This window comes from Pseudoclavibacter sp. AY1F1 (genome assembly GCF_002931075.1).
GTDB lineage: Bacteria > Actinomycetota > Actinomycetes > Actinomycetales > Microbacteriaceae > Pseudoclavibacter.
In genome coordinates, this window is record NZ_PSTQ01000007.1 from 112,060 (window position 1) to 169,730 (window position 57,671).

The following is a 57,671-nucleotide window of genomic DNA, read 5'->3' on the forward strand; positions in this document are numbered from 1 at the left end:
CGCCCACCCACCAGCCGCCGTAGGAGATGATCACCGTGTCGGGCCGGTCCGCTGCAGCGAGTTCCATGACCCAGTTGTTGTGGGCCGCGCATTCGTCACGCATGTCACCGGACCTCTCGAGCGCCGCCCCTTGCGTAAAGGGGCACATGCTCTTCCCGAGCAGCTGCACCGTCGTCTCGTCGCCGACCGCGGCGCGGACTCCGGGCGCCCAGGACACCGCCTGGGAGTCGCCGATGATCCAGAGCTCCTCGCCGGAGTCTCCCGCGGCGTCCTCTGGCTCGTAGCGGCAGTTCGCCCGGTTGTCGTCCGTGACCGTGAGGCAGCCGTTGACCGACCACTCCGGTCCGAGCGCATCCCAGCCGGAGACCGCCTGGCCATCGAGTGCGGTCGGCTCGAGCAGGGCTTCGGTGATCGCGAGGCTCAGCTGCTCCTCGCTTGTGACCGTCTGCTCGGTGCCCAGGTCAGCGATCGCCTCCTGGCGCAGGCCGGGCGCGAGCTGGACGCCGACAAACGCGACGATGCCGACCAATGGCACCGTGACGGACGTGAGGAGCCTCGGGTTGCGCTTCCACCTCGGCGCCGTGGAGTCCACCTGGGCCAGCGGATTGCGGACACGGCCGAGGAGCGCGAGGAGGCGTGATGTCGCCCAGGCGATGGCTATGGAGACTGCGAGCAGTAAAACCCCGTCGAAGAAGGAAACTGGTTCACTGCGTTCGGGGAAGAGGTCGACGAAGAGCTTGAGGATCGGCCAGCTCCACAGGTAGAGCCCGTAGGAGAAGCCACCGAGCCAGACGAGCGGGCGCGACGTGAGGAGACGATTCCCTCCGACGGGTTCCCCGGATGCGCCAGCGATCAGAACAAGCAACGCGCCCCCGACGGGATACAGCGCGATGAAGCCCGGGTAGGGCCACTCGCTTGGCAGGAGACCTGCCGTGAGCACAAGTGCGAGCCCAAGGCTTCCGACAACGGCGCGCAGCGCCTTGGGAAGGTGGATGCGCGTCACGACGAGGGCGGCGACGGCGCCGATCCCGAATTCCCACAGGCGGGCCCACGTGCTGTAGTACGTGGGCACTGGGTCAATCGCGACGCCATTCAGCGCGTAGATGAATGAGGCAATGGTGAGGAGCGCGAAGCCGACGACAGCGACCCGACGCACGGGCCATCTCCCGAGCTTCGCAATAGCGCCGAGGATGAGCACAAACGCCAGCAGCAGGAGCGTCGCCTGCCCCTGGACCGACATCGCCCAGAAGTGCTGCACGGCCGACTTATCGTGGCCGGCGGAGATGTAGTCGGTGGCGTCGCCCGCCAATCGCCAGTTCTCCCAGTAGGTGGCGGCGGCGAACACGTCGGTGACGTTGCGCTGGAATGACAGCGGCGACTCGGTGAGGAGCAGCACCACGGAGACGGTGATCAGCACAATGCCGGCCATCGGGAATAGGCGTGACGCGGTGCGCGTGAGGTACTGCCAAAGCCGAACGCTCCCCCGCCGCTCGTGCTCGCCGATGAGCGTCGTCGCGAGCAGGAAGCCACCGAGAACGAAGAAGAGGTCGACGCCTCCGGACACCGTCCCGAACCAGATATGGAACGAGGCCACAAGGAGCGAGGCGACCGCGCGGAGGCCCTGGATGTCCGACCTGAATCGGTTCGGGCTCTGGCGCGCGGGCATGCTCGAGGGGCGATGCGCGCGTACAGACATTCGTCGGGCTCCCTGACTGCGCTGAGGCGGTGACTGGTCCCCTGCCTGGTGCACCGGGGACGCTAGCGGTGGCCGGGACTTCTTCCGTCCGCCAGACACACGATCAGCAAGTCTAACTCCCATCACGAATCATGGAAATACGCGGGGACATGAAAAGGGCCGGACCCGAAGGTCCGACCCTTTCCGAAGTGAGCTGGAAGCTTACTTGTTGATCTTCGTCACCGTGCCGGCGCCGACCGTGCGGCCACCCTCACGGATTGCGAAGCCGAGGCCCTCTTCCATAGCGATCGGCTGGATGAGCTCGACCGTCATGTCCGTGGTGTCACCAGGCATGATCATTTCCTTGCCCTCGGGCAGGGTGATGACGCCGGTCACGTCCGTGGTGCGGAAGTAGAACTGCGGGCGGTAGTTCGTGAAGAACGGGTTGTGACGGCCACCCTCGTCCTTCGAGAGGATGTAGGCAGTGCCCTCGAAGTTCGTGTGCGGCGTAACGGAACCGGGAGCGACGATGACCTGACCGCGCTCGACGTCCTCACGCTTGGTGCCACGAAGGAGCAGACCACAGTTCTCACCGGCCCACGCCTCGTCGAGCTGCTTGTGGAACATCTCGATACCCGTGACGGTGGTCTTGACGGTCGGGCGGAGGCCGACGATCTCGACGTCAGAGTTGATCGAGAGCGTGCCACGCTCGGCGCGACCCGTGACGACGGTTCCACGACCGGTGATCGTGAAGACGTCCTCGACGGGCATGAGGAACGGCTTGTCCTTGTCGCGGACGGGCTCCGGCACGTTGTCGTCGACAGCCTGCATGAGCTCGACGATCTTCTCGGCCCACTTCTCGTCGCCCTCGAGCGCCTTGAGGCCGGAAACCTGGACGACAGGTGCGTCGTCGCCTGGGTAGTCCTGGCTCGAGAGGAGCTCGCGAACCTCGAGCTCGACGAGCTCCAGGATCTCCTCGTCGTCAACCATGTCAGCCTTGTTCAGCGCGACAACGAGGTACGGCACGCCGACCTGCTTCGCGAGCAGAACGTGCTCACGCGTCTGAGCCATGGGGCCGTCGGTTGCGGCAACCACGAGGATTGCGCCATCCATCTGCGCAGCACCCGTGATCATGTTCTTGATGTAGTCGGCGTGACCCGGAGCATCGACGTGAGCGTAGTGACGCTTCGGCGTCTCGTACTCGACGTGGGAGATGTTGATCGTGATACCGCGCTGACGCTCTTCCGGAGCGGAGTCGATCGACGCGAAGTCACGCTGCACGTTGGTCGCCGAAGGGTACTTGTCAGCAAGCACCTTCGAGATCGCTGCGGTGAGCGTGGTCTTGCCGTGGTCGACGTGACCGATCGTTCCGATGTTTACGTGCGGCTTGGTCCGCTCGAACTTGGCCTTAGCCACTGTGGTCCTCCTAGGACGTCGTTGGTGCCAGTCCGCGAATAACGCAGATTGACTTCCGGGTTTTCAGTGATGAATGTTACCCGCTCGGGCGACGCGCTGCGTCACCCGAGCCGATAAGGGCTACTCGCCCCGGTTCTTCTGGATGATCTCCTCGGCAACAGCCTTGGGGACCTCGGCGTACGTTTCGAATGTCATCGAGTACACGGCACGACCAGAGGTCTTGCTGCGCAGGTCTCCGATGTATCCGAACATCTCCGACAGCGGCACGAGTGCACGCACCACCTTCACACCACTGGCATCTTCCATCGACTGGATCTGGCCGCGGCGCGAGTTGAGGTCGCCGATCACGTCGCCCATGTACTCCTCAGGAGTACGGACCTCGACCGACATGAGCGGCTCGAGGATGACGGGACCGGCCTTGGGGGCTGCTTCCTTGAACGCGATCGAGCCCGCGATCTTGAACGCCATCTCCGAGGAGTCGACGTCGTGTGCAGCACCATCGAGGAGCGACGCCTTGACGCCGACCATCGGGTAGCCGGCGAGGACGCCGACCTGCATCGCATCCTGGATGCCAGCATCCACGGATGGGATGTACTCACGAGGCACGCGGCCACCGGTGACGGCGTTCACGAACTCGTAGGTCTTCTCAGCGTCCATCTCAAGCGGCTCGAGCTTGATCTGGATCTTGGCGAACTGGCCGGAGCCACCCGTCTGCTTCTTGTGGGTGTAGTCGAACTTCTCGACGACCTTGGTGAGCGTCTCGCGGTAGGCGACCTGGGGCTTGCCCACGTTCGCCTCAACCTTGAACTCGCGCTTCATGCGGTCGACGAGGATGTCGAGGTGAAGCTCGCCCATGCCCTTGATGACCGTCTGACCGGTCTCCTGGTCGAGCATGACGCGGAACGTCGGGTCTTCCTCAGCCAGCTTCTGGATAGCCGTTCCGAGCTTCTCCTGGTCGGCCTTGGTCTTCGGCTCGATCGCGACCTCGATAACGGGGTCGGGGAACGTCATCGACTCGAGGACGATCTGCTTGTCAGGGTCGCTCAGGGTGTCACCGGTCATGGTGTCCTTGAGGCCGATGACGGCGTAGATGTGTCCGGCGGTCATCGACTCGACCGGGTTCTCCTTGTTGGCGTGCATCTGGAAGATCTTCCCGATGCGCTCCTTCTTACCCTTCGAGGAGTTGACGACCTGCGCGCCGGACGGGACGTGTCCCGAGTAGACGCGCGTGTAGATGAGGCGACCGAAGAACGGGTGCACGGCGATCTTGAACGCGAGAGCAGCGAACGGCTCGTCGGCGCTCGGACGACGCGTGAGCTCCTCCGACTCGTCGCGCGGGTTCATGCCGATAACGGCAGGAACGTCGAGCGGCGACGGCAGGTAGTCGACGACTGCATCGAGCATCGGCTGGACGCCACGGTTCTTGAACGCGGAACCGCAGAGCACGGGGTACATCTCGCTCGTGACCGTGAGCTTGCGGATGGCGGCCTTGACCTCGGGGACCGAGATCTCCTCGCCGGCGAAGAAGCGCTCCATGAGCGCGTCGTCGGTCTCGGCGACAGCCTCGAGCAGCTTGTTGCGGTACTCCGCAGCGCGCTCCTTGAGGTCTTCCGGGATCTCCTGCGTCTCGTAGGCCGCACCGAGGGTGGTGTCACCCTTCGAGTCGCTCGGCCAGACCTTTGCGTTCATCTCGACCAGGTCGACGACGCCGATGAAGTCGTTCTCAGCGCCGATGGGGAGCTGGATGACGAGCGGCTTCGCGCCGAGGCGGTTCACGATCGTGTCGACCGTGAAGTAGAAGTCGGCGCCGAGCTTGTCCATCTTGTTGACGAAGCAGATGCGCGGAACGTCGTACTTGTCGGCCTGACGCCAGACGGTCTCCGACTGGGGCTCAACGCCCTCCTTGCCGTCGAACACGGCGACTGCACCGTCGAGGACGCGGAGCGAGCGCTCCACCTCGACGGTGAAGTCGACGTGACCTGGCGTGTCGATGATGTTGATCTGGTTCTTCTTCCAGAACGACGTCACAGCAGCGGAGGTGATCGTGATGCCACGCTCCTGCTCCTGCTCCATCCAGTCCGTCGTCGAGGCGCCGTCGTGCGTCTCGCCGAGCTTGTGGTTGACACCGGTGTAGAACAGGATGCGCTCGGTGGTTGTCGTCTTGCCAGCATCGATGTGCGCCATGATGCCGATGTTGCGGACCTTGTTCAGGTCAGTAAGCACGTCCTGTGCCACGGGTGTCCTCCGAAAGGATTGAAGCGAGAGTGGTGAGGGCTACCAGCTGCTGGATTACCAGCGGTAGTGCGCGAAGGCCTTGTTGGACTCGGCCATCTTGTGCGTGTCTTCACGGCGCTTCACCGCGGCACCGAGGCCGTTGGATGCGTCGAGGATCTCGTTCGTGAGGCGCTCGGTCATCGACTTCTCGCGACGGTTCTTCGCGTAGCTCGTGAGCCAGCGGAGAGCGAGCGTGTTGGCACGGTGAGGCTTGACCTCGACCGGAACCTGGTACGTCGAGCCGCCGACGCGACGCGAGCGAACCTCGAGCGTGGGGCGCACGTTGTCGAGCGCCTTCTTCAGGGTCGCGACAGCGTCGAGCTCGGACTTGGCGGCGACACCCTCGAGTGCGTCGTAGACGATGCGCTCGGCGAGGCCCTTCTTGCCATCAAGAAGAATCTTGTTGACGAGCTGGCTGACGATGGGGGCGCCGTACACGGGGTCGGCGACCACGGGACGCTTCGGGGCTGGACCCTTACGTGGCATTACTTCTTCTCCATCTTCGCGCCGTAACGGCTGCGAGCCTGCTTGCGGTTCTTCACTGCCTGGGTGTCAAGTGCACCGCGGACGATCTTGTACCGCACACCCGGGAGGTCCTTCACACGACCGCCGCGGACGAGCACCATCGAGTGCTCCTGGAGGTTGTGGCCCTCGCCTGGGATGTAGGCGGTCACCTCGGTGCCGTTCGACAGCTTGACACGAGCGACCTTGCGGAGCGCCGAGTTCGGCTTCTTGGGCGTCGTGGTGTAGACGCGGGTGCAAACCCCGCGCTGCTGAGGGTTGGCCTTCAGGGCTGGCGTCTTAGACGCCGACGCCTTGGGGCGGCGGCCCTTGCGGACCAACTGCTGAATTGTTGGCACGAATAATCTCCTTGGTTTTGTACTGCGTGATCGTGGTAAGCACGATTCCTGTGCCTACGAGGCACTGTTTGCCTCTTGATAACCGACCGGCGGTACAAAATCTCTGGTATCGCTGGTTGGTGAAGCGGTGGCAGTCGAGGCGACTGGCGTTGCTTACAGTTGCGCGTTGAGCTGCAGTTTCTTCACAGTTTCAACGTTCGCACGGTTTTGGGCGCGACAGGGCGCGCGCACCGAAAAATCCTACCCCGTGAGTTTTGCAGGGTCAAGCGGCACCCCGATCGCGACCGGCGGGTCGAGCAGTGGAAAGCATCACGGCGACGACCACGATGGCCGAGAGAGGCACGATCGCCAGGCCGAACGGCCCTGTGGAGAGACCTACCGCGACCTCGCTCGCGAGGGGAGCGAGCACGTCTGCCTCGCCCGGTTCAGGTCGCGACCAGGAGGCGACGACGCCGGAGACGAGCGCGAAGGCGAGCCAGGCCAGCAGACCGCCAGGGAGTGCGACCCACAGGGAACCAGGTCTGCCGCTGAACCGACGCCGGAGCGCTATCGCCGCTGCTGAGGCGACGACGATCGTCGCAGCCGCGACGGAAAGCGGGGCGACGAGGATCCCGACTCCCGGGAGCTCGATGACGTCGCGGTCGAGACCAAGCGCAACGAATCCCCAGGTGGCGATGACAAGGGACGCGAAGACCAGCCCACTGACGGCGCCCCAGGTCACGGCCCTCCCCCACGATGAGCCCGGGTCAGGCGGCAGCTCGGCCTCGGAGCGCTCGATCATGTGGCATCTGCGGACGCGCTCAGGACACGACCTCGACCTGCAGACCGCGGACGATCACCGCGATGTCCTTGCCGATGTGGGCGGACTGCGCGGCCGTGCTCGTCCCGACCGCCGTGACGATCTCGGTGACGGGGCCACGATGCAGGACAATCATCTTGGAGCGGACCTCGAGCCCGCCGAGCCTGGGGTCCCGCTGCGTCGACTCCACGTAATGCGAGGGCTGCCCCTCCGCCTCGGTCTCGGTCTCGGTCTCGGCGAGACGCTCCTTGCCTCCGCCCTGCGTGATTCGCTGACGCAGCACGGTCAGCGCATCGTCGTGCGAGATCGTCCCTGGCCAGCGCTCGATCGTGACGAGCACGTTCGGGTTGAAGCCGTTGGTGGCGACGAGGTGGCGGGCGCCGAGGACCGAGCCGGCCCACTGCAGCGGCTCCCAGCCCGCCGGCACGTCGATGGAAACCCGAGGGAAAGCGGGGAAATCCTCGCTTGGCATGCTCAGCCGGCGGAGCTGCTCGGGGCTCATTCCGTGACTCCGTTCGCCTCTGCCGTCTCGGCTGCACGCTCGGCAATGCGCTTCTCGTAGCTCAGCTTCGCCCTGCGGTTGGCCTGCGCGACGCGGCGCCCTCGTGCGGCGGCGATGCCCCCGACCCACGTGAAGGCTTCTCTCGCCGCGATCGCCGCGACGAGGGCAGTCAGGAGGTGCTCCGAGGCGCGGAACTTCGCGAGGACCTCGTCGAGCTGGATGCTCGTGAGCGGCAAGCCCTCAGCCAGGTGCTGCTGGAGCGCCGCACCGAAGTAGTAGCCGGCGACGACCAGGGCCGCGGCAAGGAACCCGCCGAGGACGTAGGCCCACCAGCCTGCGCGATTCACGATGAGCGCCCAGAGCACTCCGAACGCGGCGAACACTGTGACCGGAACGGTGAAGGCTGCCGTGATGGCGAACTCCGAGGCCTCGCCGATCGGGTCGAGCCCAGTGTTGAAGGCCGTCCGCAGCAGCGCGAACGCAAGCAGGTAGAGGGCCGCGAACACGACGGACGCCACGAGCGCGACGAAGACTGCGAACATGCGATTCCCGCGCTTCTTCGGCTTGACGGGAGCGAGGTCGTCGCTGTCTGTCGGGGCCGAGAGCCGCAGCGGGGCAAAAGTAGAGTCGTCGTCAGTTGCTCCAGGAGTCGCACTGGGTTCGGACGTGGCGGCGGTGTCCGTGTCGGCGGTGACCTCGGCTTCACGGGCCTCTCGCGCCTCGTCGTCGCCCTGCTCGAGCGCCACCGAGGACGCGGCCCCGCCTACGGCGACCGAGTGCCCCTGCGAGGCATCTGAGCCGTCTGGGAGACCGGAGGCATCCAAGTCGTCCTGCGACGGCGAGAAGTCCGAGGTGCTCGAAGGATCCGATTCATCGCGACCCGTCGCCTCTGCGGCACGGGAAGCTTCGACGTCGTCGGTGTCGAGGAGATCGACGCGTTCCGTCACGGTGACAGCCTCAACGTGCTCGCCGTCTTCAGCGAGCTGCTCCGTGACGGTTTCCGTGACGACGGCCTCCGTTCGTGCCGCCTCACCGTCCACGCCACTCGGCGCACCGTCATCTTGCACGTCACCGGGTGCAGCGACGGGCGTGGCTTCCGACGGAGAGGTCGACCCCACCGCGGCGACACGCGCAGCAGTGCGGTCGATCTCGAGCGTGCGGCGAGGCTGATCGGGCTCGTCTTGCTCATCGTGCACTTCGTCAGGAGCGGTGGCCGAACCTGCGGCGTCAACCGTGATGGCGGCAACAGACTCGGCACCGATGGCGTCGGCTGCGAGGTCCTGCGCTGGTACCGGCTCGGTGACGGGGAAGTCCGCGGCGTCGTCCTCTTCGGCAACCACACGCTCCGAGACAGGGACGCCGTCGAAGCCGAGGTCACTGCCTGACTCTGGATCGTCCTGGGTCGCTACTGGCGCCTGTACCGGGTCGAGCCCCGATGCTCGGTCGGTATCGGCCCGTTCGGCCTCAGACCGGCCCGTCGGGCCGTCGGCGAGCACCGCCGCGAGCTCGTTCCTGTCCAGGCCGACGGTCGCGTTCGGGTCGCCGGCTTCCTCAGCGAGCGGGTCCGCGAAGGCGACGGCGACGTCCTCCTGTGGCGCCAGAGCGGGGTCCGTCGGCGCTTCGGCACGACCGTCGAACGCGAGGTCGTCTCCTGAAAGCACCTCCCCAGAGGCGACGTCTCCGTCCTCCCCGATCCCCCGGCTGCGGGCGAGGGCCGCCTCAAGCTGGTCCTGGACGTCTGGCAGCTCTCGGGGTTCGCCCGTCTCGCCGCCTGCTTCCGGCTGGGCGCCGTCATCGAAGGGCTGGCGAGGCGCGCGCGTGTCGTCACTCATGACGCCAACGTTAGGGCCGCACGCTCGCTTCTCCCCGCTGACAAGCCGCAGACGCGCGAACGCCCCCACCCGGAACGGGTGGGGGCGTCTGCACTAGGGCGTCGGTGAACCGACCCGACTTCAGAGCTAGCTGAAGTTCGAACCGCCGAAGTCGTCGCTCGAGAATGCCTCGAAGTCGACGAACGTCAGGTCGTTCTCATCGAAGCTGCCCTCGTCTGCACCGAACGGGTACCGCTCAGCGCGGGCCTCGTCCGTCGGCTCGACTGACATCTCGCGGTACTTGGTGAGCCCAGTACCGGCCGGGATGAGGCGACCGATGATGACGTTCTCCTTGAGGCCGACAAGCGGGTCGGTCGTCGCTTCCATAGCGGCCTGCGTGAGCACGCGGGTCGTCTCCTGGAACGAAGCTGCCGAGAGCCACGATTCGGTCGCAAGCGACGCCTTCGTGATTCCCATGACTTCCTGACGGCCCGTCGCGGGCTTGCGGCCCGACATGACGGCTGCGCGGTTGATGGATGCGAAGCGCTGCCCATCAGCCAGCTCACCCGGCAGCATGTCGGTCTCGCCGTGGTCGATGACCGTGATCTTACGGAGCATCTGACGGACGATGACCTCGATGTGCTTGTCGTGGATCGGCACACCCTGCGAACGGTAAACGCCCTGCACACCGCCGACGAGGTACTTCTGCACCTCGCGAGCACCCTTGACACGCAGCACGTCCTTCGGGTCGATGGGACCCTCGTGCAGCTGCTGTCCGTGCGTGACGTGCTGGCCGTCCTCAACGAGGAGCTCAGCGCGCTTCAGCACCGGGTAGATGTGCGGCTCGTCGCCGTTGTCCGGGTGGAGGACGATCTTGCGAGCCTTGTCGGTGTCCTGGATCTCGATGCGACCAGCAGCCTCGGCGAGCGGCGATGCGCCCTTCGGGGTGCGGGCTTCGAAGAGCTCCTGGACTCGAGGCAGACCCTGCGTGATGTCACCAGCGCTCGACACACCACCGGAGTGGAACGTACGCATCGTGAGCTGGGTACCCGGCTCACCGATGGACTGTGCGGCGATGATGCCGACTGCCTCACCGATGTCCACGAGGTTGCCCGTGGCAAGCGCGCGGCCGTAGCAGGCGGCGCAGACGCCGACGCTCGACTCGCACGTGAGGACAGAACGGATCTTGACCTCGGTGATGCCTGCATCCATGAGCTGGTCGATGACGACGTCGCCCATGTCGGTGCCTGCAGCTGCGACGACGTTGCCGTCGGCGTCAACCGCGTCGACCGAGATGCTGCGGGCGTAGACCGCGTTCTCGACGTTGTCGTCGACGACGATCTCGCCACCCTCGGTGATGTGCGCGATCTGCATGTCGAGGCCACGTGCGGTACCGCAGTCGTCCTCGCGGATGATGACGTCCTGCGAGACGTCGACGAGTCGACGCGTCAGGTAGCCGGAGTCGGCCGTACGCAGAGCCGTGTCGGCCAGACCCTTACGAGCACCGTGGGTCGAGATGAAGTACTCGGCAACCGTCAGGCCCTCGCGGTACGAGTGCACGATCGGGCGAGGAATGGTCTCACCCTTCGGGTTCGCAACCAGGCCTCGCATACCGGCGATCTGGCGAACCTGCAGCCAGTTACCGTTTGCACCTGCCGTGACCATGCGGTGGATGGAGTTGGTCGAGGGGAACGCTGCCTGCATCTCGTCGGCGACGAGCGCAGTTGCGGCTTCCCACTTCTTGATGACCTCTCCGCGGTACTCCTTCTCGGAGATCGCGCCCATGACCTGCCACTCGTTGCGCAGCTCAGCCACCTCGGCCTCGGTGCGCTCGACGATCTCGCGCTTCGAGTCCGGCGTCACCAGGTCGCTCAGCGCGATCGAGATGCCGGAGCGGGTAGCCCAGTAGAAGCCGGAGTCCTTGATGCGGTCGAGGGTGTCTGCGACCTCGTCCTTCGAGTACCGCTCCGCCAGGTAGTTGACGACACCGGACAGACGTCCCTTTGTCATCGTGTCCTCGACGTAGGGGTAGTCGGCCGGGAGCAGCTCGTTGAAGCGAGCGCGGCCGAGCGTCGTCTCGACGAGCGCGACGCCGCCTTCGACAGCACCGGCAGGAGCCTTGCCCTCTTCGAACGTGATGCCCGTGAGGCGCAGCTTGATCGGAGCGTTGAGGTCGAGCGAGCCCTGGTCGAACGCCATGATCGCTTCGGCCGTGGACGAGAAGACTCGTCCGGCGCCCTCGACGTCGTCCTGCAGCGTCGTCAGGTGGTACAGACCCGCGACCATGTCCTGCGAAGGCAGGGTGACGGGGCGTCCATCCGACGGCTTGAGGATGTTGTTCGACGCGAGCATGAGCACACGTGCCTCAGCCTGAGCCTCGACCGAGAGGGGCAGGTGGACTGCCATCTGGTCACCGTCGAAGTCGGCGTTGAACGCCGCGCAGACGAGCGGGTGCAGCTGAATCGCCTTGCCCTCGACGAGGAGCGGCTCGAACGCCTGGATGCCCAGGCGGTGCAGCGTCGGTGCGCGGTTGAGCAGCACGGGACGCTCGCGGATGACCTCTTCGAGGACGTCCCACACCTCGGGCTTCGCGCGCTCGACGGCACGCTTGGCAGCCTTGATGTTAGACGCGTGCTGAAGGTCGATCAGTCGCTTGATGACGTACGGCTTGAACAGCTCGAGTGCCATCTGCTTCGGGAGACCGCACTGGTGCATGCGCAGCTGCGGGCCCACGATGATGACCGAACGGCCCGAGTAGTCGACGCGCTTTCCGAGGAGGTTCTGGCGGAAGCGGCCCTGCTTGCCCTTCAGCATGTCGCTGAGGGACTTGAGAGCGCGGTTGCCGGTGCCCGTGACGGGGCGACCACGACGACCGTTGTCGAACAGCGCGTCGACCGACTCCTGGAGCATGCGCTTCTCGTTGTTCACGATGATCTCGGGAGCACCGAGGTCGAGCAGGCGGCGGAGGCGGTTGTTGCGGTTGATCACACGACGGTAGAGGTCGTTGAGGTCGCTCGTTGCGAAGCGGCCACCGTCGAGCTGCACCATGGGGCGAAGCTCTGGCGGGATGACCGGGACGACGTCGAGCACCATCGCCGCGGGGCTGTTGCCCGTTGCGAGGAAGGACGAGACGACCTTGAGGCGCTTGATGGCACGGATCTTCTTCTGACCCTTGCCCTCGGCGATCTGCGTGCGCAGGAGCTCGCCTTCGGCCTTGAGGTCGAAGTTCTGCAGGCGCTTCTGGATCGACTCGGCGCCCATGAATGCCTCGAAGTAGTCGCCGTAGCGGTCGACGAGCTCGTGGAAGTCGGTGTCCTCAGGCTTGAGCTCACCGACCTTCAGGTTCTTGAACGACTCGAAGACGCGCTCGACGCGGGTGATGTCCTCGTCGAACCCCTTGCGGAGCTGACCCATCTCCTTCTCGCCGGCGTCCTTCGTCTTGCGAAGCTGGTCTGCTTTCGCGCCTTCGGTCTCGAGAGCGCCGAGCTCCTCTTCGAGACGAAGCATGCGAGCCGCGATGGCCGCATCCTTCTGGTCGTTCAGGCTCTTGAGCTCGAGACGCATCTCGCTCTCGAGGCCGCTGAGGTCGTCGCGACGACCTTCCTCGTCCACCGAGATGACCATGTACGCGGCGAAGTAGATGACCTTCTCGAGGTCCTTCGGCGCCATGTCCAGGAGGTATCCGAGACGGCTCGGGACACCCTTGAAGTACCAGATGTGCGTGACGGGAGCCGCGAGCTCGATGTGGCCCATGCGCTCACGGCGCACAGCCGACTTCGTGACCTCGACGCCGCATCGCTCGCAGACGATGCCCTTGAAGCGCACGCGCTTGTACTTGCCGCAGGCGCACTCCCAGTCGCGGGAAGGGCCGAAGATCTGCTCACCGAACAGACCGTCCTTCTCGGGCTTGAGCGTGCGGTAGTTGATGGTCTCGGGCTTCTTGACCTCGCCGTACGACCACTTGCGAATGTCATCTGCCGTGGCTAGGCCGATGCGCAGTTCATCAAACTTGGTTGCATCCAACAATGCTGTTGTCTCCTTGTGAAGAATGAGTCTTCGTCGTGTCGGGGAGGCTTAGATCTCGTCGACGGACGAGGACTCGAAGCGGCTGGAGATGTTGATGCCGAGTTCTTCGGCGGCCCGGTAGGCCTCGTCGTCGTTGTCGCGGAGGCTCAGCGCGGTGCCGTCAGCCGAGAGGACCTCGACGTTCAGGCAGAGCGACTGCATCTCCTTGAGGAGAACCTTGAAGGACTCGGGGATACCCGGCTCCTGAATGTTCTCGCCCTTGACGATGGCTTCGTAGGCCTTGACGCGTCCGACGATGTCGTCGGACTTGATCGTGAGGAGCTCCTGGAGCGTGTAAGCGGCGCCATACGCGTAGAGCGCCCAAACTTCCATCTCACCGAAGCGCTGTCCACCGAACTGCGCCTTACCACCGAGTGGCTGCTGCGTGATCATCGAGTACGGACCCGTCGAACGCGCGTGGATCTTGTCGTCCACGAGGTGGTGGAGCTTCAGGATGTACATGTAGCCGACGGAGATCGGGTCCGGGAACGGCTCTCCGGAGCGGCCGTCGAACAGGACGGTCTTTCCGGTCGAGTTGATCAGGCGGTCGCCGTCACGCGTCTTGAGCGTCGAGTCGAGGAGGCCCGTGAGCTCTTCCTCGGTTGCACCGTCGAAGACGGGGGTAGCGAGCTTGACGCCCGGCGTTCCCTCGTAGGCCTCTGGAACGAGGTTCTTCGCCCACTCGGGCTCGCCCTCGATCTTCCAGCCGGTCTTCGCGACCCAGCCGAGGTGCGTCTCGAGCACCTGGCCGAAGTTCATGCGCTTCGGGATACCAAGCGGGTTGAGCACGATGTCGAGCGGCGTTCCGTCGGCGAGGAACGGCATGTCCTCTTCCGGCAGGATCTTCGCGATGACGCCCTTGTTGCCGTGACGGCCAGCAAGCTTGTCACCCTCGGTGATCTTGCGCTCCTGCGCGATGTACACGACAACGCGCTGGTTGACGCCGGAGCCGAGCTCGTCGTCGCCCTCTTCGGAGTCGAAGACCTTGACCTGGATGATCGTGCCGGCTTCACCGTGAGGAACCTTGAGCGAGGTGTCGCGCACCTCGCGGCTCTTCTCGTTGAAGATCGCGCGCAGCAGGCGCTCTTCCGCGCTGAGCTCGGTCTCGCCCTTCGGCGTGACCTTGCCGACGAGGATGTCGCCTGGCTGGACCTCTGCACCGATGCGGATGATGCCGCGCTCGTCGAGGTCCTTGAGGAGCTCTGGCGAGACGTTGGGCAGGTCGCGGGTGATCTCTTCCTTGCCGAGCTTGGTGTCGCGAGCGTCAACCTCGTACTCCTCGATGTGAATCGAGGAGAGGGTGTCGTTCTTCACCAGGTTCTGGCTGAGGATCATGGCGTCCTCGAAGTTGTGGCCTTCCCACGGCATGAAGCCGACGAGGAGGTTCTTGCCGAGCGCGAGCTCGCCGTTCTCCGTCGCAGGACCATCCGCGATGACCATTCCCTCTTCGACGCGCTCGCCGGCCGAGACCACAACGCGGTGGTTGTAGCAGGTGCCGTGGTTCGAGCGGTCGAACTTGCGGAGGAAGTAGGACTCGGTTCCGCCCTCGTCGAGCTGCAGCACGACGTGGTCGGCCGAGACCGACTGCACGACTCCGGCGCGGTTCGCCGTGATGACGTCACCGGCGTCGATGGCCGCGAAGCCCTCCATACCGGTGCCGACGACGGGGCTCTCGCTGCGCACGAGCGGCACGGCCTGACGCTGCATGTTGGCACCCATGAGCGCGCGGTTTGCGTCATCGTGCTCGAGGAACGGGATGAGGCTCGTCGCGACCGACACCATCTGGCGCGGGGAGACGTCCATGTAGTTGACCTCGCCGGCTGGGACGAGCTCGACTTCGCCGCCCTTACGACGGACCAGGACCTCGTCCTCGACGAAGTGGCCGTCAGCGCCGATAGGCGCGTTGGCCTGCGCGACGACGTACTCGTCTTCCTCGGATGCGGTCAGGTAGTCGACCTGCTCCGTGACCTTGGTGTCGACGACTCGACGGTACGGCGTCTCGATGAAGCCGAACGCATTGATGCGCGCGAAGGTCGCGAGCGAGCCGATGAGGCCGATGTTCGGGCCTTCAGGCGTCTCGATCGGGCACATGCGGCCGTAGTGGGAGGGGTGCACGTCACGAACCTCGACACCGGCGCGCTCACGCGAGAGACCGCCGGGTCCGAGGGCCGAGAGGCGACGCTTGTGCGTGAGACCCGCGAGCGGGTTGTTCTGGTCCATGAACTGCGAGAGCTGCGACGTTCCGAAGAACTCCTTGATCGCGGCGACGACAGGTCGCACGTTGATCAGGGTCTGCGGGGTGATCGCTTCGATCTCCTGCGTCGTCATGCGCTCGCGCACAACGCGCTCCATACGGCTGAGGCCCGTGCGGACCTGCGACTGGATGAGCTCGCCGACGGCGCGGATGCGACGGTTGCCGAAGTGGTCGATGTCGTCCACGTCGAGGCGGATGTCGGCAGGCTCGCCGTTCCGCTTGCCGTCGAACTTCTCGTCGCCAGCGTGCAGCGCGACGAGGTACTTGATCGTCGAGACGATGTCCTCGACGGTCAGGACCGACTCGCTGATCGCGGACTCGATGCCGAGCTTGCGGTTGATCTTGTAGCGACCCACCTTTGCGAGGTCGTAGCGCTTCGAGTTGAAGTAGAAGTTGTCGAGGAGGGCGCGGGCGGCCTCCGTGGCAACCTGCTCGCCTGGACGCAGCTTGCGGTAGATGTCCTTGAGCGCATCTTCCTTCGTGCGGATGTCGTCCTTCTCGAGCGTGAGCTCGATGGACTCGTACCCGGCGAACTGCTCGCGGATCTCGTCGGTCGTGAGACCGAGGGCCTTCATGAAGACCGTGACGGACTGCTTGCGCTTGCGGTCGATACGAACGGCGACCTGGTCGCGCTTGTCGATCTCGAACTCGAGCCAAGCACCGCGGCTTGGGATGATGCGTGCCGAGAAGACGTCCTTGTCGCTGGTCTTCTCAGGGGTGCGCTCGAAGTACACGCCCGGGCTACGGACGAGCTGCGAGACGACGACACGCTCGGTGCCGTTGATGATGAACGTGCCCTTGCTCGTCATGAGCGGGAAGTCGCCCATGAAGACGGTCTGCGTCTTGATCTCAAGCGTCTGGTGGTTCATGAACTCGGCCTCGACGTAGAGAGGCGCGGAGTACGTCTTACCGCGCTCCTTGCACTCCTCGAGGGAGTACTTCTCGGGCTCGAGGTACGGGTTGGTGAAGCTCAGCTGCATCGTCTCGCCGAGGTCCTCGATCGGAGAGATCTCCTCGAAGATCTCGTCGAGGCCGGAGCGGAGAGCGACGTCGGTGCGGCCTTCAGCCTGCGCCTTAGCGAGGCGCTGCTTCCAGGCGTCGTTACCGACGAGCCAGTCGAAGGATTCGGTTTGCAGAGCGAGGAGATCTGGCACATCGAGTGTGTCGCTGATCTTCGCGAATGAGAGTCGGCGTGCATTCCGACCGGTCGTAGGCGTCGGAGATGCGTTGCGCGCAGCAGCCAAGGAAGTTCCCTCCACGATCCCGCGGATTCCGCGAGATGCCAGTAGTGTCGTCGGTGAGGTTCCGCCACGTTTCACGATGTACAAGGCGTGCCCATCGCCAACGGCCGCGGTCGAAGAAGACCCGCGAAGATGTTGGTGAGAGAAGCACTGCCAGGCCGACCGCAATATGAAGGCATGGTGAGACGAAGCGCAAACATCGAGTGTATGCGCCGTTTGGTGGTATGTCTACCCCGACCTTGCCTCAATCTCGATTCTCAGGTATAACGCGGCTCGATCGCCCGTCGAAGATCAGTGCCCGAGACAGGCAAGGCTCGGCTCAGCAAGGGGAACCTGGCCTTATCAGAAAGCGACGACCAAGTCCAGTGTCGGCTTGAATACCGGGCAACCAGGCTCCTACCGTTGAGGCAACCCAACAACGGAGGCACACCATGACACTGCTCGATCTCCCCAACGTCAGCACCTGTTCTGTGGCCGGATGCTCGTTCAACCACGACGGCTGCCATGCCCCCGCCGTGACGATCGACGGCGACGAGGGCTGCGCCACGTTCATCCCTCTCGACCGCAAGGGCGGCCTCGACAAGGTCATCGCGGGTGTCGGTGCCTGCCAGGCCGCTGACTGCCGCTTCAACAAGGACCTCACGTGCAGCGCCCCCGCCATCCGTGTCGGCGCGCAGGGCAACGACGCCGCCGACTGCCTCACCTACGAGGCGGCCTGACCGCCACCACAGTCCCGTCGACGAAGCGCCGACCTCCTGCAGGAGGTCGGCGCTTCGTCGTTCGCATCCCGTTCAGCCCCCAGCTCCATCCGTTCAGCTTCTGACTCCTCGCGTTCAGCTCCCCGCTACCACAGGGGCACCCGCTCCGGCTTCGATGCTCATGGTGCATGTGCCCTCGAGCGCACATCGCTTCATCCCCCGAGCGCAGAGGAGCGCGTGCGTGCAAGCACAACGAACCCCACTGGCGGCAGCCGTCGCCTTGATCATCGGCGGAGGTGCGGCCCTGGCAGTTCCCATGTCGGCGAACGCGGCTCCCTCCCCCGCGGTGCACACGAGCGGCATCGTCATCAACGAGGTCGAGTCCAACGGCGACGCGACCGACTGGATCGAGCTCAAGAACACCGGTGGCGAGCCCGTCGACGTCTCAGGATGGGCGGTCAAGGACAACGACGACGCCCGCGACTTCCGTTTCCCGAGCGGTACGAGCATCCAGCCTGGCACCTACCTGGTTGTCGATGACTCGGAGTTCGGCTTCGGTCTCGGCAAGGAAGACGAGGCACGGGTCTTCGATGCAGCGGGCACGCTTGTCGATGCGTACTCGTGGGCGCAGCACGCCGAGGTCAGCTATGCGCGACTCCCAGACGGCATCGGCGAGTTCACCCAGACGACCGCGAGCAGCAGGGGCGCGGCTAACGAAGTCGAGGCGGCCACCGGTTCTGTGGTCATCAACGAGATCGAGTCCTCCGGTGGCGAGCCTGGCGACTGGGTCGAGCTCTTCAACCCAGGTGTGGGCGCGATTGACCTGGGCGGCTACGTCTTCACCGACAACTCGCCGGAGGACGAGACGCACCGCTACGCGCTGCCAGCAGGCACGACGCTGCAGCCGGGCGCCTACCTCGTCATCGAGGAGGCGGCCTTCAACTTCGGCCTCGGCGGAGGCGACAGCGCCCTGCTCTTCGCTCCGGACGGGACGACGCTCGTCGACGAGCATTCGTGGACCCAGCACGCGGCGACAAGCTACGGCCGGTCGCCAAACGGTTCCGGCGCGTTCACCGAGACGTCCGAGCCGACCAAGGGCGCAGAGAACCGCTTCGCAGGCACAGCTCCCACCTCCCCCGTGGTCATCAACGAAGTCGAGTCGAACGGCGGAACGCCAGGCGACTGGGTTGAGGTGTACAACCGCAGCGCGGTGACCGTCGACATCACCGGCTGGACCATTGTCGACAACAACGCGGGCCACACCCCAGCTCCGGCCCCCGAGGCGACCGTGCTGGCCCCCGGCGAATTCTTCGTCTACGAGGAGAGCAGCCTCGGCTTCGGACTCGGCAGCGGCGACAGCGCAACGCTCGCGGATGCCTCAGGCACGATCGTCGACACGACCACGTGGGTCGACCACGTGGACGTGAGCTGGGCCAGGTGCGCCGACGGCGACGGCGACTTCCGAGCGACCAGTGCATCGACCAAGGGCGCGCTCAACGCGTGCTCTGATGTCCCCGTCGAGACGCCGGGCCCGACCACCCCTGAGGCCTCCCCCTGGACGGGCTCACCGGATGTTGTCCCCGTCGCGGGTGGCATCACGCTCGGAGAGGACATGTCAGGGCTCGAGTTCCAGTACTCGGCGGAGGGCAGCACGCTCTGGGCCGTCGACAACGGCACCGGCAGCCTGTACCGCTTCGACGTCGCCGCCGACGGAAGCGTCTCCGCCGCTGCCGGCTGGGAGGACCCCAAGCGGGTTCGCTTCCAGGCGGACGCGGACAACCCAGCAGCGGCGGGCCCCGACGCAGAGGGCGTCACGGTCTCGGCAGACCAGCCCGAGTCCGTCTACATCGGCTCGGAGCGCGACAACTCGGACAAGGGCACCAACAAGAACACGATCCTCAAGGTCAACCTCCGCGATGCGACGGGCACGGATGTCGTCGCGACCGCCGAGTGGGACCTCACCGCGAGCCTGCCGCAGGTCGGTGCCAACACTGGCATCGAGGCCATCGAGTGGGTTGCGGACAGTGAGCTCGAGGGTCGACTGCTCGACGAGAACACGGGCGCGCCCTACGACTCTGCGAACTACCCGGGCGCGAACGGCTTGTTCTTCGTCGCCGTCGAGGAGACCGCGGGCGTCTACGCGTATGCGCTCTTCGACGACGGGAGCGCTGGTCGCGTCGCCACGCTCGAGTCCGGCCTCGGTGGCGTCATGGCACTCGATTACGACGAGTCCACGCGGACCCTCTGGGGCATGTGCGACAACGGATGCGGTGGCACCAGCGCGCTGTTCCAGTTCGGGATGGCCGACGGATCAGCCGGCTACTCGGTGACGCACGTCGCCCGGCCGGCAGGGCTCCCCGACACCAACAACGAGGGGTTCGCCATCGCGGCGAACGAGACCTGCGCGAACGGGACACGGGCCGCTTACTGGCTCGAGGACGGCGTGAAGGCCGATGCCCTCAAGCAGGGCTCGATCGCGTGCGCACCCGTCGAGACGCCTGCGCCCACGGAGACCCCAGGCGCAACGGAGACCCCAGGCGCCACGGAGACCCCAAGCGCGACGGAGACCCCAGGCGCGACGGAGACTCCCGCGACAACGGAGACACCAGCAGCAACGCAGACGCCGGGCGCGACCGCCGGCACTGGAACCGGAACCGGAACTGGAACCGGAACGGGCGCTGGTGCTGGCGGTGAAGCGCTCGCAACGACCGGCGCCGAGCAGTTCGTCGCCGTCACGCTCGCGGCCCTCGCCGCGCTCGCGCTCGGCGGCTTCGCGCTTCTGCGACGCCGCGACGCGTAGCGAACAGCAGGTCAACTGAGGGCAGGGGCGTTCGCGCCCCTGCCCTCAGTCGTCCGTTCCTGCAGCAGTGCGTGCGCCTTCGGGTGCGCGTCAACACGACCGGGGAGTCCTCCCCCGCATCCGTTCTGGGCCGACCCGGTCGGTTAGCGTGGCTTGCAGCACGGTCGGCTTCTTCGGATCGCGAGGAAGCATGCCCCAGCTTCGGCCGTGTCACGCCTCGCCTTGAAGGAGTCAACGTGAAAAACCTCGTGCGAACGTCAGCGGTCGCGCTCACCGCCCTTTTCCTGCTCTCAGGATGCGCCCTCGTCGACCAGGTGACCGGCGGTCAGTCTCCAGAGGTCGAGACGACTTCCACCGCCACGCCGGAGACCGCCCCGTCCGGGACCGGCGAGGCGAACCCGTCTGCGTCGTCCGACTCAGGAGCCTTCGCCGTCAGCTTCTCGTGCAGGATGGCTGACTCGCGCAGCTTCACGGAGGCCCCCTCGGAGCTTGACGAGATCTGGGCGCTCGGCGACGATGTGACGCGCTGCACCGGCAAGTCGAACGGCGGGACCACCTTCACGGAGACCGAGCAGAAAGCGCTCGACGCGCTCGGTCAGGCCGCCACCGACGATGCTAAGGACGAGGCGGCCGCCGACGATGTCCGCCTCGCGGACATCTACGCGCTGTGCGCCACGCCCGGCTTCTACTTCGGCGTCTCGCCTGGCATCTCCAATGACGAGCAGGCCTCGCAGATCGCGGCCGCGCTCATCCTGTGCCCCGAGCACCCTGACGCAGACCAGACCAGGGGCTCGCTCAGCACCTACGAGGCGAACGTGAAGGCAGGCAACGACGGCACCCGATTCAACGACGGCGTCTGGAAGGTCGGCGAGGAGATCAAGCCTGGCACCTACAAGCCCGAGTCGCCCAGCGACAACTGCCGTTGGTTCCGCTACGACGCAGAGGGCGACTGGATCGAGTCGTCGTACGACAAGGCTCAGGCCGAGATCGTCGTGACGATCGACGCGACGGACAGCACCTTCGAGTCCAGGAACTGCGGCTATTGGCGAGCATCCTGACCCCAACGGCTTTCAGCCAGCGGAGACGGCAGACGAGCGTGCCCCCTCGAAGAACTCGAGGGGGCACGCTCGTCTGTGCAGGTTGCTTGCCCGCCGGGGCAGCTCTCGGCTAGTGGCCGACGCCCACGGGCGCTGGGTCGGTGTCGACGGCGTTCGCCTCGACGGCGGCGCGGATGCGGGCACCTGTCTCGGGGTCGATGCTCGCCCAGTACTGGAACGCGTTCGAGCGGACCGGCTCGATGACAGTCTCGAGCGCGCCGGCGACAGTCTCCACGAGGCGGTCGCGCTGCTCCTGCGTGTAGACCTCGCGGATCAGCGTGCCAGGCTGCGAGAAGTCGTCGTCGTCCGCACGCAGCGTGTAGGCGCTGCGGACGAGGTCCCCGTCGGTCTCCCACGAGTTCTCGACGGGGCCGGTCTGGTCGGCGTACGGGCGCCCGAACGAGTTCGGCGCGTAAACAGGAGCGGCACCGGAGTGCGACACCGTCATGTTGCCGTCGAACGTGTACGAGTTCGTCGGGTTCTTGGGGCGGTTGACGTCAAGCTGCTGGTAGTTCGTGCCGATGCGCGCGCGCTGCGCGTCCGGGTACGCGAAGACGCGGCCGAGGAGCATCTTGTCCGGCGAGATGCCGGTGCCAGGCACCTGGTTCGACGGCGAGAAGGCTGCCTGCTCGATCTGCGCGAAGAAGTTCTCCGGGTTGCGGTTGAGCTCGAGCGTGCCAACCGGGATGAGCGGGTAGTCGGCGTGCGGCCAGACCTTGGTGAGGTCGAACGGGTTGATGCGGTAGGTCTTCGCCTCCTCGAATGGCATGACCTGCACATTCAGCTTCCAGCGCGGGAAGTCCTGGCGGTCGATCGCGTCGAACAGGTCGCGGCGGTGGTACTCGGCGTCGGAGCCGGCGAGCTTCTCGGCCTCGTCGTTCGACAGCACCTCGACGCCCTGCTCGGAGATGAAGTGGTACTTCACCCAGAAGCGCTCACCAGCCGCGTTGATCCACGCGTAGGTGTGCGAACCGTAGCCGTTCATCTCACGCCACGAGCGCGGGAGGCCACGGTCGCCCATCAGGTAGGTGACCTGGTGCGCGGTCTCCGGGTTGAGAGTCCAGAAGTCCCACTGCATCGTATTGTCGCGCAGTCCCGAGTTCGGGAGACGCTTCTGCGAGCGGATGAAGTGGGGGAACTTCATGGGGTCGCGCAGGAAGAAGACAGGCGTGTTGTTGCCCACGATGTCGAGGTTGCCCTCGCTCGTGTAGAAGCGCAGCGAGAAGCCGCGCACGTCGCGCCACGTGTCCGGCGAGCCCTGCTCGCCCGCGACGGTCGAGAAGCGCAGGAGCGTCTCACTCTCGGCACCCTGCTGGAAGACGGCGGCGCGTGTGTACTGGGAGACGTCGTGCGTCGTCGTGAAGGTGCCGAATGCGCCGGCGCCCTTTGCGTGCGGGTTGCGCTCCGGCACACGCTCGCGGTTGAAGCTCGCGAGCGTCTCGACGAGGCGCACGTCGTGCAGCATGAGCGGGCCGTCAGCGCCCGCGCTCAGGGAGTTCCGGTCGCTCTCGGTCGGCGAGCCGTTGGTTTCGGTCGATGGGACTGTCGGGTCGATGTAGTCAGTCATGGCGCTCCTCTTCGGATTCATTGGGCTGTGAACTGGGGGATGAGACTTGGGTGGATCAGTGCGACGAGCAGTCGGCGCAGATACCGCGGTAGACGACTTCGGCCGTATGCACGGCGAAGCCTCGCGGCGCCTCGGGGATGAGGCAGGGCGCCTCGCCGACGGCGCAGTCGACGTCCTCGATGCGGCCGCACTCGTCGCAGACTGCGTGGTGGTGGTTGTCGCCGATGCGGGTCTCGAAGCGGGCTGCGGTGCGGGGTGCGTCGAAGCGGCGAACGAGGCCGGCGCGCCCGAGGTCGTCGAGGATCCCGTACACGGCCTGCAGCGTGAGCGAGCCGAGCTCGGCCCGGCTCGGCGTCGCGGCGGCGAAGATGCGCTCGGCGGACGAGTGCGGGTTCGTGTCGAGTAGGTCGAGCACGGTGACGCGCTGGCGCGTCACGCGAAGGCCGGCCCGACGCAGCGCCGACTGCCAGAAGGCGGCGTCACGGCGCTCCCCTGCTGCGTGCTCGGTTGCGGTTGCCATGCATCCATGCTGGCCCTTCTTTTGAATGATTCCAAACAAGGCGACCCTTGCTCGAAAGCCGCGTGTCTCTGCTTGACTTGCCAGGTGCCGTCAGCCAGCGAGAAGACCCCAAACAGCTCCAGCCCGCAGACCAGCGTCAAGCTCGACTCCGGAGCCCAGGCCCGGTTCTCTCGCGACGGCGAGGAGTGGACGCTCATCGTCGACGGCACGCCGCAGTCGGCCGTCAACCCGCTCGATCCCCGCGAGCTCTCCTTCGGGTACATCCGCCACATGGGCTACGTCCTCGACCTCGCCTTCCCTGAAGCGGCAGCCATCACGGCCCTCCACCTCGGCGCTGGGGCACTCACGATCCCCCGCTACGTCGACGCCACGCGGCCACGATCGCGCCAGCAGGTCGTCGAACTCGAGCGCTCCCTGGTCGACTTCGTGCGCGAGGTCGTTCCGCTGCCAGCAGGGGCGAGCATCCGCATCCGCTACGGGGACGCACGCGAGCAGCTCGGCAGGCTCCCGCGCGGCCTGCTCGGCTCGGTCGACGCCATCGTCGTCGACATCTTCTCCGGCGCGCAGACGCCAGCCCACGTCACGAGCGTGGAGTTCTTCTCCGAGCTGGAGCCGTTCCTGCGGCCGGACGGCGTGGTGCTCGTCAACATCGCGGACGGTCACGACCTCTCGTTCGCGCGAGCCGAGGTTGCGACGTTGCTCGAGGTGTTCGGCGAGGTCACCCTCGTCGGCGACCCGGCGATGCTCAAAGGCCGCAGGTTCGGCAACATCGCCGCCGTCGCCTCACGCTCCGCAGAGGCGCTGGCGCTTCCCGGACTGGAGCGACGAGTCGCGTCAGGGTTCCCGCCGGCCGTCGTCGTGCGAGGGCAGGCAGTGCGCGAGTTCATCCGGGGCGCCGACCCGGCACGCGACGCCTCGGCGACGGCGTCGCCACTCCCAGGCAAGAGCCTGTTCCGCGAGCGCCGGCAGGGCGGCTGGTAGCGCCTCTCAGCCGCGGCGCGCGACGGGAAGCGTGAGGCGCACGCGCGTGCCGTGACCCTCCCGGGAGGTGAGCGTCACAGTGCCCCCGTGTCGGCGCACGATGACGCTGACCAACGCCAGGCCAAGACCGGAGCCCTGCACATCGCGAGCATTCGCCCCGCGCGCCAGCTCCTCCCACACGCTCGCCTGGTCGGCTAGCGGGATACCTCTGCCTGTGTCTGCGATGTCGAGATGCACCACCGCACCCGGCTGGCCCGCGAACTCCTCGCTGGCGCGCACCTCGATGCGCGCATCCCGCGCCGAGTACTTGGCGGCGTTTGCAGCGACGTTGTAGATCGCGATGTAGAGCAGGTCTGGGTCACCCGGAATCACCGGCAACGGCCACGGTGCCGCCGGGAAATCGATGAACATCGATCTCCCGAGCTGCTCGCGGACGGCCTCTGCGACGTCGCGCGTCACCGCCTCGAGCGAGACGGGCTCGACGTCGAGAGCGGCCGACTCCAGTTCAGACAGCTTTCGCAGCTCGGCCACCAGCGCACCGAGTCTCCGCGACTGCGCATCAATGACCCCGAGCTGCGGGGTGACCGGGACACTCGCCGCGACCGCGGATCGCATCGCCATGAGCGGGTTCTTCAGCTCGTGGTCGAGCCGGTCGAGGAACCGCCGGCGGGCGAGGCTCGCCCTCTCGACAGCCGACGCACGCGCGTCCGACGCAGCCCGCTCTCGGCTGCGGACGGCCACTCGCGACCCGAGCAGCAGAGCCGCGGCGACCGAAGCGAGCAGCAGGGCGGCGAGAGCCGGGATGGCAGGGAAGCGGATGCCGATCTCCAGCGTGCGATTGTCACCTGACACGAGCATCCATGCCGCGGCCAGCGCCATCAGGGCGGCCGGCGCGAACGCGCCCCATACCCGCGCCCTGCTCGGCTTCACTGCGTCACCGTGTGGGCGAAGCGATACCCGAACCCCGGGACGGTGTGGATGAAGCGCGGCGACTGCGGGTCGTCGCCGATGACCTTGCGCAGTTCGGCGATCCGATGATCGATGGCCCTCGTGTTGGCGGCGAACGTGTACCCCCAAAGTGCCTGCAGGAGCCGCTCCCGCGAGTGCGCCTCGCCAGGCCTCGCCATCAGGTACTCCAAGACGTGCATGGCCTTGGGCGTGAGGATGAGCTCCCGCTCTCCGAGCCACACACGCCGCGCCGTGCGGTCGAGCCGCAACTCGCCGGCACACAACTGCTGGGCCGTCACGAGCTGCGCCTGGCCACCCGCGACACGGCGCAACACGGCCCGCACGCGGGACACCAGCTCCTGCGGATCAAAGGGCTTGTTGAGGTAATCGTCTGCGCCCTCCTCAAGCGCCGCGGACCGCTCGAACGACTCCCCGACCTTCGTCAAGAGGATGATCGGCGTCCAGTCGTCGCCGCCCCGCAACCGGCGGACCAGCTCCCGGCCGTCGAGGCGCGGCATCATGACGTCGCTGATCACCACGTCGGGGCGGCGAACCGCGAACTGCTGCAGCGCATCCTGGCCGTCAACCGCCACGGCCACGTCGAAGCCAGAGCGACTGAGGAACGGCGCGAGCGAGTCGGTGATGGACGGTTCGTCATCCACGAGCAGCAGCCGCGGCAGGGCCTTCAGGGCCGCTCCCTCCGCACCGCCCACGCCAGCTCGCACCGCCGACCTCAGCTTTGCCCGTAGATGATGCCAGCCGTGCCGCCGACGACGGCAAGCAGCACGAAGAACACCAGCGCGAGGAGCGCCAAGTAGCCGAGGATCGTGCCGATGATCGCGAGCGCCATGCCCCGCTCGCCTGTGCGACGGATCTGCCTCATCGCGACATGCCCGCAGATGACGGCGATCACGTTGAAGCCGATGATGCCGCCGACGAGGCTCACGACGGCGAGGACGTTCATGCCTGGCTGCGGAGCGTAGGCCCGGGGCTGTTGAATGTGGCCATAGCTCACTTGGCCGTTGAACTGCTGCGACGGCTGCGACGGCTGCGGCTGCGGCTGCTGCTGCGGCTGCTGCTGCTGGAAGCTCATCAGCTGGCCTTGTACGCAGAGTTGCTCGTGCCGCTGTTGGCGACCGTCGGGGATCCCGTCTCCCACATCACCGAGTTGGTGCTGCCATCCAACGTGATCGTCTCCGCCGAAGCGACGAGCACGGCGTTCGAGACGCCGTCAACCGAAAGCGTGCCAACGTTCTGCGCGACTACCACGGCAGTGGCCGTCGTGATCGACAGTGTTTCGCAGTCGTCGGTGACCTCAACAACTTGAGCGATGTACGTGTCGTCGATGTCGAGCGTTCCCCCACCGCACGTGAGCATCACCGTTGCTCCGGCGGTGAGCTCCGCCCTCTCTTCGGAGGCACCGGCCTGAGCACCGTCGGCCCCCTGGGTGGACTGCGGCGCCGTCTGCTGCGCCGTGGCCACGGGGGCGCTTGTCTCCGTGGTGACCCGTGCGGTCGAGGCAGGAGGGACCGACTCGGAGGGCGCGGCAGGCGCGGTGGCCGTTGGCTCCTCGACAACCCGCGCTGTGCATCCGGCGAGGCCGAATGCACCTGATACGGCGATGCCGGCAAGCGCGATGGCGGTCAGTGATCGTGTCTGAATGTTCATGTTTCCAAGCTAGGAAAGAGTCATCGTCAGCTTGTCGTCGCGCTGTCGCAGTATGGCGACAGCGCGGTTCTCCCCCGCACGCCATGATGTCGAGCGGCCGGGCTTCCGGCAATGGGGACAACTGCCCCCGCACCCCACTGGCCGAGCTCCTCGACAAGCTCTCCACAACCCGGCGAGGGATGCACCCATTCCGGCGCCGCTGCGGCTAACCTGCTGGGGTGTCAGACGCTCCCATCATCCTCGGCTACGACCCGGAGACCCTCCGCGAGCGCATCGACGTCGACGCTGCGGAGGCTCGCCTCGCGGAGATAGCCGTCCTGCGGTCGCTCTCCGCTCTCAACGAGAAGGTCGCGCTGCTTCGCATGCTCGGCCGCCTCGACGAGGCGTTCGATACCGCGCAGACCGCGTACCGCCAGTCTCGCTTCACCGGTGCCCGAGAGGACGCGCTCGCCGCGCGAGTCCGCAAGGCACAGGTTCAGCAGTTCCAGGGGAAGCACGACGTCGCGCTGCAGGACCTGACGGGCTGCGTCGACGAAGCGCTCACCCATGAGTGGGACGAGCTTGCCGCGTTCGCGCTGCAGCACCGAGGCAAGGTGCGCTTCGAACAGCGCGAGTACACGGACGCGCTTGTGGACTTCGAGCGCGCGCACGAGCTGCGCCTTGCACGCGGGGTCGCGGCCGACCAGCTGCAGTCGTCGAAGTTCGCGATCCGCGTCACCCGCGCGATCCTCGAGGGCGACGAGGAGCCCTCCTCGGAGCTGAGCGAGCCGATCACCTCGATCGACTCCTAAGCGGCACGGTGGCCGACCTGGCCAAGGTGCAGGTCTGGGCTGAGGCCCTCATCCGCATGCACCTCGACGACAGCTGGAGCTTCGGCTTCGACCACGCCAAGAAGCGCGCTGGCGCCTGCAACTTCCGGGACAAGCGCATCACGGTCTCGCGCTACCTTTCCGCGCGCTACGACGACGACACCGTGCACCAGACGCTGCTGCACGAGGTCGCCCACGCGGTCGCCGGCCACAAGGCAGGGCACGGACCCGTGTGGAAGCGCGTTGCCGACGACCTCGGCTACGTCGGCGGGCGAACACACGACGGCGAGGTGGCAGCCGAGTTCGCGAAGTGGGTCGGGGTCTGCCCCAACGGGCACGAGGTGCTCAGGTTCCGCCGGCCGCAGCGCGCCCGGCTCGTCTCCTGCCTTCGCTGCGCGCCGGCCTTCGATCGCAGGTTCCTCATCCAGTGGCGAGAGCGTTCGGACGCGGAGCGCCACGGCTGACGCGAGCCAGGGACTACGGAGACTTGCTCACTAGCGTGGCTTCTCCAGCCCTCCGCTCTCGAGAGGTGGGGCCTCCACTCCCCGAGGAGGAACGTGCTCGACCCCTGGCTCAACTTTGTCATCTCGCTTGCCGTTGCCGTCGTCGCAGCGATCACCCTGACGGCCCTCGTCGCCCTCATCATCCGACTCGTCGCGAAGCGCCTGCGGTGGCCTGAACCGCTTGTGCGGCACACGCGGCGCCCCTTCCGTGTCGTCGTCCTGATCATCGCCCTGTGGGCGGCAGTCGCAGTGGCGTTCCCTGCTGCTGGCACCGAATCCTGGCGAGCCATCATCTACCACGCGCTCACGATCGCCGTGATCGCGGCGGGCGCCTGGCTCATGGCAGGTCTCGTCGCCTTCTCGACCGACATCACGCTCGGCCGGAACCGCATCGACGTCGCGAACAACCGGGTGGCTCGGCGCATCCGCACCCAGACCCTCATCTTGCGGCGGCTGGCCGTCGCCGTGATCGTGATCATCGCGCTCGGCGCGATCCTGCTGACGTTCCCGGCGGTTCTCGGCGCGAGCCTCCTCGCCTCAGCCGGCATCGCCTCGGTCGTGGCGGGGCTTGCGGCCCAGTCGGTCCTCGCGAACATCTTCGCCGGCCTCCAGCTCGTCTTCAGCGAAGCGCTGCGCGTCGACGACGTCGTGGTGGTCGAGGACGAGTGGGGGCGCATCGGCGAGATAACGCTGAGCTACGTCGTCGTCGACCTCTGGGACGACCGGCGACTTGTGCTCCCCTGCACCTACTTCACGACGCAGCCGTTCCAGAACTGGACTCGACAGGGCAGCGAGCTGCTCGGTTCGGTCGAGCTCGATGTCGACTGGCGCGTCTCCCCCTCGCTCATGCGGGAGCGCCTGGCGGAGGTGCTCACGCAGACCGACCTCTGGGATGGGCGTGCGCAGGTGCTGCAGGTGACCGAGGCGACGGGCGGCCTGGTGCGCATCCGAATCCTCGTGACGGCGGTGGATGCTCCCACGCTGTTTGACCTGCGATGCTTCGTGCGCGAGGCGATGGTCACCTGGCTGCAGCGAACCATGCCGTCGGCGCTGCCTGTGCAGCGGGTGCTCATCACGGAACCGACACCCCCTGATGCGGCTGCGACTCGAGAAACCCAGGACGAGGACACGAGAAGCGACGACACGAGCGCGAGCGGGTCGGGCTTGTTCACCGGGAGCGTCCAGGCTCAGGAGCGTGCTGCGGTGTTCACGAACGCAATCCCCATCGTCGAGCACGAGGAGCGCGAACGCTAGTGTCCTCCTCCGCTCACCTCAGTCCTCGCGCGTACGCCCTCGAGGTGTGAGGCGCACGGTCGGGAGGGCGGGAGCCGGCAGGGTCTTGCCACCGTGGCTGTCAACGCTCCCGAAGCGTGCTTCCGCCGCCGGGCCCGACCTGGTCTGCTCCCACTCTTCACGGGCGGCGGCGACGTCGTCGTGCGAGGAGCCGACGAAGTTCCAGAACATGACGATCTTCTCGTCGAAGGGCGCACCGCCGAGGAGTAGCGCGCGCCCGCCGTCCGCCGCGCCGACGACTGCCCGGTTCGTGCCGACGGGCAGGTAGCCGACGGCGCCAACCGGGAGCTCGACGTCGTCGATCGAAATGCCCGGCGAGCACGCGAGGATGCCGTGCTCGAACCCCGGCTCCAGGTCGAGCTGCGCCTCCGAGCAGCCCTGGAACGCGAGTTCGACACCGAGAAGCGGGGAGAAGCTCGGCGCGTCCGAACGGAGCCCGGCGAACTCCCCCACGAAAACGGTCGCCTCGACGGGCCCATCTGCGCCCGCCGATGCCGCCAACCGCATCGACGGACACCGATCCAGGCCAGCGAAGGCCGGGGGCATGCCTCGCACCTCGGCGGGCAGCGCCACCCAGAGCTGCACCCCGTGGAGCACGGGAGCGGGAGTCGGGCGCTCGGACGAGACCTCGGAGTGGGCGATGCCTCGGCCCGCCGTCATGACGTTGACACCGCCTGGCGCGACCTCGTGGCGGCTGCCGATGGAGTCGCGGTGCACCACCTCGCCAGAGAACAGCCAGCTGACCGTCTGCAGGCCCGTGTGTGGATGCGGAGCAACATCCATCCCTGTCCCCGACGGCAGGTCGACGGGCCCGTAGTGGTCGATGAAGCACCACGCGCCGATGAAGTGGCGAAACTTGTTCGGGATCGACCGCAGCACCGGCAGCGAACGTGGGCCGCCGAGCGGCACCTCCCGAGGCAGCAGCAGTTCGATGCCCGCGACCACCTGCCCGGTCTCGTACGCGGCCTGCAGCTGCGCCTCGATGGGGTTCGCTTCGGCGTTGCTCATGTTCCGAGCGTAGGCGCGTTCGCATGAGTTTTCATCGATGCGCGAGGTACGGAAGAATGGGTCGGTGATTACGCAGCTGCACGACCACAGCATCCGCACGTTTACGAGCGACAACGCCGCGGGTGCCCACCCGCAAGTGCTGGAGGCGCTTGTCACCGCCAACGGCGGGCACGTCGGAGCGTACGGGGCCGACCCGTACTCGGCGGCATTCCAGACGCTGTGCCGCGAGCTGTTCGGCGCAGAAGCGATCGGCCTGCCCGTGTTCAACGGCTCCGGTGCCAACGTCGTCGCGCTGCAGTCGATGGTTCCCCGCTGGGGCGGGGTGGTCTGCCCCGCGTCAGCGCACATCAACACCGACGAGAACGCCGCGCCCGAGCGCGTCGGCGGCGTCAAGCTCCTCACGGTCGAGACGCCGGATGGAAAGCTCGCGCCCGCCGACATCGAGCGCGCGGCGGCAGTGCGGCGCGACGTGCACCGCGCGACGCCCCTCGCCGTGAGCATCAGCCAGGCGACCGAGGTCGGCACTGCCTACTCGCCAGTCGAGGTGCGGGCGCTCGCCGACGCCGCCCACGCGAACGGCATGTGGCTGCACGTCGACGGGGCACGACTCTCGAACGCCGCCGCCCACTTCGGCTGCAGTCTCGCCGAGGTCTCGAGCGCAGCGGGAGCCGATGTCATCAGCCTGGGCGGGACCAAGAACGGCGCGCTCGCAGCGGAGGCGGTTGTTGTTGTCAACCCGGAGGCCGTCTACGGTGCCGAGGAGGCGAGGAAGATCGATCTGCAGCTGTCATCGAAGATGCGCTTCGTCTCGGCGCAGCTGCTTGCCCTGTTCGGCGGTGACCTGTGGCGGGAGAACGCAGAACACGCCAACGCCATGGCCGCCAGGCTCGCAGCCGGTATCGAGGCCGTCGCTGGCTGCTCCGTGCCGCTCCCCCGCCAGGCGAATGGCGTCTTCGCCGTCCTGCCAGGGGAGATCGCGGAACGCGTCAGCGAGAGCTACGCGTTCCACACCTGGGATGCATCCACGGGACTCGTCCGCTTCCTCTGCTCGTGGGACACGACCGAGGGCGACGTCGATGGCCTCATCGCGGCCGTCGCGGGCGCGTAGGCGAGAGGGACGGGTACCCTCGGGGCCGTGACTGACTACACCGCCTGGGAACGCCTCTGCACGCTCATCGACGACGACCCGGAGATCTGGCCGAGCGTTCAGCAAGCACTCCAGGGTGAGACCGACGGCGAGAGCGATGACGAAGACGGCGGCGACCAGGAGGACACCGACGAGAGTGGTGTCGATGAGGACGACGGCGCAGACGAGGCCTGGGGTGCGCTCATCGACGCGCTCGATGACTGCGGCGCCCTCGCCTACCTCCACGCCGACGACACGGCCATGGAACTCGCGGATGCCCTGGCTGGCGTGCCGAGAGTCGTGCGGCTCGGGCTCGACACCGATGAAGTCGGCGACATCGACGGCGACGTACCAACCGCGTCGGCTGCGGCGGACGCGCTCCTGGCGCCGTCCGGCCTCGCGCTCGTGTTCCTCGAGGAGGACAGCGACGCGTATCCGCTTGTTGTCGTGCCGCGCGAGTCCGTCACCGAGATCGTTGACACGGCCGGCGCGCTCGGATTCGTCGCACGACAACTGCCGTAGCGAGCACTCTCCGCGCCTGGGCGAGGGGGCAGGCACCTCTCGCGATCAAGCGCCGCCCGAACGCACCTGGCACGCCGCCACGCAGGTTCGCCCTGAACGCGCAGTAGACCGGCTGCGGTTCCGGGATTGCTCCCCTGCGAGCGGTACCAGGCGGTCTGAACGGCGGGCGACCGGAAGGATCGAGTCCTGAGTTGGACTCTGGCTCTGTCTCTAACTCGGGCTCTGTCTCTAACTCGGGCTCTTCCTCGGGCTTGGGCTCGGGCTCGGGGCCCGAACGCTGCGGCCCGTCGACTGACGTCGTGCCGGGCGCGGCCGAGCCACATTGGAACAGTTCTTCGGTGGGTCTGAAAATCACCCCGTGGGGTTCTGGTCTGCTGATGTAGACCTTCCCGCTTGGTGTGGTCCACTCGAGGACCCCGCCGCCGAGTTGTCTGACTTTCCAGGCGGTGTGGTGTTTCACGATGTGGTGGTTTTTGCAGAAGTCGCTGAGGTTCCAGATCGCAGTTTTGCCGCCGTATTGGTAGTCCTCGGTGTGGTCGAGTTCGCAGGCCACTGCGGGTTGTCGGCAGCCGATGAAGCGGCAGTGCACGTCGCGGGCGTGCAGGAACGCGCGCATCGCCGCGGTGGGTTTGTAGGAGTCGACGGCTTGCACGGCGCCCGTGATGGGGTGCGTGAGGACTCGGATGAACGCGGGCGCGGTCGCGGCGAGACGTTTGGCGTCTTCGATGGGCATGGGGGTCATGCCGTCGAGCAGTGCTGGTGCTTGTCCGGCCTTGGGTGTCTTGGTGAGTGCGGTTGTGATGGGGATGGAGAGTTGCACGTTGGCTTGGATGCCGGCGGCGGCGGAGTTGCCCATGGGGTCGCTGGTGAGGAGCATGTCGGCGACGACGTCGGACATGACCTCGTTCAGGCTCCGCTCGTCCAGTTCTTCGACAGCTTCGGCAGCTTCGGCAGCCTGGCCGGTCGCGCGTCCGTCGTCAGCTTCGTTGGTCGCGCGAGTGTCGTCGACCGCAGCGTCGACCGCGGCCCCGAACGCGCTTCGGGCTCCTGCGGATGCTCCTTCTGCAGCTTCGGCGCTGGCGTGGGGCGCAGTTCCGGGCTTCGGGCGCGCTTTGATGATCGCGCGTGCTTGTTTCCGGACTCGGTCGTGGATGGCGTGCGCGACGAACGAGTCGGTGGTGACGCGGAGGATGCTCATGCCGTCGCCGAGGTCTTCGACGCTCGTGCGGCGCTGCCGGCGGGCGCCTGCGTGTCGTTGGTCGATGGATTCCCCGGTGAGCTCTTCCGCGACCCGCTCCGCCGCTTTCTGCAACGCCCGGGGCGGCAGGGGTTCTTGCCGGATGCGTTCGAGCATCACGTCCACGAACAGGGCTCGCCGTTCGGCTTGCTCGGCGGGGTCGTCGTGGTTGACTTTGAAGCCCACCTCGACGAGTTTGTGGACTTGGGCGGGGGTCGCGACGTTCTCGTCGAGCGCGACGGTCAGCGCGGGGAAGTCGTCGTGCGTCTTCGACGCGAGCGCCAGCTGCCCCTGCGCGACGCCGGAGGTCACCTTCACGACCAGCGCGACCTCGTCCGCGATGGAGCGGACGTGCATCGCGGACTCCGCGCATCCGTCAACGATATCGAGCGCGTGGGCGAAGTCGTAGGCCGCCGCGTGCGCGCGCAACTGCAGCGCGGTACCGCCCGCGATGATCGCGGCCGCGTGCTCCTCCATGGCGAGGATCTCCGCGCGCCGGGCCGCAACCGACGCCGGGTCCGAGGGGTCAAACCCAAGGGCCCGGAGAGCGGCGTCGGAGTGCTGTTGCATGCCCCCAACACTACGAACCACCACCGACATTTTGGAGGGTCGTGGATAACTTCCCACCCTGAAACTCTCTGCCGACTGGCCGGTTCGAGAGTTATCCCCAGAATCTACAGGAACCTAGTTCCCACAAATTCGCACCTATATACGATGAGATGGGGCTAGCACGCGTGAAATGGCCCTAACTAACGCATCTCACACCTCTTCGATACCGACGCCGCGGAGGAGGAGCCGCTGCTCACCGACCCCCGCGCGCTCGGAAACGAAGAACTGCGCGAGGAACCGCTGCACGTGCATGGCAACCGTCGCCCCGCCGGTCGTGCGGAGTGAAATGCTCATGATCTGCCCCTCGTTCATCGCCACCTGACTCATTTCCGTCAGCGTACGAACCAAAGGGGCCCGACAAGAAGCGGTGCCCGCAAGACGAGTACGCGAGGCGACACCGGACTTCTCGGGGCGAAACACAACGTCACCCACAAGCCGCGCACGAAGCGCAGACCCGGGATGCGGAGCACGATATGCGCATGACATCCACCCTCACCGTCCGCCGCCTCGACATCGCATCAGTCGAAGTCACCGAGGTACTCGAAGCCCTCGACGGGGAGTACCGCAACCGGTACCGGGAGTTCTACAAAGACGACATCGGCGCCTACCCGCTGACCGACTTCATCGCACCAGACGGAGCGTTCGTCGGAATCCTCGACGGGGAACTGCTCGTCGCGGCCGGCGCCATCCGCCGCTACGACGAGACCACCGCCGAAGTGAAGCGCATGTGGACACGGGACTCACACCGCCGCCGAGGCCTCGCCCAGCGGGTTCTCCGCGAACTCGACACCGCGGCAGGTGAGCTCGACTACACGCGCATCTTCCTCACCACCGGCTCTCGCCAGCCCGAGGCGGTTGCCCTCTACCGTGCCTCCGGCTTCGAAGGCGGCGAGCGGCGCATCCCAGAATTTGACCTCCCCGTCTTCGCGTTCGAGAAGCCCGTCAACCCAGCCCCGGTCGGACGCTGAGGGGTACCCTCGGGAGGTGCCAGCAACTCCCCGAAACCAGCAGCCACGGCGACCCAAACGCAGCCGACTGCGGCGCACCCTCATCTGGACCTTCTCCGTCATCGCGGGCGTCTTCGTCGCCGCGATCGCCGCGTTCCTGATCTGGGCGAACGTGGGCGTCATGGCCGCCGAAGCGGGCCCCCTCGAGGCCGTCACCACCGACCGCGCCATCACGGTGAGCGAAGTCGACGGCTCGCTGGTGCTCAGCCCGGCGGACGCGCCGAGCGACACTGGGCTCATCTTCATACCCGGCGCCAAGGTCGAGCCATCGGCCTACGCGGCGAAGCTCTCGAGCCTCGTCACGGACAGCAACATGACCGTTGTCATCCCGCAGCCCCTCCTGAACTTGGCGTTCTTCGACACCCGCACGATGGACGACTTCGCGGCAGCCGCCCCCGATGTCACGACCTGGGCCGTCGGCGGGCACTCTCTCGGCGGAGTCCGCGCCTGCCAGCTCGCCGACTCCCCCGATGTCGCCGGCCTCTTGCTGCTCGGCAGCTACTGCGCCAACGACCTCGCGGCCGACACGTCTCTCGACGTCCTCACCATCACGGGAAGCGCCGACGGACTCACGACCCCACAGAAGGCGGCGGATGCGCGCGGCTTGCTGCCGGCGGACGCCGAGACCCTCGAGGTCGAAGGCGCGAACCACGCCATGTTCGGCAACTACGGCCCACAGTCCGGCGACGGAACCGCGACCATCTCAGACGTGGAAGGGCGCGAGCAGATTGCCGCCGCGACCGCCACGTGGGCCGCGGAGCTGCAGCCCGCCGGTTGACGCCGCCCCGATCCAGGGCGCATCTACCCCTCAGCGAGCATCCGTCGCACCGTGCGCTGCACGTCGATGGACTCGTCGGGTGGGCTCGCGGCTGGCAGCGAGACGCGGTGCAGCACCACCCCGTCGATGAACGCGAAGAGAGCCGCAGCCCGAGCCGCCGGTTCGCTGACACCGAGACCGGCGACGGCGCCGACCGCCCAGCCGCGCAGCTGGTCGCGACCTATCTGGATCGCCTCCGCGACGGACTGGTTGTGGGTTCCTTCGAGGAACAGCGCGTAGCGGGCGAGCGTCTGCACGTGCCCGGCCCCGGTCATCGAATCGACTGCAGCTTCGATGGCCGCGCAGAAACGTTCGACGCTCGGCTCTCCCCACTCATACGTCAGGAGCCACTCCGCGTAGTCGCTCCGCTCCAGACGCTCGATGACACCCTCGATGAGCGCCTGGCGCGTCCGGAAGTGGTTCGACGTCGAGCCTCGCGGCAGGCCGGCCTCCGCGTCGACTCTGGCGTGCGTGAGGGCGCGCATGCCTCCGGACGCGAGCAGCTGGAGGGCGGCAGAAAGCGAACGATCACGCGTGGAGGACACACACGAACTATAGACGTAGTGCATTCACTACGCCTGTAGTTTCCTGCGGAAATGGACAGACGCGCGGTGATCATCGGCTGCGGCATCGCCGGGCTCGCGTCAGCGCTTGCTCTGCACAACGCAGGCTTCGAGGTGACGATCCGCGAGCGCGCCACCGGCCTCCCGAGAAGCGGGACGAGCCTCGGGATGTGGCCGGACGCCATGGCGGCACTCGACGCGATCGGAGTCGGTGCCCGGGTACGAGACGAGACCGAAGCACACACGGGTGGGAGCATCCGTCGCGCAGACGGGCGCGTCATCGCGAAGCTCGGCACCAGACGCGAAGCGCGCATCGTCCAGAGGCCGACCCTGCTGCGGGCGCTCTCGGACGAGGTTGAGACACGCCTCGGCTCAGGAGCGTTCGTGTGGGGTGACGACGCGCAAGCATCCGAGAACGCCTACCCCGGAACGGTGTCACCCCGCACTCTCCCGGCTACACGAACTGGTTCGCCTGCGCCCGATCGGCCCAGTTGCCGCCGAACTCGGAGCCAGACCGCCACGTCGAGAATCTGCATCACCTCTCTGGAGACTGGCACCCAGCTGTCAAGGAGGTTCTCGCTCAGGTCGCGGCGCAGTCGATCGACGCCAGGCCCCTGTACGACGTGCCTCGACTCAGTAGCTTCGTTCGCCCGGGTGTGGCGCTCGTCGGTGATGCGGCCCACGCGATGGCGCCGAACCTGGGGCGCGGAGCCTGTGAGTCACTCATCGACGCCGCGACTCTCGGTGCCGAGCTCACGCTTGTCCGCGACCTCGAAGCCGGTCTCGCCGCCTACAACCGCAGGCGTCGAGGGCCGAGCCAGCGCACCAGGCTGGGCTCGCGGTTCCTGAATCGACTGACCACGGGGCCGCTGACAGTGCTCGTCAACGCACGCTAGGGCGATGACTCCCCTACTGGTGGATGTGCTGACGCCAGTCAGACGGGAGGCGGTCGGCGGGTCCTGGTGTTGCCACGTCGTCGGGCTTGGAGGTCGGGGCGGCGAGCTCTGGCCCGTCGAGCGACACCTCGCCGGTGAAGTCCCAGTACCAGCTCTCCCCTGGCTCGAAGGATTGCATGTAGCGGTGGCCCGTCTCGCGGTAGTGCGCCGTCGCGTGCTGCGCGGGTGACGAGTCGCAGCATCCGATGTGCCCGCACGCCGCGCATCGCCTGAGGTGCACCCACCACCCCTGGGCGGCATCGCACTCGACGCAGCCCCCGGTTCCGATCGGCGTTGCGGAGACGTCCACGCCTGCGGAGTCAGCGGACAGGACTGTAGCTTCGTTGCTCATGAGCGAAGCGTACGCTCGTGCCGCGTGTGCGCGATGAGACCGGGCACAAACAGCACGAGGGCGACTGGCAGCAGCGCGAACAGCCCGATGACGTGCCAGAGCTGCCCCGCGGCGACGACCGCCAGGAGCGCCCCGCCCATCCGCAGCCAGCTCGCGAGTTTCGGGGTGCCAGGCGGGTCCTTGAAGATCGGGAGCCGTCGTCCGGCGCCCGCCCTGCCGACAAGGAAGTGCGCCCAGGTCGTGAGCCCGAGGCTGAGCCCGAGCAGCACGGCACCCACGATGAACATCACGCTGCCACTGTAATGGAGCTTCACGTTACGGCCCACGACGGCAACCCCGACACGCCCCCGCACGCTCCCCGAGATTCAAGGCACGATGGATGCAGACGGCCCGCCCGGGGCCGCCGGCGGCAAGGAGCACACCACGTGAGCGAAGCAGCAGACCCGACCAGCGCACCCCGAGAGTCCAGGGCAACCCGCGGGATCAGGGTGGGCGCATCCCCCACGACCCCGAGCAGCACCTACCTGGACCTCGTCGCTGCCGAGACTGCCATCGCAGCCGCTGCCGCGCCACGGATCACCTCAGCTCATGACGGGGCATCCGGCGATGACGCCGCCGCGATCCGTGCGGCCTCCGATTCCCTGCAGCCTGAACTCGTCGAGCTGTCGCACCGCATCTTCGAGTACGCCGAGGAGGGTTTCGAGGAGACGCAGAGCGTCGCCGACATCGCCGAGCTCCTCGCCGAGCACGGCATCACGGCCCAGGTGGGCGCCTTTGGGCTCGACACCGCCCTGGTCGCCGAGCTTGTCGTCGGAGAGGCAGCACCGGATGCGCCGACCGTCGCGATCCTCGCCGAGTACGACGCCCTGCCCGGTGTCGGGCACGGCTGCGGGCACAACATCATCGCCGCCTCGGCAGTGGGCGCCTTCCTCTCGCTTGTCGAGGCGAACCGCACGCGGCAGCTTCCAGCAGGTCGCGTCCTCCTCTACGGCACCCCCGCAGAGGAAGGCGGGAACGGCAAGGAAATCATGGCAAGGGCCGGCGCCTTCGAGGGCGTCGATGCCGCCGTCATGATCCACCCGTTCGGCTACGACGTGACCGACCAGCCCTTCATCGGGCGGCGCATCCTGCGCGTGCGCTACTACGGGGTGCCCGCGCACGCCTCGGCGTCACCGTTCCAGGGCCGCAACGCGCTCGACGCGGCGAACCTGAACTATCAGGCCACGGGCCTGCTGCGGCAGCACCTCTACCCGGGCGACCGCATCCACGGCGTCATCGTCAACGGCGGTCAACGCCCCAACGTCGTACCGGAGTTCGCGGAACTGGAATACTACGTGCGCTCGAACGCGGCGGAGACCCTCAAAGAGCTGAGCCTCCGCCTCGAGGACATCGCCAACGGCATCGCCCTCGCCACCGGCACGGGAGTCGAGGTCGAGTGGGACCCGCTTCCGTTCACGATGCCGCTGCGCTACAACACACCGCTCTCCGAACGATGGGCCGTGCACCAGGAGTCCAGGGGCCGTCGTGTGCTGACGAAGGCGTCCGTGCCGGCGCACCTCGCCGCATCCACCGACTTCGGCAACGTCAGCGTGCGCGTGCCCGGCATCCACCCGGTCATCGCGATCAGCCCGCCTGACGTGAGCTTGCACACGCGCGAGTTCGCCGAGTACGCGACAAGCGACGCGGCGAGCACCGCCATCGCCGACGCGAGCTCTGGCCTCGCACTCGTGGCCGCCGACTTCCTTGCTGACTCCAACCTCCGAGCTGCCGCCCGCGCCGACTTCGACGCGGCCGGCGGCGCACTCGACGTCGAAGGGTTCTTCTCTTGAGCACACCCATCCCCTCGCAGCCCAGCTCCTCGCAGCCCCAGGCATCCACCCCCGTCGTGTACGCCCTGCACGAGAACCCGGAGTGGTGGCCGCCCTTCCAGGCAGCGTTCGAAGCCGCAGGCGTTCCAGTCGTCGAGTGGCGACTCATCGAGGGTGTGCTCGACATCGACGCGCTCCCGCCTGAGGGCATCTTCTGGTCGCGCATCAGCGCCTCGTCGCACACCCGCGACCACGCGCTCTCCAAGGACTACGCGCGCTCTGTACTGAACTGGGTGGAGGCCGCAGGGCGCCGTACCGTCAACGGCCGCCGCGCCATCGAGCTCGAGGTCAGCAAGGTCGATCAGCTGACGCTGCTCCGCCGGGCAGGCATCGACACCCCGCGCACGCTTGCCGTCATCGGCAAGCAGGGGCTGCGGGATGCGGCGCGCGAGTTCCCTACGCCGTTCATCACGAAGCACAACCAGGGCGGCAAGGGCCTCGGCGTGCGCCGCTTCGACGACTTCGCAGACTTCGAGGCCTACCTCGACTCCCCCGAGTTCGAGGAGCCGCTCGACGGCATCACGCTCCTGCAGGAGTACCTGCGGCCAGCTGGCGGGTTCATCACGCGCGTCGAGATCGTCGGCGGCGAGCACATCTACTCGATCGCGGCTGACACCATCCACGGCGGCTTCCAGCTCTGCCCCGCGGATGCGTGCGCGATCGACCCCGACACAGGCCGCCCCGTCGTCCCCCCAGGCGCGGAGCTCGCGCCGGAACCCGGCACCTCGATCTTCTCGCTCCGACAGGGCGGCCACGACGACCTCGTCGAACGCCTCGTCGCCTTCACGAAGGACATCGGGCTGGAGATCGCGGGCATCGAGTTCATCGAGACCGAGGAAGGTCGCCAGGTGGTCTACGACATCAACACGAACACGAACTACAACGCCGACGTGGAGCGCGCCGCCGAAGGCTCTGGCCCTGGCGCGATCGCGGCGTACCTTGGCCGGATCCTGCGCGAGACCTACCCGGAGAATCGAGCACGGCCCGAGACCAGCGCGACGATGTGAATCGTGGTTGGCTAGGCTCGTGATGCGCCGATGACCTCAAAGCCCCGCCAGATCCAGGAACTGCGTCGGATGCTCTTCGAGGTCTTCTCGGTCTCGACGAGGCGCAAGCTGATCCTGCTGGTGCTCGGCACCACGTTCGCCTCGGTGCTGGACCTGGTCGGGGTGCTCGCCATGGTGCCGCTCATGTCTGCGCTCAGCGGCGACATGTCCGCGACGATCGCTGGGGCCAAGCTCCTCGACCCGCTGCTTCCCCCCACCTCGAGCCCGAACTACATGCTCGCGGCCGCGGGGCTGCTCGCCGGCGCGTTCATCCTCAAGGCCGTCTTCGGTCTCGTATTTCGCTGGTGGGCGTCAGGAGTCCTCGCGCACGAGCACGTCCGGGTCGCCTCAAACCTCATGCGCCGACACTTGCTCGCGCCCTACTCGATGCACCGCCGCCGCGGCTACGCGGAGCTGTCGAATGTCCTCGGCACGGTCGTCGGGATGGCGTTCAGAGCCATCTCGACGGTGCTCGGGATCATCGCCGAAGTGCTGTCGCTGCTCATGCTCGCTGTCGCCGTCATGATCATCCAGCCGGTCCTGGCGATCGCCTCATTTGCTCTCATCGCGATCCTCGGCTTCGTCTTCCAACGGGTCGTGCGAGCACGCCAGGAGCGTCTCGGGCGCCTGAGCATCCAACTGTCACAGGCCTCTGGGGCCGCGACGCTGCAAGCCTACGGAGGCGCCCAGGAAGTCAAGCTCCGAGACAACGCGGGCCCGTTCGTCGACGAGTTCGAGCGTGCCAACAGTCGATCAGTGGATGCGCAGCGTCAGCTGGGCTTCCTCGCCGAGCTGCCGAAGCACGTCTTCGAGATCGTGTTCGTGTTTGTGCTCGCGGGGGCAGCGGTCGTGCTGTTCTTGACGACGGGCGGCAGTGGCGCCTCCCTGGTCGCGCTCGCGACGTTCGGCGTCGCTGGCGTGCGGATGCTGCCGAGCGCCGTCCGCCTGCTCGGCTCGGCCGGGGCGCTCAAGGCCTCCTGGCCCGGCGTCGAGGCGCTCCTCGAGGAATACGACGAGCTCGATGAGCTGGACGAGCACGTGCCCCCGCTCGGGGAGGTGAGCTTCGCGGGCGACCTGAACATCGACGGGGTGAGCTTCGCGTACGCGGATGCGCCGGACATCCAGGTGCTGAAGGGTGTTGCGCTGAGGGTGCCGCGCGGTTCGAGTGTCGCTCTGGTCGGACCATCTGGCTCTGGGAAGAGCACGCTCGTCGACCTCGTCCTGGGACTCCAGCGGGCGGGCGCTGGACTGCTCACCTCGGGAGGGCTCGACATCTGGACGTCGATCGGTGACTGGCGGGCCGACGTTGCCGTCGTGCCGCAGGAGGTGTTCCTCCTGAACGACACGCTCCGGAAGAACATCGTCTTCGATGTCCCAGACGAGGCCATCGACGAGGACCTCCTCGCCGACGTCGTCCGCCGAGCCCAGCTCGACGACCTCGTGTCAGCCAGCGCTGACGGTCTGGATCTGGTGGTGGGCGACCGCGGTGCGAGGATCTCCGGCGGGCAACGACAGCGCGTGGGGATCGCGCGCGCCCTGTACCGACGCCCGCGGCTGCTGGTGCTCGACGAGGCGACAAGCGCCCTCGACAACATCACCGAGCAGCGCATCACAGAGACCATCACCGCGCTGCACGGCGACATCACGGTGGTTGTTGTCGCGCACCGGCTGTCGACCATCCGCGACGTGGATCAGTTTGTGGTCCTCGATGGGGGCCGCGTCGTCGCAACAGGATCGTTCGACGACGTCGAGGCGCAGAGCCCACTCTTCGCGGAGCTCGTGCGCCTCGCGTCGCTTCGACGCAGCTAGACCGCGAACGCGCTCGGCGCCCGCGTTCCTCGCCCCGGCACCGGGATGCCGAGGTTGTCGCGCAGAGTCGTTCCCGTGTACTCCTCGCGAAGCGAGCCGCGCTCCTGGAGAATCGGGACCACATGGTCGACGAACTCGTCGATGCCGCCTGGCGTGAGGTGCGAGCCGATGACCAGCCCATCGGAGCCGTCGTTCTGCACGAACTCGTCGATCTCCTCGGCGACCTGGGCGGCCGTGCCGACGTAGCGCACGCCGGCGAGCTCCTTGCGCGCGAACTCGCGGATGCTCCACCCGTTCTCGTTCGCCTTCTCGCGCCACCTGCGGACGGTCGCCAACCGGTCGCCGTAGGTGAACGCGCGGCCCTCGATGATCGGCGCGCTCTCGCCGTCCGGGTCGAAGTCGGGGAGCGGGCCGTCGAAGTCGATCTCCGAGAAGTCGCGATTCCACACCTGCTCGAGCCGAACCTGGATGGTGCGAGCGCTGAGCTGCTGCTCGGTCACCCAGCGGGCCTTCTCCTGCGCCTCATCGCGGGTGTCGCCCAACACGAAGCTCGACTGCGGCAAGATCTTCAGGTCGTCGCGATTGCGGCCGAAACCTTCGACTCGACGCTTGACGTCTGCGTAGAAGTCGCGGGCCTCCTCGAGGCGCGAGTACGGCGAGAAGATGACGTCCGCGTTGGCGGCCGCGAAATCCCGCCCCTGCGGTGAGATGCCAGCCTGCACGATGATGGGCCGCCCCTGTGGGCTCCGCGGTACGGTGAATCGGCCGCTGATGTCGAACTGGCTCGTCTCGACGTCGAAGCGTCCTTCGTCAGCCGAGTCGAGGAACTGACCGGTCTCCTTGTTCGCGACGATCGCATCCGCCGACCAGGAGTCCCAGAGCTCGCGAACCGTGTCGACCGTCTGCTCGGCACGCTCGTAGCGCTCGGCGTGCGGCAGGAATCCGCCGCGGCGGAAGTTCGCGCCCGTGAACGCGTCGAACGACGTCACCACGTTCCAGCCGGCGCGGCCGCCGGACAGGTGGTCGAGGCTCGCGAACTGACGCGCGAGCTCGTACGGTTCGTTGAAGGTGGCGTTGATGGTGCCGACAAGCCCGATGTGCTCCGTGACGGCTGCGATCGCGGCGAGCACGGGGATCGTGTCGGGACGCCCCGAGATGTCATGGTCGAAGATCTCGCCTCGCCGCGAGCGCAGCGCGAGACCTTCTGCAAGGAAGAAGTAGTCGAACTTCCCGGCCTCCGCCTTCTGCGCCACGTGCTTGAACGTCGAGAACTCGATCTGGCTGCCCGCATCCGGGTGCTCCCAGAGGGTGTGCTCGTTGACGCCGCCGACATAGGCGGCGAGGATAATCTGCTTCTTGGTCACTGTGCTCTCCTGATCGACGCTGGCGCTCAGACGGCGGCGTAGCGGTTGGGGACGGTTGTCGGCAGCCCGAGGAGGCCGCGCAGGGAGCGCTCTCCGTAGCTCTCGCGGAACAGCCCCTTCTGCTGGAGGAGCGGCACCACGTCAGCGACGATGCGCGGCAGGTCATCCGTCACGACCCCGGGGTACAGGCGGAAGCCGTCGTAGCCGAGGGCCGAGAGCGTCTCGAAGTGCTCCACGAGCTCAGCGGCGGAACCCGCGAAGACGGCAGGCGGCTGACCCAGAGCCCGACCCTTCGCGTTGAGGCGGGCAAGACGAGCCACGCCGGTCTCCTCCGGCCCGTCGAGGAACACGGCGAGGTCGACGTAGACCGAGAGCTCGCCCGCGCGTTCGACCCTCTTCTCGGCGGCGCGGACCTCGCTCAGGATGCTCACTGCCGAGGCGACGTCGGTGGGGGTCACGAACAGCAGGTCCGCGCTTGCCGCCGCGAACTCGTATGGCACCTCGGCGTGGCCGAGGGCCGCGACGACGGGCTGTCCCTGCGGGGGACGTGGCGTGATCGATGGGCCACGAACGCTGAACCACCTGCCCTCGAACTCGACTCGGTGCACCTTGGCGGCATCGAGGTACCTATCGGTGGACGCATCGCGGATCTCCGCGTCGTCCTCCCAGCTGTCCCAGAGCCTGCGCACCACCTCGACGAAGTCGTTGGCCTCGGCGAACAGCTCACCGATGAGGGGCGCGTCCCTGCGCCCGAAGTGCGAATACTCGGCACCCGGCGAGACCCTGGCCTGCCAGCCCGCACGCCCCAAGCTCGTGTAATCGAGCGTCGCGACGGCTTTCGAGACGTGGAAGGGCTCCGTGTGCGTCGTCGTGACCGTCGGGATGAGGCCGATGTGCTCCGTGACGGGTGCGACCCTGGATGCGATGAGGAGCGCATCCAGGCGACCCCTGACCTCGTCGGTCCGCTCGTCGCCGCGGAGCAACTCGCTGCTCTGCAGCGCAAGCGAGTCCTCGATCGTCGCGAAGTCGAGAAGACCCTGCTCTGCGAGCTGCACGAGCCCCACCCAGTATTCGGGCGTGAAGAGCTCAGCGGGGCGAGCGCTCGGCTCCCGCCAGGCCGCCGGGTGGATACCGGCGCCGTCGAGCGCAACGCCGAGATGAATGCGGGTGGGGTTTGTCATGGGGCGACGCTAGGCCGCGCCCAGTGCCAGGTCCACGGCACGTGACGCGCCCCGTTACGCGTCGAAACGCGGGGACATGTTCGGGCTCAGCCCCGGAACGCTCGCTGCCTTCTCAGGTCTTCGAGACGGATCACGCCGCTGCCTTCGGACCGGCCGACGACAAGCTGTTGGAGCCCGGCTGCTTCACACGACACCCCGAGCAGGCGCTCCACGGCATGCGCGACGGTGCCGTCCGGCCTGTAGACGTCGTCGAACGCGGCCAGGGGGATCTCGAGACGCTGCAGAGGCTCGAGCGCGTTCGAGCGCGCCCAGAACATCGACCCGGCTGGAAAGATGAGACGACCGTTCTCTGGCAGGTTCGGCCACCCGCGGCCCCAGGTGAGGACCTCCGCGATCGCGCGGTTCGGGCCCCAGTTCGTCGCAGCCCCGAGCGAGGGGAAATGCGAGGGGCTCACCATGCCGAGACTCGGCGTCGAGGCGAAGGCTCCGAGGATCGCGTTCACGCCGCCGACGGAGGGCAGGAGGCAGTCGAGCAGGAACGGGAGCCAGTTGGCCAGATGGCTGCTGTGCGCGGATCGCTTCGTGTGGAGGTGCAGCACAACGTCATGGTCAGCGTGCTCGGCCGCGAACCCGTAGATCTTGGGATACACGTCGGTCCCACGGTTCGCGAAGACTCGCACGATCGCCTCGGGGAAGATCTCTCGAAGCTGTGCGGCCTTCTCGTCGGTGTCGGTCGAGACGTAGACGCTCATGGGATGCTCGAGCATCGCCAACCGCTGCGCGAGCACCACTGCGATATCGAGATAGTAGGCGTGCACGAATACACCGACGGGGCGGGCCAATTTCACGGGCTCCGCTGGAGCGAACCAGACGGCGTCACGGGGCGGAAGACCGGTGGTGACTGCTCTCCTGGGCCGCGGAGGCCGCGAGCGCTCGCGCACCCAACGGGGAGGTCTGGTCGCGTCGTACTGCGTCATCCGCTGGATGCGAGCACCCGCATCCTCCACGTCTCGAACCAGTGGCCACGGCGACAGGCCCGCTTGGCGCACGATGCGCAGGTCGAGGTCGCTTCCGGCGTGACTGAGCAGCGAGGTCCCCGCGAACCAGCCACGGTCGCCGGGTCGGATCAGCCGCGCACTGTCACGATCCGACCCCGTCGCCTCGGATCCTCCCGCAGCTTCACCCTGCACGACGGCGACGGATGCGAGCCGCTGCCGCCGAGGCGCCGGCGTCGGCGCCGGCGCCGAGCGAAGCACTCGCCTCGCACGCCGCCGGACGAGTCCAGGCAGCGCGAATCCGCGCAGCAGCAGTCCACGAAGCCTGGGATTGTGCAAGGCCCCCACCGTCGCGAGCTGCGCACGAGCAAGCACCTTCTGCGCAGGGCTCAGTCTCATCGTCTCGCCGCGGACCTCGCCGAGGACCTCGATGACGTCGTCGACGTACGCCTCGAACGATCGATAGCCGCGCCCGAAGGCCCCTCTGGCCCTGCGTGACTGCGCGGTCTCGCGTCCCGCGACCTCGAGGGCCCGACGAGCGAGGGCCGCCTCGTTCGGCACGAACTCCCCTGTGCGCTCGACGACCTCATGGATATCGCGGAGACCGATATCGGCCTCCAGCCCGACGAACGGCACCCCGACACACGCGGCGTCCATGACGGTCGTCGGCCCGGGATCCTGTCGTGAGGCCAGCAGGTAGACATCCGCCGCTGCGTACCAGTCCGCGGGCGACACCTGGAAACCCGGCAGGCACAGTCGCAGCCCGGTTTTCTGGGCGGCTACGGCGAGGGCGCTCGCCCACGCGCTCATCTCCCCGAGCCAGACGAACACGGCGCTCGGCTCGCGCTGCGCGATCAGCTCCGCCGCATTAAGGAACAGGTCGAAGCCCTTGCGGTGATCGGCGTAGCCGGCGGAGAGGAAGACGAAGCTGGACTCGCCGAACTCTTTACGGAGCTTGGCTCGCACCATGCGGTCCCCAGCGCGTGTTCCCTGAGGCGGATGCAGGCCCGGGACGATCGTCCGCAGGTGCGTCCCGTTCGCGAGCGCTGGCGCGAGCCCCGCTTGCATCGACGGCATCGAGGCCACGACCGTGTGGGCGGACTCGAGCGCATCGATCAGGTTGTGCTCGATGAGGTATGCGGGCATCTCATGGATGAGGAGGAGCGCCCGCGACGAGACGCCGAGCTCGGCGACGAGCTGAGCACCCCACCCGGTGTTGCCCAGGACCGGCGTCCACCTGGGTAATTCGCTCCCCATCGAGGCGAGGTTCCAGCCCTCATCGGCGATAAGCGTGGGCCCGGTCGACGTGAAGCGTTTCAGCAGAGGCCCCGCCCGCTGCAAGAGGAAGATCGGCGACCACCCCTGCAGGCGAAGCCTCGAGGCTACGCCAAGCAGAAGGAGCGGCGCCCCGGCGCGCTGCGCGTCGTTCCCGACCAGGAGGACCGGGTTGCGCACCGAGCCCAGCACCTCGCGCATCTTCGCGGCGCTCTCGGCAGCACTCAGGTCGCGGCGTCTCGGAGCGTGCCCCTCGTCGCGCCCGTGGATCGAGTAGTACGCGAGGGGATTCTCTCCTTCAAGCGGCATGTAGGTGCGGCGATAGAAGCTCGGATCGAAGCCGGGGCCAGGTGCCCGCCCCTCGGCATCACCATGGACTGCGAAGTGAAGCCACCCTTGCATCGTGGATGCTGCGACATCCGGGTACGAGGCCCCATACCACTCCGCGTCGAAGAGGGGGTCCACTCGGCTCGCATCGAGTCGGGCGGGCTGCTCGCGTCGCACTACGGCCATGCTCCCGCGCTCCTCTGAAACATTGGACCTAGCATGGTGCAGTGTATGTGATTTCCGACTCCCCCAACCCGTCCCGCATGGTGTGTTTCGGTGCGAGCGGAACCTGCGTCCAGGTCATGCTCGACCTCGTGCATCAGTCCCAAGGAGCCCCGCGCTTCTCTGGGTACGTCGCCGACCGTTTCGGGAGCCGGGTCCACGCTGACGGCCATCCCGTCTCCTCGCTCGAGGAGGTCGCCGAGTGGGGCGATGTCGGCATCGTCGTCCCCATCCACGACCCGCGTGACCGCCGAAGCGTCTTCACGCGTATCCGGAAACTCGGAATCCCCATCCTCGGTTCACGCGGGCTCCCCCACCTCTCGCATCCCGCAGCCGCCCTGGGCGAGGGAGTGATCGTGAGCTCGACGACACGCGTGGGCTTCGCGACGACCATCGGCAACGCCAGCCTCGCGCTCGGCGACCTCATCGCGCACGACGTCACGGTGGGCGAATACTGCACGTTCGCCGCAGGCAGCATCGTGCTCGGGCACGTGAACATCGGCGATGATGTCTTCGTCGGAGCGGGGGCCATCATCAAGAACGGAACCTCGAGCCGCCCGCTGAACATCGGCACCGGCGCGGTCATCGGCGTCGGAGCCGTCGTCGACCGCGACGTGCCACCGGGAGCCGTCGTCATCAGCCCCCGCGCACGACCGTTGCGCGAGGCTCTCTCGTGACGGTCACGCTCGGCCAGCCGCTCACCCCCGACTCGCAGCTGTTCGCCGAGCTTGCCGCAGGCATCTGGGATCGCCACCGATGGACCAACGATGGTCCGCTCGTGCGCGAGCTGGAACAGGGCCTGGGCAAGCAGTTGGGCTGGCGTCACGCTGTCGCGACGAGTTCCGGCACGACGGCACTGACGACGGCGCTGCTCGCCCTCGATCTGACTCCCGGCGGCGAAGTGATCACGACGCCCTTGACGTTCCGAGCCACGTCGCTGGCGATCGAAGCCGCCGGTCTGAAGCCCGTGTTCGCCGCAGTCGACGAGACGACCCTCTGCCTGCACCCGGACGCCGTCGAAGAGGCGATCGGCCCGCGCACGGTTGCGGTCCTCCCCGTTCACCTGTTCGGGCTGGCGGCCGACCCTGCACTCGACGCCCTCGGGGAATCGCGCGACCTGCCGATCGTGTACGACGCGGCCCACGCATTCGGCTTCGATGACATCACCCACCGCGGCTCACTGACCGCGTACTCGCTGCACGCCACGAAGATCCTGCACACGGGCGAGGGTGGGCTCGTCGCGAGTGAGTCGCCCGAGTTGGCGGAGAAGGTCAGGATTGCCCGCAACTTCGGACTCGGAGGTGCCGCCGAGTCCGGGGGCGGAGGGAACGCGAAGCTGCCGGAGCTCTCGGCCGCGGTTGGGCTGGCGCAGTTCACGAGACTCGGAAGCGAGCTGGATGCACGACGTGCCCTGCGCGCGGCCTACGAGGCGCGGACAGACGCGAGCCAGCGCGTGCGACGCCATGCACCTGGCCGCCGTCGGGGGCTCGTCACCGAGGTGCTGAGGTGCGACCCGACCGAGCAGGCCGAGCTTCTGCAGCGCCTCGCCAGCGGGGGCATCATCGCGAGAGGGTTCCCAGCCCTCTGCGCGGACGGTCAGCGCTACTCGCAGACTCCGCTCTTCGGCGCCGGGCGGGCCGAGATGTCGGCACTGGCCGACTCCGTGATTGCCCTCCCCTTCCACAGTCGAGTACAAACCGGCGATCTCGAGCGGTTCTCGGACGCGCTCGCCTAGCGAACGCTGAGGATCCTCGCACGCTCGTCACGCATGCTGGGCGACATGGCTATCAAGGGCGTACTCGCGCAGATCACCGTGTCAGACCTGGCTCAGGCTACGGAATATTACGGCAGGCTCTTCGGGCGCGGACCCGACGAGAATCCGATGCCCGGTCTTCTGGAGTGGCACTTCACTCCGGAGGCCGGAGTGCAGCTGTGGGCGGACCCGGCGAGGTCCGGTAAATCCACGGTGGCGTTCAACGAGGACGACCTCCAGGGCGTCGCCAAGCGCCTGGACACCGCCAAGATCGAGCACGGCGGCATCGAAGACGCCACTCACTTCCAGATCCTTCAAGTGCTCGACCCCGAGGGCAACCACGTCGTCTTCACGAGCGCAGCGGGCTAGTCGCGCGCACCTTCGGGGCTACAGTGTGGCCGTGCACGGGAGCCCGATGAGTCGGGCTGAGAGGGAGTACTCGAACTCCGACCGTTGAACCTGATCTGGGTAATGCCAGCGAAGGGAGTCAACTCACCCGTGCCGTCACGCTCCGACGGAAGGCACGCACATGGAATCCATCACTCAAGACCCACTCGCATTCGGGGTGGGGGCGCGAGTCACCCTCTCGGTCATGTCCGACCGCTACGTCAAGGTGATCCTCGCGGCGGTCGACGCCGCCGATTCCTCTGGCCTGGTGCTCGAGACGGGTGACGTGAGCACGTACGCAGGGGGCGACGAGCAGGCGCTGCTTCGCTGGCTCACCGACCTCACGGCGCACGTCGCCGAGACGGGGCTGCACGCCTCCGTCTCGGTGCTGCTCTCGCGCGGCTGCCCCGGCGAGGCGGTGTGCGACCTGCCAGGCGGCGCAGGGCCTCGGCGAGTGGACGCTCCACGCGGTCGGCACACCGGGAGCTTCGCGAGCGCCGAGTGGGCGCTCTACCCGCTTGAGGATTCTGGCGTGGGTGAGCGGACGCCCGACCACATGCGCGAGATCTACGCCGCCATCGAGACGGCGAAGGTAAGTGGAACGTTCGTGGCGTCAGAGCACTTCGTCACGAAGCTCAGCGGAGATCTCGGACGCATCCTCGAGACCGTTTCGGTCGCGTGGGCTGGAGTGGGAGCTCACGTGCAGCACGTCACGAGCCACCTCACGATCTCGCTCAACAGCCCGAGCCACGCACCCGCGGCCACGGCAGGGGTGCACGCATGAGCCTCAAGCTGCGTGACATCGTCCTCATGGTTGTGCTCGGCACGGTCTTCGGCTTCCTGTACTGGGCGCTCGTCCAGGCCTGGACGGCGCTCTCCATCGCGATGGGGCCCGCAGGCGATCTCGCCCAGCATTTCCTGTTCGGGGGCTGGCTCCTCGTCGCCCCGATCGCGATCGCCATTATCCGCAGACCATTCGTCGGCGTGATCGCCGAGGTGCTGGCCTCCGTCATCGAGGTCGTCTTCCTCGGGTCGGCCGTCGGCCCTCTGTTGTTCGTCGCGGCCGCGATTCAGGGAATCGGCAGCGAACTGCCGTTCGCGCTCGGCAGGTACAAGAAGTACGGGTGGCTGCGGTACGCGATCTCGGGCGCCCTAGGCGCGGGGCTCGTGTTCTTCTACTCCGCGTTCCGCTCCGGCTGGTACGGGCAGGAGATCCTCTTCCTGCGCTTCGGAATCCAGTTGGCTTCCGGCATCATCCTCGGCGGGCTCCTCGCGAAACTCATCGTCGACTCGCTGGTGCGCACCGGCGTGCTCGACAACTTCGCGATCGTGCAGGACACCAAGCCCTTGGCCGTGCGCCGTGTGGTCTGACTTCACACCCCTCGACATCGAGGCCGTGCGTTTCGAGGCCATCCACTCCTCTGGTGATGGGCTCGGCCCCGTGGACCTGCGCGTCGAGCCGGGCGAGCATGTGCTGGTCATCGGGCCGTCCGGGTCGGGGAAGTCGACGCTGCTGCAGGCGCTCAGCGGGATCATCCCCCACGCGGTACCCGCACAGGTCAGCGGCAGCATCCGAATCTGCGGCACGGACACGCAGGAATCCGACGTGCCGTCCATCTCGCGCATGCTGTCCGTCGTGGCACAGAACCCGAGTTCGTCGGTGTGCCTGCCAGATGTCGCCGACGAGGTCGCCTTCCCGCTCGAGAACCACGCCTGGCCGCCCTCCACCATCGGGACGGCCGTGGAAGCCACGCTTGAGTTGGTCGGTGCCGCCTCGCTGGTCGGGCGGCGGTCGGCGACGCTGTCCGGCGGCGAGACGCAGCGGGTCGCCCTCGCGGCGGCGCTCGTGTCCGAGCCGCGGGTCGTTATCCTCGACGAGCCGACCTCGATGCTCGACCCGGAGGGCATCGCATCCGTCCGCCTGGCCGTCGACACCGCTGCCGCCCGCGCCTCCACGATCGTGCTCGTCGAGCACCGACTCGACGAGTATGCGGGAGCCCGCGGCATCGGCGGCCTGCCCGCTCGAACGGTGGTAATCGGGCGGGGCGGCGTCATCGCCCACGATGGACCGACCGCGAGCGTGCTGCTCGAGAACGCCGCAGCGCTGCAGGAGGCCGGCTGCTGGCTGCCGCTGGAGGCAGAGCTCGCCGCGCTCACTGGATCTGCGGGCGGCGTCGAGAACGCGGCCGTCGCGCAGGCCGTGGCTGCACTCGGGCGGGGTGCCGTCCGCTTGGCGGGCGGCCGCACCGCGGGCTGCCAACCCGGTGACCATGACCCCCAGGACCATGGCGCCGATGCCCGCGAGCCCGGAGGCCCCAGCCTCTTCGCCCGCGATCTCGACATCGTCGCCGGAGGTGCGCCGAGACGACGGCGTTCTGCCGCAGATCCGGCGCCGGTGCTGCGCGACGTGAGCTTCGGGCTCCGAGGGGGCGAGCTGGTTGCGCTCCTCGGCCGCAACGGATGCGGGAAGTCGAGCCTGCTGCGCACACTCGCGGGACTCGCGAGGCCGGGAAGCGGACGCGTCGAGGGCCCGCGCCCCGGTCTCGTCTTCCAGAACCCGGAGCACCAGTTCGCGCAGACAACCGTTCGGCGAGAGATCGGGCACGGGCTCGGGGCAGGCGCCGCAGCCCGAGTCGACGACCTCGCCACCCGTTTCGACCTGGTGGACCACCTCGAGCACAGCCCGTTCCGGCTCTCGGGCGGGCAGCAGCGGCGACTCAGCCTCGCCGCCATGCTGGCGCACGAGCGGCCCTTCCTGCTCGCCGACGAGCCGGCCTTCGGCCTTGATCGGCGCTCGAGCATCGCCGCCATGCGGGAGCTCGAGCGCACGGCGGCCTCGGGCTGCGGCGTGCTGTTCTCGAGCCACGAGCTGCGTGCCGTGTGGGCGTACGCCAACCGCGTGCTGGTCCTCGGCGACGGCTATCTCCTCGCCGACACGACGCCCTTCGAGCTGCTCCGCGACGACGCCCTGCTCGAATCAGCGGGACTCGAGCGAACTGGCCTGCTCGACTGGCTGGTCGAGCGCCGCCTCCCTGCCGGGCACGCACGGCGCATCCTGCGCGAGCTCGACGACGTCGCGACCCGGGTGCCCGCATGAGCGCGCGCCCCTACCTTGAGCGCCGCAACCCGACGGTGAAGCTCACCGTGCTCTTCGTCTGCTCACTCGCGACCCTCGCCGTGCTCAACCCGTTGACCCTCGGGGTGCTCACGCTCCTCGCGGTGGTCGCGGTGCTGTCGACGACGAGGATGTCGCCCGTGCAACTGCTGGCCGCATCCGTTCCCTTCGTCGCCTTCGGGGTCGGCCTGCTCACCGTCAACGCGCTCAGCAGGCCAGGCACCGAGCTCTTCCCGGAGTTCCCGGTGCGGGTGACCTCGGAAGGCGTCGCCATCGGCGTCGCGCTCGCGCTCCGCACGACCGTCATCGGCATGCTGTCGATCGCGTTCATGGCGAGCACCCCGCCCCGCGACCTCATGACGAGCCTCACGCAGCATGCCAGGCTCAGCCCGCGCTTCGCCTATGCCCTGCTTGCCGGCTTCCGGCTCCTGCAGCTGCTGCCGAGCGAGTGGCAGAGCATTCGCGCCGCGCAGGCTGTTCGCGCACCCCTGGCTAGGGACGGCATGCCTCGGACGGGGATCGCGTCGTTCGGCTCGGCCGCGTTCTCGCTGCTGGTCGTCTCGATCCGTTCGGGCGAGCGGATCGCGCAGGCGCTCGAATCGAGGGGGCTCGGGGCCGGCCCGCGCACGGTCTGGCGACCGGTCGCGCTCGACGCACGAGACTGGGCGCTTGCGGGCGTCGTGCTCGCGGCCTTCGCGCTCACCGCCGCGCTCGGCGTCGCCGCGGGAACGGGGCTCTCCCTTGTCTGAGACCGCGCGCCGCCCCCTCACCCTCATCGGGATGGTGAACCCACCCACGCAGCGGTTCGCCGCGGCCTGGCGGCACCCCGACTCGGATCGTGACTGGCTTCGTGCCGGTTTCTACGTCGACATCGCCCGACTGCTGGAGCGCGGTGGCTTCGACGTGATGTTCATGCCGGACGCACTCGCCGTGCCGGAGGATGCGCTCGGCGACGTCACGACGACGCTCGCGAGTGGGGGCAAGGGGGCGGTGACCCTCGACCCGATCACGGTGCTGAGCGCCGTCGCCGGCGCGACAACGCGGATCGGCCTCGGCGCCACGGTCTCGACGTCCTTCCTGCCGCCGTACGCCATCGCCCGCACGCTCGCGAGCCTCGATCACCTCTCCGGCGGGCGCGTGGCGTGGAACATCGTGACCTCGACGACGGACGCGGAGGCGCGCAACATGGGCGTCGAGCGCATCGCGCCCAAGTCGCAGCGCTACGCCCGTGCAGACCGGGTCGTCACGCAGGTGCTCCAGCTCATGGAGAGCTGGGCGCCGACGGCGCTGGTCCAGGATGCGCGCGAGGGCGTGTTCGCAGACCAGCTGCGGGTTGCACGAACGCCGGGGCCGCGCGAGCAGGGCGCCGCGCCTGGTCCACTGAGCCTGCCGAGGAGTCCACAGGGGCACCCGGTGCTCATGCAGGCCGGCGCTTCACCCCGCGGGATGGAGTTTGCTGCCAAGTGGGCGGAGCTCGTCTTCGTCTCAGCGGACGGCCTGGAGGGCAACCGCGCCGTGCGCAGCGAGCTGCGCGAGCGCGCACGCCTGGCCGGGCGAGACCCGGACGAGCTCAGGGTGTGCGCAGCGATTCAGCCAATCGCTGGATCGACGAAGATCGATGCAACGTCTCGGCGTGCCTCGCTCCTCGCGCACATCGACGAGGCCTCCGCCGTACGCTCTCTCGTGCGACTCATGCACGCGGACCCTGCCGCTGTCCGACTTCAAGACCCGGCCGTCGACTTCCTCGCCGAGCACCGGGGTGCAACGGGCAGCGACGGATTCGAGGACATGCTGGCCGCGGTGTGTCGACGCGAGGCGTTCACTGTCCGCGACCTGGCGCTCCGACAGTCGTTCGATCAGCTCACCCCCTCGCCAACCGGGAGCGGGGCCAGCATCGCCGAGGAACTGTGCGAATGGCAGGACGCCGGGGCCGCCGACGGTTTCGTCGTGACCCCGGCGATCCTGCCGGGCTCGCTCGAGGACTTCGTCGAGCACGTCGTTCCGGAGCTGCGCCTCCGCGGCCGACTCCCCGCTGAGGGAGCCCCGCCGTCCGCCTCCACACTCCGTGAGCGACTCGCGGCGAAGATCAGTCCTCGCGGCGAAGATCAGCCCTTCGAGCCCCAGGTGATGGACTGACCGGCGGCGGCGCGCTGCTGCGGCACGCCCCAGGGGTTGGCGTCCCGCAGCGGCTCGGGCAGCGCTTCCTGCGGCGCGCCCTGGTAGGCGACGCCGCGCAGGAAGCGGGAGATGGAGGCGGTGCCGACCGACGTGGAGGTGTCGTTTGACGTCGCCGGGTACGGGCCACCGTGCTGCATGGCGGGCGTGACGGCGACGCCCGTGGGCCAGCCGCCGAAGAGCACGCGGCCCGTCTTCCTGGCAAGCCCTGTCACGAGCGCGGAGAGCGCAGACGACTGCTCGCCAGTGGCGGCGTGCACCGTGCCGGTCAGGTTGCCGACATACAGCTCGTCGAGGCTCGGGGCGAGCGTCGCCTCGTCGTCGTACTCGACGATGACGGAGAAGGGTCCGAAGACCTCCTCGAGCAGTGTCTCGTCACCGGCCTGGAGCTTGCTCGCCGACACGGCGACGATCGTGGGCGTCGCCCACACGTTGCCGTCATCGTCGCTGCGCACCGAGCCCTCGGCGACGACGCGCACGCCGTCGGTGCGGAGCACCGAGGAGCGTCGTTCGAGGTAAGCGCGGCCGATGCTCGGGTTGAGGAGACGATGCTCGGCCGCCTGCTCTGCGGCCCGTGAGACGCGCCGCTCGAGCTCGGCGGCCGCATCAGTTGTGGGCACCCAGAGGAAGCCTGGCTTCGTGCAGAGCTGTCCTGCGGAGCCGGCCACCGACGCGGCGTAGCCGCTGGCGATCTCCTCGCCGCGCTCCGCGAGCGCCGCCTCTGTCACGAAGACGGGATTGACGCTTCCGAGCTCGCCGTAGAACTGAATGGGACGCGGGCGGGCTGCCGCCTTATCGGCGAGCAGGCGCCCCACGCGGATCGACCCGGTGAACGTGCCGACGTCGACGCGGTTGTCCTCGAGCACGGTGACGCCGGCCTGCTGGCCGAGCACAAGCGCGAAGACTCCGTCAGGAGCTCCCGAAGCGTGCAGCGCCCCCTCGACGACCCGCGCCGTCGCGACTGAGAGTTCCGGGTGCCCCGAGTGGCCTTTGACGATGAGCGCGCAGCCAGCCGCGAGCGCCGCGGCAGAGTCCCCGCCCGCCACCGAGAAGGCGAAGGGGAAGTTGGAAGCGGAGAAGTTGACGGCCACGCCGACGGGCACAAGCATCCGGCGCACGTCGGGCCGAGGGCCGAGCACGAACTCGGGGTCGGCCTCGTCGAGGCGCACGTCGAGGTAGGCACCGTCGCGGATGACGTCGGCGAAGAGGCGGATCTGCACCGTCGTGCGCTTCAGCTCGCCCGTGAGGCGAGCCTGCGCGAGCCCCGTCTCCCGCATGCCGATCGGGATGAGCTCACCGCCCGCCTCGTCGAGCGCGTTCGCGACCGAGATGAGCGCCGAGGCGCGTTCGGTCGGGGGCGTCGCCGCCCAGATCGGGGCAGCGAGTGCGGCCGCCGCGAGGATCTGCTCGAGCTCTGCGTCACTGGGGTGCGAGGTGGGTGTGCTCATCGTTGAGTCCAATCTAGGATTCGAATTCTGCTGGGAAGGGTCCGTCTGGTCGAGCAGAGAAGCTGGGCATGATCTCGATGGTAACGCTAACACTGCCGGAACGTCGAACCAGATGACGGCCTGGACTCCCGGACTGAGCGCCGCTTCTCTTTCATGGTCACGCCGGGCATGACCTCGTGATGCGAAGGAGAGGGCTGCCCGGAGTGGGGGGCACCCCGGGCAGCCGGCCCAGCGGGAAGAGGGGGATCACCCCGCGGGCCAGACGCAACCGGCGCTATTGCCGGATTGCGTCGCATGGTGCGGGAAGAGGCCCGCAAGCAGACGACAGAGGGCCCCAACATCGACCCCCGTGTCTGCTGCGACCCTACTTGAGGGTGGCCGAGCGCGTCGAGGGCGCACTGCGTGTCGACGCGCACCTGCGCATCAAAGGACCCCCGAACGCCCTACAACGTGAAGGCAGCTGCTCCAGAGCGACCTGCAACGTGCAGGGCCTGTCAGGCTTCTTCGGGGAAGCCTGCCCACCAGCCGACGACGTGCCCGATGTGGCGGTGCATGAGCTCGGCGGCTTCATCCGCCCTGCCGGCCTCAAGGAGCGCAAGCAGATCGGCGTGCTCACGCGACGACGCGGTGAGCTCCTCGGAGCCCAGCATCTCCGTGAGACCCGTAAGCCTGGTCTGACGCCTGAGCGCCGTCACGATGGACACGAGTCGGTCATTGCCGGAGAGACTCAGCAACCGTTTGTGGAACTC

50 protein-coding genes, 1 pseudogene and 1 riboswitch (2 of these 52 only partly in view) are annotated in these 57,671 nt (G+C 67.5%); of the genes and pseudogenes, 24 read left to right on the forward strand and 27 right to left on the reverse strand.

What is annotated here, in order from left to right; translation table 11 throughout:
- The 10 genes from C5B85_RS12105 to C5B85_RS12150 form a co-directional block, all read right to left on the reverse strand.
- Nucleotides 1-1,696, reverse strand: the 5' portion of a protein-coding gene (locus C5B85_RS12105) for an acyltransferase family protein (protein ID WP_181064410.1). It extends 419 nt beyond the left edge of the window; the window shows 1,696 of its 2,115 coding nt (coding positions 1-1,696); the start codon lies at nt 1,694-1,696; the stop codon falls past the left edge of the window.
- A 201-nt stretch (nt 1,697-1,897) separates the two neighbouring features.
- The gene (gene tuf / locus C5B85_RS12110) at nt 1,898-3,091 is read right to left on the reverse strand and encodes an elongation factor Tu (protein ID WP_068479300.1); all 1,194 of its coding nucleotides are present in this window, start codon (nt 3,089-3,091) and stop codon (nt 1,898-1,900) included.
- Between the two features lie 120 nt (nt 3,092-3,211).
- Nucleotides 3,212-5,326, reverse strand: coding sequence for an elongation factor G (gene fusA, locus C5B85_RS12115; RefSeq protein ID WP_104286267.1), 2,115 nt, complete (start codon nt 5,324-5,326; stop codon nt 3,212-3,214).
- A gap of 54 nt (nt 5,327-5,380) precedes the next feature.
- The gene (rpsG, locus tag C5B85_RS12120; RefSeq protein ID WP_068479304.1) at nt 5,381-5,851 is read right to left on the reverse strand and encodes a 30S ribosomal protein S7; all 471 of its coding nucleotides are present in this window, start codon (nt 5,849-5,851) and stop codon (nt 5,381-5,383) included.
- Nucleotides 5,851-6,225 (reverse strand): 30S ribosomal protein S12, encoded by a 375-nt coding sequence (rpsL, locus tag C5B85_RS12125; RefSeq protein ID WP_068479306.1) that lies wholly within the window; start codon nt 6,223-6,225, stop codon nt 5,851-5,853. Before rpsL ends, rpsG begins: the two co-directional genes overlap by 1 nt.
- Nucleotides 6,226-6,487: 262 nt before the next feature.
- Nucleotides 6,488-7,006 (reverse strand): hypothetical protein, encoded by a 519-nt coding sequence (locus C5B85_RS12130; protein WP_104286268.1) that lies wholly within the window; start codon nt 7,004-7,006, stop codon nt 6,488-6,490.
- Between the two features lie 19 nt (nt 7,007-7,025).
- Nucleotides 7,026-7,526, reverse strand: coding sequence for an LpqN/LpqT family lipoprotein (locus tag C5B85_RS12135; RefSeq protein ID WP_104286269.1), 501 nt, complete (start codon nt 7,524-7,526; stop codon nt 7,026-7,028).
- Nucleotides 7,523-9,358: a hypothetical protein gene (locus tag C5B85_RS12140; protein WP_104286270.1), complete on the reverse strand. Its 1,836-nt coding sequence runs from the start codon at nt 9,356-9,358 to the stop codon at nt 7,523-7,525. Before C5B85_RS12140 ends, C5B85_RS12135 begins: the two co-directional genes overlap by 4 nt.
- Before the next feature lie 126 nt (nt 9,359-9,484).
- On the reverse strand, nt 9,485-13,363 hold the full coding sequence (locus C5B85_RS12145; RefSeq protein WP_104286271.1) for a DNA-directed RNA polymerase subunit beta': 3,879 nt from the start codon (nt 13,361-13,363) through the stop codon (nt 9,485-9,487).
- A gap of 48 nt (nt 13,364-13,411) precedes the next feature.
- A complete protein-coding gene (locus C5B85_RS12150; protein WP_104286272.1) occupies nt 13,412-16,900 on the reverse strand; it encodes a DNA-directed RNA polymerase subunit beta in 3,489 nt (1,162 codons plus the stop codon).
- A 428-nt stretch (nt 16,901-17,328) separates the two neighbouring features.
- Between C5B85_RS12150 and C5B85_RS12155 the strand changes: the two genes are divergently transcribed.
- The 3 genes from C5B85_RS12155 to C5B85_RS12165 all read left to right on the forward strand — a co-directional run bounded on the left by C5B85_RS12155 (nt 17,329) and on the right by C5B85_RS12165 (nt 21,453).
- Nucleotides 17,329-17,616, forward strand: coding sequence for a DUF1540 domain-containing protein (locus C5B85_RS12155; protein ID WP_104254046.1), 288 nt, complete (start codon nt 17,329-17,331; stop codon nt 17,614-17,616).
- A gap of 220 nt (nt 17,617-17,836) precedes the next feature.
- Nucleotides 17,837-20,395, forward strand: coding sequence for a lamin tail domain-containing protein (locus tag C5B85_RS12160; RefSeq protein WP_181064411.1), 2,559 nt, complete (start codon nt 17,837-17,839; stop codon nt 20,393-20,395).
- Between the two features lie 236 nt (nt 20,396-20,631).
- Complete coding sequence (locus tag C5B85_RS12165) at nt 20,632-21,453, forward strand: hypothetical protein (protein WP_104286274.1); 822 nt, start codon at nt 20,632-20,634, stop codon at nt 21,451-21,453.
- A gap of 109 nt (nt 21,454-21,562) precedes the next feature.
- On the opposite strand, the gene C5B85_RS12170 is transcribed toward C5B85_RS12165, so the two are convergent.
- Entirely contained in the window at nt 21,563-23,059 is a 1,497-nt protein-coding gene (locus C5B85_RS12170; protein ID WP_104286275.1) for a catalase, read from the reverse strand.
- A 55-nt stretch (nt 23,060-23,114) separates the two neighbouring features.
- Nucleotides 23,115-23,579 (reverse strand): Fur family transcriptional regulator, encoded by a 465-nt coding sequence (locus tag C5B85_RS12175; protein ID WP_104286276.1) that lies wholly within the window; start codon nt 23,577-23,579, stop codon nt 23,115-23,117.
- A gap of 84 nt (nt 23,580-23,663) precedes the next feature.
- On the opposite strand from C5B85_RS12175, the gene C5B85_RS12180 reads away from it, so the two are divergent.
- Complete coding sequence (locus C5B85_RS12180; RefSeq protein WP_104286277.1) at nt 23,664-24,560, forward strand: spermidine synthase; 897 nt, start codon at nt 23,664-23,666, stop codon at nt 24,558-24,560.
- 6 nt (nt 24,561-24,566) lie between these two features.
- Here the strand turns inward: C5B85_RS12180 and C5B85_RS12185 are convergent, their stop codons facing one another.
- Genes C5B85_RS12185 through C5B85_RS12200 form a run of 4 tightly spaced genes read right to left on the reverse strand, consistent with a single transcriptional unit; the run spans nt 24,567 to nt 27,176 of the window.
- Nucleotides 24,567-25,490: a sensor histidine kinase KdpD gene (locus C5B85_RS12185; RefSeq protein ID WP_219819402.1), complete on the reverse strand. Its 924-nt coding sequence runs from the start codon at nt 25,488-25,490 to the stop codon at nt 24,567-24,569.
- A complete protein-coding gene (locus C5B85_RS12190) occupies nt 25,487-26,233 on the reverse strand; it encodes a response regulator transcription factor (RefSeq protein WP_258070757.1) in 747 nt (248 codons plus the stop codon). The genes C5B85_RS12185 and C5B85_RS12190 overlap by 4 nt, the downstream gene beginning before the upstream one ends.
- An 8-nt stretch (nt 26,234-26,241) precedes the next feature.
- Complete coding sequence (locus C5B85_RS19390) at nt 26,242-26,601, reverse strand: DUF4190 domain-containing protein (protein ID WP_219819403.1); 360 nt, start codon at nt 26,599-26,601, stop codon at nt 26,242-26,244.
- Complete coding sequence (locus C5B85_RS12200) at nt 26,601-27,176, reverse strand: DUF3060 domain-containing protein (RefSeq protein WP_104286279.1); 576 nt, start codon at nt 27,174-27,176, stop codon at nt 26,601-26,603. Before C5B85_RS12200 ends, C5B85_RS19390 begins: the two co-directional genes overlap by 1 nt.
- A gap of 218 nt (nt 27,177-27,394) precedes the next feature.
- Here C5B85_RS12200 and C5B85_RS12205 point away from each other — a divergent pair, with 218 nt between their 5' ends.
- The 3 genes from C5B85_RS12205 (at nt 27,395) to C5B85_RS12215 (ending at nt 29,742) form a co-directional block, all read left to right on the forward strand.
- Nucleotides 27,395-27,967 (forward strand): hypothetical protein, encoded by a 573-nt coding sequence (locus tag C5B85_RS12205; protein WP_082775225.1) that lies wholly within the window; start codon nt 27,395-27,397, stop codon nt 27,965-27,967.
- An 8-nt stretch (nt 27,968-27,975) separates the two neighbouring features.
- Nucleotides 27,976-28,449, forward strand: a complete 474-nt coding sequence (locus tag C5B85_RS12210) for a SprT-like domain-containing protein (RefSeq protein ID WP_104286280.1) — start codon at nt 27,976-27,978, stop codon at nt 28,447-28,449.
- Nucleotides 28,450-28,542: 93 nt separating this feature from the next.
- The gene (locus C5B85_RS12215) at nt 28,543-29,742 is read left to right on the forward strand and encodes a mechanosensitive ion channel family protein (protein ID WP_104286281.1); all 1,200 of its coding nucleotides are present in this window, start codon (nt 28,543-28,545) and stop codon (nt 29,740-29,742) included.
- Nucleotides 29,743-29,760: 18 nt separating this feature from the next.
- Here the strand turns inward: C5B85_RS12215 and C5B85_RS12220 are convergent, their stop codons facing one another.
- Entirely contained in the window at nt 29,761-30,789 is a 1,029-nt protein-coding gene (locus C5B85_RS12220; RefSeq protein ID WP_104286282.1) for a pirin family protein, read from the reverse strand.
- A 64-nt stretch (nt 30,790-30,853) separates the two neighbouring features.
- On the opposite strand from C5B85_RS12220, the gene C5B85_RS12225 reads away from it, so the two are divergent.
- Both C5B85_RS12225 and C5B85_RS12230 read left to right on the forward strand, forming a co-directional pair.
- Complete coding sequence (locus C5B85_RS12225) at nt 30,854-31,897, forward strand: beta-eliminating lyase-related protein (RefSeq protein ID WP_308471337.1); 1,044 nt, start codon at nt 30,854-30,856, stop codon at nt 31,895-31,897.
- A gap of 27 nt (nt 31,898-31,924) precedes the next feature.
- Nucleotides 31,925-32,437 carry a hypothetical protein gene (locus C5B85_RS12230; RefSeq protein WP_104286284.1) on the forward strand — a complete coding sequence of 171 codons (513 nt, stop codon included), beginning with the start codon at nt 31,925-31,927 and terminating at the stop codon, nt 32,435-32,437.
- Here C5B85_RS12230 and C5B85_RS12235 read toward each other — a convergent pair.
- The gene (locus C5B85_RS12235) at nt 32,379-34,244 is read right to left on the reverse strand and encodes an HNH endonuclease signature motif containing protein (RefSeq protein ID WP_181064413.1); all 1,866 of its coding nucleotides are present in this window, start codon (nt 34,242-34,244) and stop codon (nt 32,379-32,381) included. The genes C5B85_RS12230 and C5B85_RS12235 overlap by 59 nt on opposite strands.
- A gap of 189 nt (nt 34,245-34,433) precedes the next feature.
- On the reverse strand, nt 34,434-34,577 hold the full coding sequence (locus C5B85_RS19215) for a hypothetical protein (RefSeq protein WP_181064414.1): 144 nt from the start codon (nt 34,575-34,577) through the stop codon (nt 34,434-34,436).
- Between the two features lie 185 nt (nt 34,578-34,762).
- Between C5B85_RS19215 and C5B85_RS12240 the strand changes: the two genes are divergently transcribed.
- Together C5B85_RS12240 and C5B85_RS12245 are read left to right on the forward strand one after the other, a co-directional pair.
- Nucleotides 34,763-35,251 carry a GNAT family N-acetyltransferase gene (locus tag C5B85_RS12240; RefSeq protein ID WP_104286286.1) on the forward strand — a complete coding sequence of 163 codons (489 nt, stop codon included), beginning with the start codon at nt 34,763-34,765 and terminating at the stop codon, nt 35,249-35,251.
- 16 nt (nt 35,252-35,267) lie between these two features.
- Nucleotides 35,268-36,068, forward strand: coding sequence for an alpha/beta hydrolase (locus tag C5B85_RS12245; RefSeq protein ID WP_181064415.1), 801 nt, complete (start codon nt 35,268-35,270; stop codon nt 36,066-36,068).
- Between the two features lie 23 nt (nt 36,069-36,091).
- On the opposite strand, the gene C5B85_RS12250 is transcribed toward C5B85_RS12245, so the two are convergent.
- Nucleotides 36,092-36,652 carry a TetR/AcrR family transcriptional regulator gene (locus tag C5B85_RS12250; RefSeq protein WP_181064416.1) on the reverse strand — a complete coding sequence of 187 codons (561 nt, stop codon included), beginning with the start codon at nt 36,650-36,652 and terminating at the stop codon, nt 36,092-36,094.
- Nucleotides 36,653-36,703: 51 nt separating this feature from the next.
- Here C5B85_RS12250 and C5B85_RS19805 point away from each other — a divergent pair.
- Together C5B85_RS19805 and C5B85_RS19575 are read left to right on the forward strand one after the other, a co-directional pair.
- Nucleotides 36,704-37,018, forward strand: a pseudogene (locus C5B85_RS19805) (FAD-dependent oxidoreductase); the annotation flags it as partial.
- A gap of 143 nt (nt 37,019-37,161) precedes the next feature.
- A complete protein-coding gene (locus tag C5B85_RS19575; protein WP_104286288.1) occupies nt 37,162-37,566 on the forward strand; it encodes an NAD(P)/FAD-dependent oxidoreductase in 405 nt (134 codons plus the stop codon).
- A 13-nt stretch (nt 37,567-37,579) separates the two neighbouring features.
- Here the strand turns inward: C5B85_RS19575 and C5B85_RS12260 are convergent, their stop codons facing one another.
- Both C5B85_RS12260 and C5B85_RS12265 read right to left on the reverse strand, forming a co-directional pair.
- Nucleotides 37,580-37,957 carry a UBP-type zinc finger domain-containing protein gene (locus C5B85_RS12260; RefSeq protein ID WP_104286289.1) on the reverse strand — a complete coding sequence of 126 codons (378 nt, stop codon included), beginning with the start codon at nt 37,955-37,957 and terminating at the stop codon, nt 37,580-37,582.
- Nucleotides 37,954-38,247, reverse strand: coding sequence for a hypothetical protein (locus C5B85_RS12265; RefSeq protein WP_146077945.1), 294 nt, complete (start codon nt 38,245-38,247; stop codon nt 37,954-37,956). The genes C5B85_RS12260 and C5B85_RS12265 overlap by 4 nt, the downstream gene beginning before the upstream one ends.
- A gap of 135 nt (nt 38,248-38,382) precedes the next feature.
- Between C5B85_RS12265 and C5B85_RS12270 the strand changes: the two genes are divergently transcribed.
- Genes C5B85_RS12270 through C5B85_RS12280 form a run of 3 tightly spaced genes read left to right on the forward strand, consistent with a single transcriptional unit; the run spans nt 38,383 to nt 42,680 of the window.
- Complete coding sequence (locus C5B85_RS12270; RefSeq protein ID WP_258070759.1) at nt 38,383-39,786, forward strand: M20 family metallopeptidase; 1,404 nt, start codon at nt 38,383-38,385, stop codon at nt 39,784-39,786.
- Entirely contained in the window at nt 39,783-40,832 is a 1,050-nt protein-coding gene (locus tag C5B85_RS12275) for a RimK family alpha-L-glutamate ligase (RefSeq protein ID WP_258070760.1), read from the forward strand. The genes C5B85_RS12270 and C5B85_RS12275 overlap by 4 nt, the downstream gene beginning before the upstream one ends.
- Before the next feature lie 30 nt (nt 40,833-40,862).
- Nucleotides 40,863-42,680, forward strand: a complete 1,818-nt coding sequence (locus C5B85_RS12280; protein ID WP_104286292.1) for an ABC transporter ATP-binding protein — start codon at nt 40,863-40,865, stop codon at nt 42,678-42,680.
- Here the strand turns inward: C5B85_RS12280 and C5B85_RS12285 are convergent.
- From C5B85_RS12285 to C5B85_RS12295, 3 genes are all read right to left on the reverse strand, one after another.
- A complete protein-coding gene (locus C5B85_RS12285) occupies nt 42,677-44,044 on the reverse strand; it encodes an NtaA/DmoA family FMN-dependent monooxygenase (protein WP_219819404.1) in 1,368 nt (455 codons plus the stop codon). The genes C5B85_RS12280 and C5B85_RS12285 overlap by 4 nt on opposite strands.
- A gap of 26 nt (nt 44,045-44,070) precedes the next feature.
- Nucleotides 44,071-45,225: an LLM class flavin-dependent oxidoreductase gene (locus C5B85_RS12290; protein ID WP_104286294.1), complete on the reverse strand. Its 1,155-nt coding sequence runs from the start codon at nt 45,223-45,225 to the stop codon at nt 44,071-44,073.
- An 86-nt stretch (nt 45,226-45,311) separates the two neighbouring features.
- Nucleotides 45,312-48,008, reverse strand: coding sequence for a rhamnan synthesis F family protein (locus C5B85_RS12295; protein WP_104286295.1), 2,697 nt, complete (start codon nt 48,006-48,008; stop codon nt 45,312-45,314).
- A 41-nt stretch (nt 48,009-48,049) separates the two neighbouring features.
- Between C5B85_RS12295 and C5B85_RS12300 the strand changes: the two genes are divergently transcribed.
- The 8 genes from C5B85_RS12300 (at nt 48,050) to C5B85_RS12335 (ending at nt 55,435) form a co-directional block, all read left to right on the forward strand.
- Nucleotides 48,050-48,721 (forward strand): hypothetical protein, encoded by a 672-nt coding sequence (locus C5B85_RS12300; RefSeq protein WP_104286296.1) that lies wholly within the window; start codon nt 48,050-48,052, stop codon nt 48,719-48,721.
- Nucleotides 48,718-49,779, forward strand: coding sequence for a DegT/DnrJ/EryC1/StrS aminotransferase family protein (locus C5B85_RS12305; protein ID WP_104286297.1), 1,062 nt, complete (start codon nt 48,718-48,720; stop codon nt 49,777-49,779). Before C5B85_RS12300 ends, C5B85_RS12305 begins: the two co-directional genes overlap by 4 nt.
- A 45-nt stretch (nt 49,780-49,824) precedes the next feature.
- Nucleotides 49,825-50,166: a VOC family protein gene (locus C5B85_RS12310; RefSeq protein WP_104286342.1), complete on the forward strand. Its 342-nt coding sequence runs from the start codon at nt 49,825-49,827 to the stop codon at nt 50,164-50,166.
- Nucleotides 50,167-50,191: 25 nt separating this feature from the next.
- Nucleotides 50,192-50,301, forward strand: a riboswitch (TPP riboswitch).
- 25 nt (nt 50,302-50,326) lie between these two features.
- Complete coding sequence (locus tag C5B85_RS12315; RefSeq protein WP_104286298.1) at nt 50,327-50,968, forward strand: YkoF family thiamine/hydroxymethylpyrimidine-binding protein; 642 nt, start codon at nt 50,327-50,329, stop codon at nt 50,966-50,968.
- The gene (locus tag C5B85_RS12320; RefSeq protein WP_104286299.1) at nt 50,965-51,555 is read left to right on the forward strand and encodes an ECF transporter S component; all 591 of its coding nucleotides are present in this window, start codon (nt 50,965-50,967) and stop codon (nt 51,553-51,555) included. The genes C5B85_RS12315 and C5B85_RS12320 overlap by 4 nt, the downstream gene beginning before the upstream one ends.
- On the forward strand, nt 51,545-53,281 hold the full coding sequence (locus tag C5B85_RS12325) for an ABC transporter ATP-binding protein (RefSeq protein ID WP_104286300.1): 1,737 nt from the start codon (nt 51,545-51,547) through the stop codon (nt 53,279-53,281). The genes C5B85_RS12320 and C5B85_RS12325 overlap by 11 nt, the downstream gene beginning before the upstream one ends.
- Nucleotides 53,278-54,048, forward strand: a complete 771-nt coding sequence (locus C5B85_RS12330; RefSeq protein ID WP_104286301.1) for an energy-coupling factor transporter transmembrane protein EcfT — start codon at nt 53,278-53,280, stop codon at nt 54,046-54,048. Before C5B85_RS12325 ends, C5B85_RS12330 begins: the two co-directional genes overlap by 4 nt.
- 31 nt (nt 54,049-54,079) lie before the next feature.
- The gene (locus C5B85_RS12335) at nt 54,080-55,435 is read left to right on the forward strand and encodes an NtaA/DmoA family FMN-dependent monooxygenase (protein WP_104286343.1); all 1,356 of its coding nucleotides are present in this window, start codon (nt 54,080-54,082) and stop codon (nt 55,433-55,435) included.
- Here C5B85_RS12335 and C5B85_RS12340 read toward each other — a convergent pair.
- Both C5B85_RS12340 and C5B85_RS12345 read right to left on the reverse strand, forming a co-directional pair.
- On the reverse strand, nt 55,405-56,979 hold the full coding sequence (locus tag C5B85_RS12340; RefSeq protein ID WP_258070767.1) for an aldehyde dehydrogenase (NADP(+)): 1,575 nt from the start codon (nt 56,977-56,979) through the stop codon (nt 55,405-55,407). The genes C5B85_RS12335 and C5B85_RS12340 overlap by 31 nt on opposite strands.
- Nucleotides 56,980-57,416: 437 nt before the next feature.
- A protein-coding gene (locus C5B85_RS12345; RefSeq protein ID WP_258070761.1) for a GntR family transcriptional regulator crosses the window boundary here: on the reverse strand, nt 57,417-57,671 show its 3' end. Its footprint extends 435 nt past the window's final position; 255 of the gene's 690 nt are visible here — the last part of the coding sequence; the start codon falls outside the window, past its right edge; its stop codon occupies nt 57,417-57,419.

Coding starts and splice junctions, on each gene's coding strand:
- C5B85_RS12280 (WP_104286292.1), top strand. CDS start 40,863: ATGACCTCAAAGCCCCGCCAGATCCAGGAACTGCGTCGGATGCTCTTC.
- C5B85_RS12140 (WP_104286270.1), bottom strand. CDS start 9,358: ATGAGTGACGACACGCGCGCGCCTCGCCAGCCCTTCGATGACGGCGCC.
- C5B85_RS19390 (WP_219819403.1), bottom strand. CDS start 26,601: ATGAGCTTCCAGCAGCAGCAGCCGCAGCAGCAGCCGCAGCCGCAGCCG.
- C5B85_RS12240 (WP_104286286.1), top strand. CDS start 34,763: ATGACATCCACCCTCACCGTCCGCCGCCTCGACATCGCATCAGTCGAA.
- rpsG (WP_068479304.1), bottom strand. CDS start 5,851: ATGCCACGTAAGGGTCCAGCCCCGAAGCGTCCCGTGGTCGCCGACCCC.
- C5B85_RS12135 (WP_104286269.1), bottom strand. CDS start 7,526: ATGAGCCCCGAGCAGCTCCGCCGGCTGAGCATGCCAAGCGAGGATTTC.
- C5B85_RS12200 (WP_104286279.1), bottom strand. CDS start 27,176: ATGAACATTCAGACACGATCACTGACCGCCATCGCGCTTGCCGGCATC.
- C5B85_RS12315 (WP_104286298.1), top strand. CDS start 50,327: ATGGAATCCATCACTCAAGACCCACTCGCATTCGGGGTGGGGGCGCGA.
- C5B85_RS12155 (WP_104254046.1), top strand. CDS start 17,329: ATGACACTGCTCGATCTCCCCAACGTCAGCACCTGTTCTGTGGCCGGA.
- C5B85_RS19215 (WP_181064414.1), bottom strand. CDS start 34,577: ATGAGCATTTCACTCCGCACGACCGGCGGGGCGACGGTTGCCATGCAC.
- C5B85_RS12320 (WP_104286299.1), top strand. CDS start 50,965: ATGAGCCTCAAGCTGCGTGACATCGTCCTCATGGTTGTGCTCGGCACG.
- C5B85_RS12290 (WP_104286294.1), bottom strand. CDS start 45,225: ATGACAAACCCCACCCGCATTCATCTCGGCGTTGCGCTCGACGGCGCC.
- C5B85_RS12295 (WP_104286295.1), bottom strand. CDS start 48,008: ATGGCCGTAGTGCGACGCGAGCAGCCCGCCCGACTCGATGCGAGCCGA.
- C5B85_RS12235 (WP_181064413.1), bottom strand. CDS start 34,244: ATGCAACAGCACTCCGACGCCGCTCTCCGGGCCCTTGGGTTTGACCCC.
- C5B85_RS12260 (WP_104286289.1), bottom strand. CDS start 37,957: ATGAGCAACGAAGCTACAGTCCTGTCCGCTGACTCCGCAGGCGTGGAC.
- C5B85_RS12175 (WP_104286276.1), bottom strand. CDS start 23,579: ATGGCAACCGCAACCGAGCACGCAGCAGGGGAGCGCCGTGACGCCGCC.
- C5B85_RS12170 (WP_104286275.1), bottom strand. CDS start 23,059: ATGACTGACTACATCGACCCGACAGTCCCATCGACCGAAACCAACGGC.
- C5B85_RS12335 (WP_104286343.1), top strand. CDS start 54,080: ATGGTGAACCCACCCACGCAGCGGTTCGCCGCGGCCTGGCGGCACCCC.
- C5B85_RS12330 (WP_104286301.1), top strand. CDS start 53,278: ATGAGCGCGCGCCCCTACCTTGAGCGCCGCAACCCGACGGTGAAGCTC.
- C5B85_RS12130 (WP_104286268.1), bottom strand. CDS start 7,006: ATGATCGAGCGCTCCGAGGCCGAGCTGCCGCCTGACCCGGGCTCATCG.
- C5B85_RS12310 (WP_104286342.1), top strand. CDS start 49,825: ATGGCTATCAAGGGCGTACTCGCGCAGATCACCGTGTCAGACCTGGCT.
- C5B85_RS12220 (WP_104286282.1), bottom strand. CDS start 30,789: ATGAGCAACGCCGAAGCGAACCCCATCGAGGCGCAGCTGCAGGCCGCG.